Annotated in this window: 52 protein-coding genes, 5 tRNA genes and 3 riboswitches (1 of these 60 only partly in view); of the genes, 8 read left to right on the top strand and 49 right to left on the bottom strand. The window is 31.1% G+C overall.

Annotated features, from left to right (window positions below; translation table 11 throughout):
- From LQK79_RS10300 to LQK79_RS10260, 9 genes are all read right to left on the bottom strand, one after another.
- Nucleotides 1-764 carry the 5' portion of an ABC transporter ATP-binding protein gene (locus LQK79_RS10300; protein WP_231016477.1) on the bottom strand. Its footprint begins 226 nt before the window's first position, so the window shows 764 of its 990 coding nt (coding positions 1-764); its start codon is at nt 762-764; its stop codon lies beyond the left edge, outside the window.
- Between the two features lie 64 nt (nt 765-828).
- Nucleotides 829-1,629: an ABC transporter permease gene (locus LQK79_RS10295; protein ID WP_053242934.1), complete on the bottom strand. Its 801-nt coding sequence runs from the start codon at nt 1,627-1,629 to the stop codon at nt 829-831.
- A gap of 23 nt (nt 1,630-1,652) precedes the next feature.
- Entirely contained in the window at nt 1,653-2,594 is a 942-nt protein-coding gene (locus LQK79_RS10290; protein WP_231016476.1) for an ABC transporter permease, read from the bottom strand.
- 15 nt (nt 2,595-2,609) lie between these two features.
- The gene (locus LQK79_RS10285; RefSeq protein WP_231016475.1) at nt 2,610-4,163 is read right to left on the bottom strand and encodes an ABC transporter substrate-binding protein; all 1,554 of its coding nucleotides are present in this window, start codon (nt 4,161-4,163) and stop codon (nt 2,610-2,612) included.
- Between the two features lie 12 nt (nt 4,164-4,175).
- The gene (locus LQK79_RS10280; protein ID WP_231016474.1) at nt 4,176-4,889 is read right to left on the bottom strand and encodes an HAD family hydrolase; all 714 of its coding nucleotides are present in this window, start codon (nt 4,887-4,889) and stop codon (nt 4,176-4,178) included.
- 111 nt (nt 4,890-5,000) lie between these two features.
- A complete protein-coding gene (locus tag LQK79_RS10275; protein ID WP_231016473.1) occupies nt 5,001-6,179 on the bottom strand; it encodes a trans-sulfuration enzyme family protein in 1,179 nt (392 codons plus the stop codon).
- A 428-nt stretch (nt 6,180-6,607) separates the two neighbouring features.
- Nucleotides 6,608-7,891, bottom strand: coding sequence for an O-acetylhomoserine aminocarboxypropyltransferase/cysteine synthase family protein (locus LQK79_RS10270; RefSeq protein WP_053242941.1), 1,284 nt, complete (start codon nt 7,889-7,891; stop codon nt 6,608-6,610).
- A 205-nt stretch (nt 7,892-8,096) separates the two neighbouring features.
- A riboswitch (SAM riboswitch) is annotated at nt 8,097-8,205 on the bottom strand.
- A 123-nt stretch (nt 8,206-8,328) separates the two neighbouring features.
- Nucleotides 8,329-8,427, bottom strand: coding sequence for a DUF1963 domain-containing protein (locus tag LQK79_RS10265; protein ID WP_231016472.1), 99 nt, complete (start codon nt 8,425-8,427; stop codon nt 8,329-8,331).
- A 4-nt stretch (nt 8,428-8,431) separates the two neighbouring features.
- On the bottom strand, nt 8,432-9,346 hold the full coding sequence (locus LQK79_RS10260) for a D-alanine--D-alanine ligase (protein ID WP_231016471.1): 915 nt from the start codon (nt 9,344-9,346) through the stop codon (nt 8,432-8,434).
- Nucleotides 9,347-9,950: 604 nt separating this feature from the next.
- Between LQK79_RS10260 and LQK79_RS10255 the strand changes: the two genes are divergently transcribed.
- Nucleotides 9,951-10,026: transfer RNA gene (locus tag LQK79_RS10255), tRNA-Trp, on the top strand.
- Between the two features lie 131 nt (nt 10,027-10,157).
- On the opposite strand, the gene LQK79_RS10250 is transcribed toward LQK79_RS10255, so the two are convergent.
- Nucleotides 10,158-10,526 carry a VOC family protein gene (locus LQK79_RS10250; RefSeq protein WP_231016470.1) on the bottom strand — a complete coding sequence of 123 codons (369 nt, stop codon included), beginning with the start codon at nt 10,524-10,526 and terminating at the stop codon, nt 10,158-10,160.
- 98 nt (nt 10,527-10,624) lie between these two features.
- On the opposite strand from LQK79_RS10250, the gene LQK79_RS10245 reads away from it, so the two are divergent.
- Nucleotides 10,625-11,356: an MBL fold metallo-hydrolase gene (locus tag LQK79_RS10245; RefSeq protein ID WP_231016469.1), complete on the top strand. Its 732-nt coding sequence runs from the start codon at nt 10,625-10,627 to the stop codon at nt 11,354-11,356.
- Nucleotides 11,357-11,479: 123 nt separating this feature from the next.
- Here the strand turns inward: LQK79_RS10245 and LQK79_RS10240 are convergent, their stop codons facing one another.
- The 20 genes from LQK79_RS10240 to LQK79_RS10145 all read right to left on the bottom strand — a co-directional run bounded on the left by LQK79_RS10240 (nt 11,480) and on the right by LQK79_RS10145 (nt 31,006).
- Nucleotides 11,480-11,968 carry a DUF6803 family protein gene (locus LQK79_RS10240; RefSeq protein WP_053242073.1) on the bottom strand — a complete coding sequence of 163 codons (489 nt, stop codon included), beginning with the start codon at nt 11,966-11,968 and terminating at the stop codon, nt 11,480-11,482.
- A 102-nt stretch (nt 11,969-12,070) separates the two neighbouring features.
- Entirely contained in the window at nt 12,071-13,807 is a 1,737-nt protein-coding gene (locus LQK79_RS10235) for a GTP-binding protein (RefSeq protein WP_231016468.1), read from the bottom strand.
- 12 nt (nt 13,808-13,819) lie between these two features.
- Nucleotides 13,820-14,620, bottom strand: a complete 801-nt coding sequence (gene cysD / locus LQK79_RS10230; RefSeq protein ID WP_231016467.1) for a sulfate adenylyltransferase subunit CysD — start codon at nt 14,618-14,620, stop codon at nt 13,820-13,822.
- 12 nt (nt 14,621-14,632) lie between these two features.
- On the bottom strand, nt 14,633-15,364 hold the full coding sequence (locus LQK79_RS10225; RefSeq protein ID WP_231016466.1) for an ABC transporter permease: 732 nt from the start codon (nt 15,362-15,364) through the stop codon (nt 14,633-14,635).
- Nucleotides 15,342-16,181 carry an ABC transporter ATP-binding protein gene (locus LQK79_RS10220; RefSeq protein ID WP_053243030.1) on the bottom strand — a complete coding sequence of 280 codons (840 nt, stop codon included), beginning with the start codon at nt 16,179-16,181 and terminating at the stop codon, nt 15,342-15,344. The genes LQK79_RS10225 and LQK79_RS10220 overlap by 23 nt, the downstream gene beginning before the upstream one ends.
- Nucleotides 16,182-16,194: 13 nt before the next feature.
- Entirely contained in the window at nt 16,195-17,226 is a 1,032-nt protein-coding gene (locus LQK79_RS10215) for an aliphatic sulfonate ABC transporter substrate-binding protein (protein ID WP_053243029.1), read from the bottom strand.
- 12 nt (nt 17,227-17,238) lie between these two features.
- On the bottom strand, nt 17,239-17,553 hold the full coding sequence (locus LQK79_RS10210) for a 4Fe-4S dicluster domain-containing protein (protein ID WP_053243028.1): 315 nt from the start codon (nt 17,551-17,553) through the stop codon (nt 17,239-17,241).
- Entirely contained in the window at nt 17,537-19,222 is a 1,686-nt protein-coding gene (locus LQK79_RS10205) for an adenylyl-sulfate reductase subunit alpha (RefSeq protein WP_053243027.1), read from the bottom strand. Before LQK79_RS10205 ends, LQK79_RS10210 begins: the two co-directional genes overlap by 17 nt.
- 10 nt (nt 19,223-19,232) lie before the next feature.
- Nucleotides 19,233-19,835: an adenylyl-sulfate kinase gene (cysC, locus tag LQK79_RS10200; RefSeq protein ID WP_084757184.1), complete on the bottom strand. Its 603-nt coding sequence runs from the start codon at nt 19,833-19,835 to the stop codon at nt 19,233-19,235.
- 1 nt (nt 19,836) lies between these two features.
- Nucleotides 19,837-21,066, bottom strand: a complete 1,230-nt coding sequence (locus LQK79_RS10195) for an O-acetylhomoserine aminocarboxypropyltransferase/cysteine synthase family protein (protein WP_053243026.1) — start codon at nt 21,064-21,066, stop codon at nt 19,837-19,839.
- An 18-nt stretch (nt 21,067-21,084) separates the two neighbouring features.
- Nucleotides 21,085-23,400 (bottom strand): sulfurtransferase TusA family protein, encoded by a 2,316-nt coding sequence (locus LQK79_RS10190; protein ID WP_231016465.1) that lies wholly within the window; start codon nt 23,398-23,400, stop codon nt 21,085-21,087.
- Between the two features lie 14 nt (nt 23,401-23,414).
- A complete protein-coding gene (locus LQK79_RS10185; RefSeq protein WP_053243025.1) occupies nt 23,415-23,825 on the bottom strand; it encodes a M67 family metallopeptidase in 411 nt (136 codons plus the stop codon).
- 4 nt (nt 23,826-23,829) lie between these two features.
- Nucleotides 23,830-24,660 carry a HesA/MoeB/ThiF family protein gene (locus tag LQK79_RS10180; protein WP_053243024.1) on the bottom strand — a complete coding sequence of 277 codons (831 nt, stop codon included), beginning with the start codon at nt 24,658-24,660 and terminating at the stop codon, nt 23,830-23,832.
- Entirely contained in the window at nt 24,650-24,865 is a 216-nt protein-coding gene (thiS, locus tag LQK79_RS10175) for a sulfur carrier protein ThiS (protein ID WP_053243023.1), read from the bottom strand. The genes LQK79_RS10180 and thiS overlap by 11 nt, the downstream gene beginning before the upstream one ends.
- A gap of 3 nt (nt 24,866-24,868) precedes the next feature.
- On the bottom strand, nt 24,869-25,936 hold the full coding sequence (locus LQK79_RS10170; RefSeq protein ID WP_231016464.1) for an ROK family protein: 1,068 nt from the start codon (nt 25,934-25,936) through the stop codon (nt 24,869-24,871).
- A 205-nt stretch (nt 25,937-26,141) separates the two neighbouring features.
- Nucleotides 26,142-26,309: a YezD family protein gene (locus LQK79_RS10165; RefSeq protein WP_231016463.1), complete on the bottom strand. Its 168-nt coding sequence runs from the start codon at nt 26,307-26,309 to the stop codon at nt 26,142-26,144.
- Nucleotides 26,310-26,523: 214 nt separating this feature from the next.
- Nucleotides 26,524-27,489: a porphobilinogen synthase gene (hemB, locus tag LQK79_RS10160; RefSeq protein ID WP_231016462.1), complete on the bottom strand. Its 966-nt coding sequence runs from the start codon at nt 27,487-27,489 to the stop codon at nt 26,524-26,526.
- A gap of 25 nt (nt 27,490-27,514) precedes the next feature.
- Nucleotides 27,515-28,783 carry a glutamate-1-semialdehyde 2,1-aminomutase gene (gene hemL, locus LQK79_RS10155; protein WP_231016461.1) on the bottom strand — a complete coding sequence of 423 codons (1,269 nt, stop codon included), beginning with the start codon at nt 28,781-28,783 and terminating at the stop codon, nt 27,515-27,517.
- 24 nt (nt 28,784-28,807) lie between these two features.
- Complete coding sequence (gene hemA, locus LQK79_RS10150; protein WP_053242292.1) at nt 28,808-30,004, bottom strand: glutamyl-tRNA reductase; 1,197 nt, start codon at nt 30,002-30,004, stop codon at nt 28,808-28,810.
- A gap of 87 nt (nt 30,005-30,091) precedes the next feature.
- Nucleotides 30,092-31,006 (bottom strand): metal ABC transporter substrate-binding protein, encoded by a 915-nt coding sequence (locus LQK79_RS10145; protein WP_231016460.1) that lies wholly within the window; start codon nt 31,004-31,006, stop codon nt 30,092-30,094.
- Between the two features lie 264 nt (nt 31,007-31,270).
- On the opposite strand from LQK79_RS10145, the gene LQK79_RS10140 reads away from it, so the two are divergent.
- From LQK79_RS10140 to rimI, 4 genes are all read left to right on the top strand, one after another.
- On the top strand, nt 31,271-32,506 hold the full coding sequence (locus LQK79_RS10140; RefSeq protein ID WP_053242289.1) for an HD-GYP domain-containing protein: 1,236 nt from the start codon (nt 31,271-31,273) through the stop codon (nt 32,504-32,506).
- Nucleotides 32,507-32,573: 67 nt separating this feature from the next.
- Nucleotides 32,574-33,032: a tRNA (adenosine(37)-N6)-threonylcarbamoyltransferase complex ATPase subunit type 1 TsaE gene (gene tsaE, locus LQK79_RS10135; protein ID WP_053242288.1), complete on the top strand. Its 459-nt coding sequence runs from the start codon at nt 32,574-32,576 to the stop codon at nt 33,030-33,032.
- Nucleotides 33,029-33,742, top strand: coding sequence for a tRNA (adenosine(37)-N6)-threonylcarbamoyltransferase complex dimerization subunit type 1 TsaB (gene tsaB / locus LQK79_RS10130; protein WP_053242287.1), 714 nt, complete (start codon nt 33,029-33,031; stop codon nt 33,740-33,742). The genes tsaE and tsaB overlap by 4 nt, the downstream gene beginning before the upstream one ends.
- Nucleotides 33,735-34,196 carry a ribosomal protein S18-alanine N-acetyltransferase gene (gene rimI / locus LQK79_RS10125; RefSeq protein ID WP_053242286.1) on the top strand — a complete coding sequence of 154 codons (462 nt, stop codon included), beginning with the start codon at nt 33,735-33,737 and terminating at the stop codon, nt 34,194-34,196. Before tsaB ends, rimI begins: the two co-directional genes overlap by 8 nt.
- A 13-nt stretch (nt 34,197-34,209) precedes the next feature.
- On the opposite strand, the gene LQK79_RS10120 is transcribed toward rimI, so the two are convergent.
- Nucleotides 34,210-34,836 carry an ECF transporter S component gene (locus LQK79_RS10120; protein WP_053242285.1) on the bottom strand — a complete coding sequence of 209 codons (627 nt, stop codon included), beginning with the start codon at nt 34,834-34,836 and terminating at the stop codon, nt 34,210-34,212.
- An 89-nt stretch (nt 34,837-34,925) separates the two neighbouring features.
- A riboswitch (FMN riboswitch) is annotated at nt 34,926-35,042 on the bottom strand.
- Nucleotides 35,043-35,089: 47 nt separating this feature from the next.
- Nucleotides 35,090-37,246, bottom strand: coding sequence for a Tex family protein (locus tag LQK79_RS10115; RefSeq protein WP_053242284.1), 2,157 nt, complete (start codon nt 37,244-37,246; stop codon nt 35,090-35,092).
- Between the two features lie 140 nt (nt 37,247-37,386).
- On the opposite strand from LQK79_RS10115, the gene LQK79_RS10110 reads away from it, so the two are divergent.
- Nucleotides 37,387-38,745 (top strand): M28 family metallopeptidase, encoded by a 1,359-nt coding sequence (locus tag LQK79_RS10110; RefSeq protein WP_053242283.1) that lies wholly within the window; start codon nt 37,387-37,389, stop codon nt 38,743-38,745.
- Between the two features lie 68 nt (nt 38,746-38,813).
- Here LQK79_RS10110 and prfB read toward each other — a convergent pair.
- From prfB to LQK79_RS10055, 11 genes are all read right to left on the bottom strand, one after another.
- Nucleotides 38,814-39,924 (bottom strand): peptide chain release factor 2 gene (prfB, locus tag LQK79_RS10105; protein ID WP_198150033.1). Its coding sequence is split into 2 segments (ribosomal slippage): nt 38,814-39,845 and nt 39,847-39,924, totalling 1,110 coding nucleotides; the frame shifts between segments, so codons are not numbered across the junction.
- A 186-nt stretch (nt 39,925-40,110) separates the two neighbouring features.
- Nucleotides 40,111-42,621, bottom strand: a complete 2,511-nt coding sequence (gene secA / locus LQK79_RS10100) for a preprotein translocase subunit SecA (RefSeq protein WP_053242281.1) — start codon at nt 42,619-42,621, stop codon at nt 40,111-40,113.
- Between the two features lie 274 nt (nt 42,622-42,895).
- The gene (gene hpf, locus LQK79_RS10095) at nt 42,896-43,426 is read right to left on the bottom strand and encodes a ribosome hibernation-promoting factor, HPF/YfiA family (protein ID WP_053242280.1); all 531 of its coding nucleotides are present in this window, start codon (nt 43,424-43,426) and stop codon (nt 42,896-42,898) included.
- A 524-nt stretch (nt 43,427-43,950) separates the two neighbouring features.
- On the bottom strand, nt 43,951-44,397 hold the full coding sequence (locus LQK79_RS10090) for a ComF family protein (protein ID WP_231016459.1): 447 nt from the start codon (nt 44,395-44,397) through the stop codon (nt 43,951-43,953).
- A 206-nt stretch (nt 44,398-44,603) separates the two neighbouring features.
- Entirely contained in the window at nt 44,604-45,599 is a 996-nt protein-coding gene (locus LQK79_RS10085; protein WP_231016458.1) for a hypothetical protein, read from the bottom strand.
- A 54-nt stretch (nt 45,600-45,653) separates the two neighbouring features.
- Nucleotides 45,654-47,873, bottom strand: a complete 2,220-nt coding sequence (gene recD2 / locus LQK79_RS10080; RefSeq protein ID WP_053242278.1) for an SF1B family DNA helicase RecD2 — start codon at nt 47,871-47,873, stop codon at nt 45,654-45,656.
- Nucleotides 47,874-48,215: 342 nt separating this feature from the next.
- Nucleotides 48,216-49,391 (bottom strand): methionine adenosyltransferase, encoded by a 1,176-nt coding sequence (gene metK / locus LQK79_RS10075; RefSeq protein WP_231016456.1) that lies wholly within the window; start codon nt 49,389-49,391, stop codon nt 48,216-48,218.
- Between the two features lie 65 nt (nt 49,392-49,456).
- A riboswitch (SAM riboswitch) is annotated at nt 49,457-49,556 on the bottom strand.
- A gap of 68 nt (nt 49,557-49,624) precedes the next feature.
- A tRNA-Tyr gene (locus LQK79_RS10070) sits at nt 49,625-49,709 on the bottom strand.
- Nucleotides 49,710-49,714: 5 nt separating this feature from the next.
- Nucleotides 49,715-49,790 (bottom strand) — tRNA-Thr (locus LQK79_RS10065).
- A gap of 15 nt (nt 49,791-49,805) precedes the next feature.
- A tRNA-Val gene (locus tag LQK79_RS10060) sits at nt 49,806-49,881 on the bottom strand.
- Nucleotides 49,882-49,888: 7 nt separating this feature from the next.
- Nucleotides 49,889-49,973, bottom strand: a tRNA-Tyr gene (locus LQK79_RS10055).
- 323 nt (nt 49,974-50,296) lie between these two features.
- On the opposite strand from LQK79_RS10055, the gene yyaC reads away from it, so the two are divergent.
- A complete protein-coding gene (yyaC, locus tag LQK79_RS10050) occupies nt 50,297-50,854 on the top strand; it encodes a spore protease YyaC (protein WP_053242277.1) in 558 nt (185 codons plus the stop codon).
- A gap of 121 nt (nt 50,855-50,975) precedes the next feature.
- Here the strand turns inward: yyaC and mreB are convergent, their stop codons facing one another.
- From mreB to LQK79_RS10020, 6 genes are all read right to left on the bottom strand, one after another.
- The gene (gene mreB / locus LQK79_RS10045) at nt 50,976-52,001 is read right to left on the bottom strand and encodes a rod shape-determining protein (RefSeq protein ID WP_053243320.1); all 1,026 of its coding nucleotides are present in this window, start codon (nt 51,999-52,001) and stop codon (nt 50,976-50,978) included.
- A 100-nt stretch (nt 52,002-52,101) separates the two neighbouring features.
- Nucleotides 52,102-52,356 (bottom strand): sporulation transcriptional regulator SpoIIID, encoded by a 255-nt coding sequence (gene spoIIID / locus LQK79_RS10040; RefSeq protein ID WP_053242276.1) that lies wholly within the window; start codon nt 52,354-52,356, stop codon nt 52,102-52,104.
- A gap of 99 nt (nt 52,357-52,455) precedes the next feature.
- Nucleotides 52,456-53,226, bottom strand: a complete 771-nt coding sequence (locus tag LQK79_RS10035) for a M23 family metallopeptidase (protein ID WP_053242275.1) — start codon at nt 53,224-53,226, stop codon at nt 52,456-52,458.
- Nucleotides 53,227-53,509: 283 nt separating this feature from the next.
- On the bottom strand, nt 53,510-54,520 hold the full coding sequence (gene spoIID / locus LQK79_RS10030; RefSeq protein ID WP_231016454.1) for a stage II sporulation protein D: 1,011 nt from the start codon (nt 54,518-54,520) through the stop codon (nt 53,510-53,512).
- 774 nt (nt 54,521-55,294) lie between these two features.
- Nucleotides 55,295-56,569 (bottom strand): UDP-N-acetylglucosamine 1-carboxyvinyltransferase, encoded by a 1,275-nt coding sequence (murA, locus tag LQK79_RS10025; RefSeq protein ID WP_231016452.1) that lies wholly within the window; start codon nt 56,567-56,569, stop codon nt 55,295-55,297.
- Between the two features lie 100 nt (nt 56,570-56,669).
- On the bottom strand, nt 56,670-57,350 hold the full coding sequence (locus tag LQK79_RS10020) for a YwmB family TATA-box binding protein (RefSeq protein WP_231016451.1): 681 nt from the start codon (nt 57,348-57,350) through the stop codon (nt 56,670-56,672).
- Between the last annotated feature and the right edge of the window lie 321 nt (nt 57,351-57,671).

The following is a 57,671-nucleotide window of genomic DNA, read 5'->3' as shown; positions in this document are numbered from 1 at the left end:
AGACCTCTTGTATACTGATGTATTGGGTTGTAAAATATACTTTCTGTACTTCCCTCTTCAACAAAACTTCCTGCATACATTACTGCCACTCTATTGCACAGCTTACTGATAACACCTAAATCATGTGATATAAACAAAATAGATGTCTTATATTGCATGTTTATATCTTTTAAAAGCTTCAGTATCTTCGCCTGTGTTGTAACATCAAGTGCTGTAGTTGGCTCATCTGCTATTATCAGTTTAGGTCTACAAATCACAGCCATAGCAATCATTACTCTTTGCCTCATTCCTCCAGATAACTGATGAGGATAACTATTATAAAGTTCCTCCACTCTATCTAAGCCTACTTCATTTAAAACTTTCAAAACCCTTTCCTTAATTTCTCTATCCGTCAGCTTATAATGAATTTTTAATCCCTCTGCCACCTGCTTTCCTACAGTCATGAGTGGATTTAGCGAAGTCATTGGTTCTTGAAATATCATAGTAATATCTTTCCCTTGTATTTTTCTGAATTCATCTTGACTAATATTTTTAAGTTCCCTTCCATCAAAAACTATACTTCCATTGCTAACAGCTGCACCCTTTGGTAAAAGCCCCGCAATTCCTAGAGCTGTAAGGCTTTTTCCGCATCCAGATTCGCCTACAATTCCTAATATTTCTCCGTTTTCTATATCAAAAGAAACTCCACTAACAGCAGTATTTCTTTCATTTCCATTTTTCACATTAATAGAAAGCTCTTTTACACTAAGCAAAGTTTCTGGCATATTAATTCCCCCTCATATAGTGAAATTAGTTCAACTATTAAGTTTCACCTTGATTTCACTTTAATCATCCAAATATTTTTCTCAAGCCTTCTGCAATAAAATTAAATCCAACAACTGTTATTACTATCACTATTCCAGGTGCCACAGCACACCAAGGTGCATTAAACAAATACGTTTGCCCCTCTGAAAGCATTCTGCCTAAACTAGGGTCAGGCGGCTGAACCCCAAACCCTAAAAAGCTAAGTCCTGCCTCAGAAAGTATTGCATTAGAGAGACCTATGGTTACAGCCGACAATAAAGCTGGATATGCATTAGGTAAAATATGCACAAACATTATTCTAAGATGACTGGCACCAAAAACCTTAGCACTTTTTACAAACTCCATTTCCTTGATTTGCAAAAATTCACTTCTAGTAATACGCGAATAACTTGGTACAAAAATTATAGCTAAAGCTAAAATAATTTGATATTTTCCTTGTCCCAAAACTGTAACTAAAACCAAAGCTAGCAATATACCAGGAAATGCAGTTAAGGCATCATTAATTCTCATAATAATTTCATCAATCCAGCCCCCAAAATACCCAGCAACTGTTCCTAAAGTAACTCCAATAAGCACCCCACAAGCAATTGTACTAACAGCTATAAAAAAAGTAATTTTCGTGCCTGCCATAATGCGGCTCAATATATCCCTTCCAAAATTATCTGTTCCAAAAATATGCTTTAAACTTGGATGCTGATATTTGCTTACAATATTCATTTTATTAGGATTATATGGAGTATAAAAAATCCCCAAAACCATCATAAAAATTACAATTCCTATCAAAATTAAACCTACAATTAAATTCCAATTATGATATTTTTTCATTATATCCTCCAAAAACGATGAATTTATCTTACTCTTATCCTAGGATCAATTACTTGATACAAAACATCTACAAGAAAATTAATGACTACAACAATAAAGGCAAGATACAGCACCAACGTCTGAGTTAATGGAAAATCTCTAGTAGAAATAGCTGTAATTAAAAGGTTTCCTATGCCCGGCAAAGAAAATATCTGTTCAACTATTATACTTCCACCTAAAATTCCTGCAATAATCATACCCATTAAGGTTATAACAGTTATCAATGCATTTTTTAGTACATGCACATATAAAACAGTGTTTTCCTTATTCCCCTTGCTATATGCTGTTCTAACATAATCCTTTCTTTTTTCCTTTATTACAGCTGCCCTCAAAAATTTTACTACTACAGCAATATTAGGAAGTGCTATGGTTACAGCTGGTGCAATTAAATACTTCAAAAATCCAATAAAGTCTTTATTATAATCAACATAAGCTCCTGGAGAAAACACTTTAAGAACTATACCAAATATTAAAATTATTATTACCCCTAGAAAAAAAGATGGTATACCTATATTTATTTGGCATATTATATTTATTATTGTATCTATTATAGATCCCTCTTTACTTGCAGCAAAAATACTCAAAGGAATGGCTATTATAAATATTATAAATAAAGATAGAATAGCCAGTGATACTGTCACTGGAATCCTTTTTGAAACCAAATCCTTAACTGGCTCAGAAAATCTTATAGACTTTCCGAAATCACCCCTTATAAAATTTGCCACCCAGGTTACATACCTCTTAGTTAAACTTTCATTTAGTCCAAGTTCTTTTCTTAAGGCTTCAACTCTTTCAGGTGAAGCATTTGTTCCAAGCATTACTAAAGCTGGATCGCCTGGTATCACGTTAAATGCTGCAAAAGTAAATGCTGATACAAATATCAATGTAACAATAAGTGCAATGCCCTTTCTTAAAACGTACTTCATTGACCTCACCTTCTTTTAATTTGTGTAATACATAGAAGCTAAATCCTGAACATAGGTTGGATAAAATTTATATCCAGCTAATCCTTTCTTTAAAACAACTACCTTTTGTTGATCCTGTATATATATTGATGCTGCATCTTGATTAAGAATCTCTTGTAGTTCTTTATAATCTTCTACTTTTTTATTATCATCAATTTCATTAACGGCCTTTCTATACAATTCATCATAGTTATTATTTTTATAATTCAAAAAGTTACTTGCATCAGTAGAAACATATCTTCCTAAAAGTGCTCTTGGAGATAGATAAGCTGCATCCAAACTTACAACTGTTGAATCATATTGTCTTCCCTTATATGTCTTTTCTAACCATTCTCCCCATTCAACCTTCTTTATTGAAGCTTTTACATTAATAGCTTTTAACTGTTCTACAATTATCTGTGCAGTATCAACATGAAATTGATAAACAGATGGTACAGTAATTGTGGTTTCAAATCCATTTGGATATCCGGCTTCTGCCAGTAACTTTTTAGCTTTATTAATATTCTGAGTATATGTTTTTTCTAATCCAGCTTTATAATATTTTTTAAAGCTAGATAAAAAATTTGTTCCAGCTCGCTTTCCAACGCCATCTGCAACTGTGTCTATTATGCTTTTAGTGTCTATGGCATAATACAATGCTTGTCTTACCCTCACATCATTAAATGGTTTTTTTGAATTATTTAAAGCAAGTAATTGCAGCAAGTTGGCACTTCCAATTAAAGTATTATAGCTAGTTTTAAGTTGATCAGCTTGTTCCTTTGTTATGAATCCAGAATCTATGTTCCCAGCTTTAAGTCCCAAAAATAATGCATTTGCATCCTCAATTTTGTAAGTAACCTTATCTAAATGAGGCAAGCCTTTTTGCCAATAATCCTTATTCTTAGCAAGTTCTATTTTTTGCTGTTTATCATATTCTACAAGTTTAAATGGTCCTGTTCCAATAGGCTTTGAGTTTTGATTCTTATAGCCTTTAGGAATAATTGCAACAGTTAAATATGGTAAAAAATCCGTGTCTGGAGCCGTCAAATTAACTTCTATTGTAGAAGAATCCTTAATATCAACAGATTTAATATTTACCAATTCAGTTTTTAAAGGCTTACCTGTATCTTTTCCAGCAGCTCTATCCAATGAATATTTTACATCCTGGACAGTCACAGGCTTATTATTATGAAACCTTATACCTTTTCTTAATTTAAACGTATATTTCAAACCGTCTTTTGATATTTCATGACTACTTGCCACCGCGTCTATTAAATTTCCATTTTCATCTGGCTTTACAAGTCCTTCAAATACATTGAATAAAATTGATCTAGTATCCGCTGCAGTAGCTAAATCAGGATCAAGGAAATCTGGTTCACTTGTTGTTAATACAATTGAACCTCCTTCTTTAATATTTCCATTGGCTTTTCCTTCCTTTGTATTACTAGTTTTACTCGTATTTACTTCTTTACCGCAGCCTACAAGAGTAATTATATTTATCATAACAATTGCGGCAATAATCATTAAAAATAGTTTTCTATTTCTTCTCATTGATATCACTCCCTAAAATAATTTCAAGTTATAATTTCGCTCTATAAATTTGGGCAGTTCAGATATATTAGATATAATATAAGCGTAATTTAATTCCTCAATTCCAACTTTGCCATAAGGATTTATAAGTAACGACTTCATATTTACTTTGCTGCTTCCTACAATATCATCATAATAATTGTCTCCAACAAATAAACATTCATCAGGCTCTACATTTGCCCTTTTAAGTGCAAAATCAAATATCTCTTTTTGCGGCTTTGAATATCCAACTTCACTTGATATTACAATTTCATCAAGTAAATCATCTAAATTATTCTGGCACAATACCTTTCTTGATGTATTATCCCAATTAGAAATAATTCCCGATCTTATTGAATTTTGTTTTAAAGTTGTAAGTATACTGACAGCACTATCATATGTATACCAAATTTTTTGATACTTCTGTTCTCTTTTATTTATTTCAAGTAATAAAACATTCCTATCAACTTTTATATTTAAAACTTCAAGCAGTTTTTTTAAATAATAAGGCATAAACTCTTCTTTACTTTTACATAATAATCCTTTATGCTCTCTCATAAAGAACTTATCTGTTAGATGATAGGCCATTTTTATTTTATTAATATCTATATGCTTATTCATACTTACAAGAATATCTTGAAATATTTTTTCACGTTTTGAATAAACAAGTGTATATCCAAGATCGAACCAAATATACTTTAAAGTCATGCTAAAATTTCTCCTACTGTAAAATTTAATATAAAAAAACTTAGAGGCTGCAAATAAAATCAGTTTATTTGCAGCCTCTAAGTTTTTCTAGTCAGCTCATTTTCTAATATACTATAATCCACATTTCTTAAAAGCTTGTTTTAAATCATTAATTATATCATCTGCATCCTCTAATCCAACACTAAATCTAAGATGGCCATTTTTAAATTCTTCAGGATAAAAATGATTTCTTTCATCATTTGGTCCTGTATAAACAATTAAACTTTCATCATGCCCAAGTGAAACGGCTGATATAACAAGCTTAAGTGAATTTACAAACTTATTATGCGTTTCAACATCCGCTTTAAGCCCAAAAGAAAGTACTCCTGAATACATGCTCATCTGCTTCTTGGCAATTTCATGTTGAGGATGACTTTTAAGCCCAGGATATGCAACAAATTTTACAGCTGGATAGCTTTCAAGAAATTGTGCAATCTTAAGTGCACTTTCACTATGCTGTTTCATACGAAGTGGTAAAGTTACAACTCCCCTCATAATTAGCCATGCATTAAATGGGCTTATTGCTCCCCCTACATTTACCATTGCCTCAGCTTTTATCTTGTCTATAAGTTCCTTTCTCCCAATAACAGCTCCACCCATAGCATCACCATGTCCATTTATATATTTTGTAAGACTGTGTACTACAAGATCCGCCCCAAGTGAAAGTGGATGCTGTAAGAATGGAGATGCGAAAGTACTATCCACAGAAAGAAGTGCACCTATGCTCTTTGATATTTTAGCTATTTCCTCAATATCACTTACTCTAGTTGTTGGATTTCCTGGAGTTTCAATATGAATTAATTTAGTGTTTGGCCTAATTGCCCTTTTTATTTCATTTAAATTAGAAGTATCTACAAGAGTTGCTTCTATGCCATATTTCTTTGGAAAATATTCATTTAATAGTCTATACACTGCAATGTAGGAAACATTTGAGCATATAACATGAGAATCTTTATCTAAAAATGTAAAAAACACTCCAGCTAAAGCTGCAACCCCACTAGCTAATACAACACAATCTTCTGCCCCCTCAAGCGCAGCCAATCTTTCTTGAAGATATAATTGATTTGCCGATGTCGTCCTTGTATAAATCACATTATTTGGATCACTCCAATTAAGAGTTGATGCATCATAAGGAAGCTTATAACTATTCGCCATAGTAATTGGTCTTCTTATAGCTCCTGTTTCTTTATCTATATCATTGCCAACGTGAATACATTTAGTTGAAAACTTTATTTCATTTTTATCTATCACTGAAAAGCCCCACTCTCCATTTAAAATCAGTGCACAGTTCACAATGCACAGTTAAGGATGATTTACCTTTCGTTTCTCTCAGGTAAATTAATTTTATTTTCATTATAATATTCCACCCCTGCATATTATAATAAGAATGAATTTAAGGTTCTAGAAGGATAATGAGCTCCTCCCAAGCCCCTCATATGTTTACCTATTTTTCGTAAGGTACTGGAGAAAAATCTTCCTTGCCTTTCCATTTTAGATGAAGTGACAGTATTGAAGGGACAGTTTAAATAAATTGCTATAAATCTTAGCTGAAGTTTTAAAAAGGCTTAGAACCTTCAATTTATCTGAGCGACAGCGAGTTATTGAAAGTTCTTAACATTTTTTAAACTTCAACTTTAGATTTATCAATTTATTTAATATCACAAAATACTGCTACTTCATCAAGCTTTCTCAAGTGCTTGATTTAAATCCCAAATTAAATCATCAGCATCCTCAACACCTATTGAAAGTCTTATCAAATCTGGAGTAACTCCAGCTGCTTTTTGCTCTTCTGCATTAAGCTCTGCATGTGTTGTACTTGAAGGATGTATTACAAGTGATTTTGCATCTGCGACATTTGCAAGAAGAGAGAATAATTTAACACTATTTATAAATTTCTTTCCTGCTTCAAGTCCACCCTTTATTCCAAATGTAAATATAGAACCTGCTCCCTTAGGCAAATATTTTTTAGCTAATTCTTTATATGGGCTATTGTCAAGTTCAGGATAATTAATCCATGCAACTTTTGGATGCTTGCTTAAAAATTCTACTACCTTTCTTGTATTTGCTACGTGTTTTTCAACTCTAAGTGATAGCGATTCTAATCCTTGAAGAAAATAGAATGCACTTTGAGGACTAAGTGTTGCCCCTGTGTTTCTAAGAAGCTGCACTCTTGCCTTTAATGCAAAAGCAGCTGCTCCTAAATCTGCATACACTAAACCATTATAGCTCTTATCTGGCGTTGTGAAATCAGGGAATTTTCCACTTGCTCTCCAATCAAATTTACCACCATCAACTATAACTCCTCCTATAGTTGTTCCATGTCCTCCAATGAATTTTGTTGCTGAATGAACTACAACATCTGCTCCAAATTCTATTGGTCTTATTAAATATGGTGTTCCAAAAGTATTGTCTATTATAAGCGGTATTTTATTTTCATGTGCTATTTTAGCTACAGCTTCTATATCAAGCACATTTATTCTTGGATTTCCTATTGTTTCTCCATATACTGCTTTTGTCTTATCTGTTATTGCTTTTCTTATATTTTCTGGATCATCTGGATCTACAAAAACAACTTTTATTCCAAGTTTCTTTAGAGTAACACCAAATAGTTCATAAGTTCCACCGTATAATGTACTTGCTGCTACAATCTCGTCTCCTGAACTTGCTACATTTAAAATAGCATATGTTATTGCTGCAAGCCCTGATGCTGTTGCAAGACCAGCTACTCCACCTTCAAGCGCAGCTATTCTTTGCTCAAATACATCTGTTGTTGGATTCATTATTCTTGAGTAAACATTTCCTGGTTCTTTTAACTGAAATAAATTTGCTGCATGATCTGCATTCTTAAATACATATGATGTTGTCTGATAGATTGGGACTGCTCTTGATCCTGTTGTTGGATCTGGCACCTGACCTGCATGTACCTGTAATGTTTCAAAACCAAATTTTCTTTCTTCACTCATCTTTCATTTCTCCTTTTACTATTAATTTTGACATTTTTTAATTTTTCAAAAATTCAAATTAATATTCACGCATCTTTCACTTATTCCTTAAACTTAATCTACTTGTGTTTAAGAAACTCAATCTTAAACTGATTTTAATATAATAAAAAATCCCCTTCTGCTATGAAGAGGATTAATTTACTATATACCATTAGCCTAAATTATCCTCTTATCTCTCAAAATTTAATTTGCAGGAATTAACACCATACATTCAAATGAAAAATGCTGGTTGTTGGGTTTCATAGGGCCAGTCCCTCCACCTCTCTCGATAAGATGCTAAATATTTATTCGATTTTATTTCCTATTATTCAGATAGGAATTATTAACTTGCTTATGTTTAAATTATATCATGTTTTAAAACCATGTCAATATATTTTTATAAAATATATTTATTATTTTTAACCACATTGCAGTATAAGCCACACATTTTCAAAGTTTTTATCTTTGAGATCTGCTTTTCTTATATAAAAATATATTTCTCCACAATCACCAAACATAAGCTCAAAATCTCCCTTTAAAACAGTGCCAAAAGGAATATTCAATTATTTTATCTAACAAAACACTGTATTTCATTCCTGCTAGTGCTGCACTTTTAGGAAACAGCGAATTTGTTGTCATTCCTGGAAGTGTGTTTAGCTCTAATACATACGGTATTCCATTATTTACTATTATATCAACTCTAACATATGCCCTGCAATCAAATATTTCCCAACATTGTTTAGAAACCTCTTTTATTTTACGTTCTAATTCATTTGGAAGCTTAGCTAATGTTTCTTCGGATTTTCCTTCTGTGTACTTGCACTTATAATCAAAGAACTTTCCTTTTGACTTAATTGATAATATAGGTAAAACCTCTCCATTTAGCATACAAACTGTATATTCATCTCCAGCTATATATTTTTCAACTATAACTTCATCATCATATTTAAAAGCTTCCTTTATATTTTGCTCTAGCTCTTGTTTATTTGAAGCCATTGATATACCTATACTTGATCCTCCATTATTAGGCTTTACAAACATAGGATAGTTAAGTGCTTCAAACCTTTCAAAATTTACTTTTTTATTTTTATAAATCACATAAAAAGGCGCCGTATTAATATTTTCCGCCTTCAATATCCTTTTAGTTTGCTTTTTATTCATGCATATAGCACTGGTAAGCATATCGCATCCAGAATATGGCATAGGAATACTATTAAGTATAGCCTGTATAGTCCCATCTTCTCCAAAAACACCGTGAAATGCCAATATCACAAAATCCATGCCTTTTACTTTTTGAATTACCTCATGCTTTGAGTTTATTATAATTGGATAAACTTCATATTTATTTTTATCAAGATTTTTAACAATTTCCTTTCCCGAAAGAATGGATATTTCTCTTTCTGACGATATTCCTCCCATAAGCACCCCTATTTTCATATATCACAACTCCTTAATGCTCTATTATAAATAAACAACTTTAAACTAAAAATTGTAAGTTGCAAGTTTATCCTTACAAATTAGAATTTAGCTCAATGCACAATTCACAGTTCACAATGCACAATGAAGGTAGATTTACCTTTCGTTACTCTCAGGTAAATCTTAGAACTTAATAGTGTCAGCTGCGCTGAACACTATATTTTAAGCGCTTTGCGCACATTAAGTTTCTAGATTTTTCGAAGCATAGCTGAGAAAAATCATCATTCATTGTGAACTGTGCATTGTGAATTGTGAACTGAGTCAACTTCCAGTTTGTCGGGATAAATTTATTATTATCAATTTTAACCTTTCAAGTCTATATGCTTAATTATAGAATTTAAGTGTGCTTAATATAAGCTCCACTAGGTAGGTATTTCTGCCACCAAATGGAACAAATAGAGTATACAAACTATGTGGAACTTAAGCATTTTATTATTACAATCTGCCTCTTACTATAAAATAATTTAATAAATTAACAAATTATGCTTGACTGATTAAGCTTTCTGCCTTATAATAGTTTTTGTCGGTAATTGTTGTGTTAATTTACTAAAATATCGATATACGAAGGGGTATAGCTCAATTGGTAGAGTAGCGGTCTCCAAAACCGTTGGTTGTGGGTTCGATTCCTACTGCCCCTGCCAAATTACAAGCTAATAAGGTCATAGATATTTTTTATAAGTATCTTTGGCTTTTTTATTTTATCATTGACTTTATATTATTTAGCAACAAAAGCCACTACAGCTTAACTCTGCTCCATAGTGGCTTGTATTTCTTACTTAGTTGGTAAAATTTCTGTCCAGTATCCATCTGGGTCGCTAATAAAGTATATACCCATCTTTTTATTTTCATAGCAAATACATCCCATTTTTTTGTGATATTCAAAAGCTCCATCGAAATCATCAGTTTCCACTGCTAGATGTATTTCATTATCTCCTAAGTTATAAGGTTCTTTTCTATCTCTTAACCAGGTTAGTTCTAATTGATGTGAACTCCCCTCATCCTCTAAATAAACCAAAATAAATTCTCCATTTGGTTCGTTATATCTTCTTGCTTCCTTGAAATTTAAAGCCTCCTTATAAAAAGCAAGACTCTTTTCTAAATCAAATACATTTATGTTATTGTGAACAAATTTAAATTTCATTTTTGCATCTCCTTCCAATTTATATGTTTATATTATAAAATAAATTATAATAATTTAAAACTATTTATGTGTAAATTATATTTTAGGAGGTAAATCAAATGTATCTTTCTGATATTAAGATTAATTATTTATATAATAGCGGCTTCGTCGTTGAAACCAAAAATCATCTTTTAGTATTTGATTACTATCTTGATACTAAAAAAGAATGCAAAAGAAACATAGAAAATGGATTTTTAGGATCTAAAGAACTAACTACGGCTAAAACCATACTTGTGTTTTGTTCTCATAGTCATCCAGATCACTTTAATTCCGTTATTTTTAGCTGGGAAGATTTTAATAATAACATCAGCTATATTTTAAGCAGCGATATAAAAGAAAAAAAATCCAACAATATACATTATATGTCACCTTATAACACTCTAAAATTAGGCAACACACATATAGAAACCTTTGGCTCCACGGATTTAGGTGTTTCCTTCCTAGTAAATGTAGACGGAATATCCATTTTTCATGCTGGTGATTTAAATTGGTGGGATTGGTTTGACGAATCTAATGAATACAATTTAAACATGGAAAAAGATTTTAAAAGTGAAATTTCTAAAATCAAGTTAAACAACATAGATGTGGCATTTTTTCCTATAGACCCAAGGCTAAAACAAAGTTATTATCTTGGAGGAGAATATTTTATAAAAGAAACTAAACCTAAAATGTTTATACCTATGCATTTTGGTGACAACTACGAAGTTACAAATAAATTTGCTGATAAATTTAAAACTCTAGACTGCAAAATATCTACCATACATGAAAGAGGAGAACAATTGTATTTTTAACAAACCCACCTTAAATACAAAAATAATCCATTTAACTTCAAGAAATTAAATGGATTATTTTTTATATTATAATCATTGCACTTTTAATAACAAATAAGTTAATGTGTTTATACTCAATTTTATCTACATTTTTGGCATTGATGACATATGATTAACAATCTCCGGATTCACCATACCAAAAATCATAGCAATATGAGCAACAACTAAGAATCCACCTACAAGAATAAAATGAATTTTCATCTTTTCATCAAAGCTCTTATATTTAAATATTATGCCGAGTTCCATTAAGGTAATTGGAAGAAGAAAAACAACACCACTTAAGTAAAATCCTACTGCAGTTGCATCAACCCAAGTATGCCATCCTCCTGTAGTAGTAAGAGGTATAACCGCATTGAATAATAGATAGATAAATATACCAGTAAAATATATTCCATCAAAAATACCAACGCATTTGTTTAAGTTTCTTACACCTCCACTTTTTGTTCTATTAAATATAATAAAGAATTCTGTTATTGTAAGTGTTTCGGCACATATTACTGGAATCGCCATAAATATAATCAAATTCCATGGTTGATTATCTGCTAATAGCGACATATAATGTGTCATGTTCATAATTATTTATCCTCCTCTAAATTTTTATTTTAGCTTTTGTTCAAGACTATCATTTTTATATGAAGATTTTATGAAGAGGATACACTTTATTTAACTTTTTCATTACACTATAAATTTTAAAATATCTTCGCTTTTGTTTTCTAAATCATCTGTTTCTCCATTTACAAAAATAGAAACAACTGCATAGTCTGATTTCTCATAACTTAAGTTCTTCTTGTTGCTATCATCTACAAACACTTCTATATATTTGGACTCCCCAATACTGTTTTTAATGCTTTCTCTATATTGTTTTAATTCACTTGTAGAAGCTGCTACAACTGTTATTCCATTGGCTACAAGCACGCTGAGTATATTTTTAAGCATATCTGCTTTTTGACCGTAATCATTGATACTTACAGTTAAGCTATTTGCATTTAAGTAATAAGCCTTTTCACCTGAATCAAATAGCCGTTTTTCTAACCTGGCTGCAATTTCAGAATTAGCTTTACCATTAAGCCCAGTGATCCAAATCACTTTTCCATTCTTTCCAAATTTATTTTCTCTTTCTTGTAAATCTATAAGACTTTCTGTTTCTGAATTATTGTCTAACACCTCTTCTGCTTTTCCAAGTATGATTCCTCCGCCAGTAGTATTATACTCATCTATAATTACAAATCTACCCATAGCTTCATTTTTGTTAAACTTATCAAAACTTAATGTAGTTTTTGACTTTATTACAACCTCTGCCACATCATTTTTGTTTATATATTCAGCATCAGCTATATGCTCTAAGGTTACTGCATCTATTACATTTTTTATCTTTGCAATTTCTATTTCAGCTTCCTCTGTTGCAATTTTAATTTTATATTTTTTACCCTTTTTCAAAGGCTCCTTGCCAAGCCAAAATACATTTGCATCAAAGGCATTTGAAGTTATAACTCTATCTTCCTTATGGCAAATTATCTCTCCTCTTTTATTATAAAATTCATCTTCTACAGTAATTCCAACAGACATTCCAGCATAAACTTCATCTTTCTTATCTTTGTTCTGCCAAGCCTCAATAGATTTAACTTTGGTATGCTTACCTGATGGATAAAAAACTATTTCATCTCCAACCTTTAAAACTCCGGATTCTATTCTTCCAGCTATAATTCTTCTATCATCAAATTTATATATATCCTGAATTGGAAATCTTAAAGGCTTATTTTCAATTCCTTTTTCCTTTTCAATTTTATCCATACTTTTAAGTATATTATCACCATGATACCACGGCATCTTATCTGATTTTGAGGCTACATTTTCACCTAAAAAAGCAGATATTGGAATGTACTCTATAGGATGTATATTAAGATTTCCTAAAAATTGATTAAATTGATCAACTATTTCTTCATATCTGGCTTCAGAGTAATCTACTAAATCCATTTTATTTACAGCAACATAAACCTTTTTTATTCCTAAAAGAGATAAAATATATCCATGTCTTTTTGACTGCTCTTGTATTCCTTCCTTAGCATCAACAACTAAAATTGCTGCTTCTGCGCTAGCTGCACCTGATATCATATTTTTTAAAAACTCTTTATGCCCAGGAGCATCAATTATCACATAATCTCTTTTTTTAGTAAAAAATTGAATCATGGTTATATCTATTGTTATTCCCTGTCTCTGCTCTTCTTCAAAAGCATCAAGAAGAAATGCGTACTCGAAATTTTTACCCTCTTCTTTAGATATTTTTTTCACTTTTTCAATGGCTCCATCTGAAAGTGCCTTAGTATCATAAAGAAGTCTTCCTATTAAGGTAGATTTACCGTGATCCACATGTCCAACAACTACTATATTTAAATTTTCTCTTCCACTGCTCATTATTTTCCCCTCCTACATATATCCATGTTTTCTAAGCTTTTCGAGCGCATGTGGATCTGCTTTATCCTGTGCTCTACCACTTCTCTCAGTTTCATTAGTATTCTTAAGTTCTTCAATAATTTCATCAAGATTAGAAGCATTGGAAGTTATAGGTGACGTACAAGGCGCACACCCAAGACTTCTGTACCTCTTTCCATCCTTAGCAAAATATAAACTTACTACAGGGATATTTTCTCTCTTAATGTATTCCCATATATCTATTTCATTCCAACCAAGTAATGGATGAATTCTTATATGGTTCCCTTTTTTAAAATCAGTTTTAAACTGGTCCCAAAGCTCAGGCGGCTGATCTGTATAATCCCATTCAGATTCAGCATTTCTTTCACTAAATACCCTTTCTTTTGATCTAGACCCCTCTTCATCTCTTCTTATTCCAACAATAAGACCTTCAAATTTATACTTGTCTATAACTTGCTGAAGTCCTTCACTTTTTAAAGCCTTGCAGCATTCCAATCTTCCTTTTTCTGGCCCCATTCCACTATTGATTGCATCCCAATTTGTATGAACTATGAGATTAAGATTATACTTTTTAGCAACTTCATCTCTAAATTCAATCATTTCTGGTATCTTCCTTTTAGTATCAACATGTATAAGCGGAAAAGGACAGTTACCAAAAAAAGCCTTTTGTGCAAGCCAAAGCATAACGGTTGAGTCCTTTCCTATAGACCACAGCATTCCAAGCTTTCCAAAATGCTTATACGCTTCTCTCAAAATATAAATACTTTCTGCTTCCAATCTATCTAAATGATCCATTTTAAATTCCTCCTAATTCTTATTTTCAAGACCACATTTATATCTAACATTTTGTTCAATTTTCCCAAACAGCAATTTATCAAAAACAAGTCCAAAAGCAACTATTACAATCATAACTGCCATTACTTGACTTATATCTCCTAAATCTCTTCCTGCCATAAGTACTTGGCCTAATCCTTTAGTACCTGACAGCATTTCTCCAGCCATAAGTGCTCTCCAAGCAAAAGACCATCCCTGTTTCATTCCAGATACTATTTGCGGCATAGCTGCAGGAATTATCACATCAAAATAAAGCTTTCTTCCTCCTGCTCCCATGGTTTTTGCCGCTTTAATATAAATTGGATTTACATTCTTTATACCGGACTCTGTTGATATAGCTATTGAAAAGATAGAACCAATTACAGTAACAAATAATATTGTGTTTTCATTAATTCCATACCAAAGAATAGCAAATGGAATCCAGCATACACTTGGTATAGTTTGAAAACCTAATATTAAAGGACTTAAATTTTCATCAATATACTTGTATTTTACGATAATAAGTCCAATTGCAACTCCAATTAAAATTGATATAACATATCCTATAACAAGTCTTTTTAAGCTTGTTATTATGGCTATAAACAAAGTATTATCTTTTATTAATCCTATAAGCGTGTTCAAAACTTCAACTGGTGATGAAAAAGTGTATGGCTTCCATATAGTTAAAACATCAACAAAAATCTTATAAACCAGCTCCCATATCATTATTAGGATTATATAAAACATCACTTTTTTCAATACTCCAATCACTGTCGTACTCAGCTTTTGCAACTTTCTCAACCTCCTCCTTAAGTTCTTTCATAACTTCATTTGAAACATATGCAAGATCTACACTTTGCGCTTTTCTTGGTCTTGCTAATTTTATATCAAATATCTTTTTTATTTTTCCTGGGTTAGCTGACATAACGACAACTCTATCTGCAAGAAGCACTGCTTCTTCTACATTATGGGTTACAAAAACTATGGTTTTTTTAGTTTCCCACCATATATTTTGGAGTTGAAGCTGAAGTATACTTTTAGTTTGGCTATCAAGTGCCGAAAATGGTTCATCCATAAGCAGTACCTTTGAATCGAGGGTTAATGCCCTTGCAAGAGCAACTCTCTGCCTCATTCCACCAGAAAGCTCGTGTATATATGAATTTTGAAACTTCGTAAGGTGAACCATCTTAAGATATTTTAAAGCCTTTTCTCGCCTTTCTTCCTTGGGTACATTTTTTACCTTCATTCCAAATTCCACATTATCTATTACCTTAAGCCATGGAAATAGTGCGGAATCTTGAAACATAAATGCTCTATCAGGTCCTGGTTTTGTTATTTCATCATCATCTAAATAAACTTTTCCACTACTTGGCGCTTCAAGACCTGCTATTACATTTAACAGTGTTGATTTTCCACAGCCCGATGGTCCAAGTATACATACAAATTCTCCATCATTTATAGAAAGATCTATACTTTCAAGAGTATGTGTGGTCTTTTCTTTTGAAATAAAATCTTTACTTATACCCTTTATTTCAATACTCAAGTTTCTACCTCCCTTAATTGATTTCACTTTCCCCTTGACTTTTTAAAATCTTATTTAAAATATTGAAGTCAAACATATCTTTAAGATCTGCTTTCTTTTTTATAAAACCTTCCTTCAAGGACCAATTCGCCATATCACTAATTGCCTCTTTTTCAGGATTATTAGTAACTTTTATTCTCTTAAATGAGGAATCTAAAATATCTTTATCTAAAGTTTTACCAGTTATCTCTTTCAACTCTTTATTTATTGCATCTTCGGTTTTAGCAGTATTCTCATTAATGCTCTTTGTTTTTTGAATATGGATTTTTAAGAACTTTTCTACTATGTCACTATGGTTTTTTATGAAATCTTTTCTCGCCACTACAACGGCCGTTGGATATTTTCCATTTTTCCAAACTTTATCATAATCTAGTACAACCTTTGCTCCTACTTCTTTAACAAGTCTTGAACCCCAAGGTTCTGGAACTAGCGCTGCATCAATTGATCCCTTATCTAAAAGTGTTTTTATGTCTGGATTCTCAGCTTGAACAATTTCTACAGTTCCACCTTTTGTTTTATCTTTTAATCCATTTTGATCTAAGAGTATTCTTAAACTTAAATCTTGAGTATTTCCAAATTGAGGTATAGCCACTTTTTTTCCACTTAAATCTTTTACACTTTTTATGTTTGAATCTTTTCTACTTACAAGTATAGCTGCCGCATCTGCACCTCCCGCAATCACCTGCATTTCACCCTTTGATTTTGTATAACCATTTATTGCTGGTCCAGGTCCTATATATCCGATATCTACTTCTCCTGCTAAAAAAGCCTCCACTTCTGATGAACCTGCATTAAACTTTTGCCAGTTTACCTTGATTTTATTTCCTAAAGCTTTTTGAAGCGAGCCATCTTCCTTTTCAAGCAATGCCTGAGAGTGTGTTATATTGGGGAAGTATGCAATTTTAACTTCTGAAAGTTCTTTATTGCCTTTAACACCACATCCACTTAATGCTCCTAACATTATAAAGCTCAAAATAAAGCTTAAAATGCTTTTATTTCTTTTCATAATAATGCCCCCTTAATATTTATTTGCTTCTTTACTATTTGTTGTTATTACAACTTTCCTGCCATCTTTGCTTTCCAGGCGCCACTCTAAACTTTCACCATTTTGAGTAACATACATAGTAGAACCATTCCCCCCAATATCTGCTCCAAGATAATATTTTATGGCTCCTAACTTACATTCCTTAAGGCAAGCGGTGCATCCCCAACAATTTTTAGGATATCTTATAAAGGCTTTTCCATTTTCGTTTTTAAGGAGTAAACTTCCAGGGCATACTTCTATACATTTTCCACAGGAGACGCACTTATTTACATCAATTTTTATGCTCATAAACTTCCTTCCTTTCAACAAGGTCCCTAAATACTATATTCACTCTTCCATCTTTATAAATAGAATTTACGTACTTACGCCAATTAGTATCATCTTTTTCTGGATAATCTCTATTTTGCTCATAGCATTTCCACCTTGTTTCTTTTCTTGCCTTTAAATGTGCTATGACTATCTTTGCAACATACAGCCTATCAATAAGTTCATATATAAATAAAAGTTCATGTAAATCATCTGCTCTTAAGTCTTTTGAAAGCTGTAAAAGTTCATCAATTCTTTTTTCACCTATAACAAGTTTTTTATATGTATACCCATAGTTTTCTGATATACCACCACAATACTCATCCATAACCTTTTGCATTGCTTCTTCAAGTTCTTCTACTTTAAATTGACTTTCATTAGTAAAAAACTTTTCTAAGTGTTCTATTTTTTTATTTATTTCATTCTGCGACATGATTCTCAATTTTTTATTTTCTATATCCTTAAGTGCACTTAATGCAGCTATTTCTCCCTCTGCAAAACATCCTGTTACATACTTTTTAGGACTTCCTCCAGCAACATCCCCAGCTGCATAAAGACCATTCATACTTGTTTTTCTATTTGTGTCAATCCAATATCCGCTAGCTCCATGTCCACCTACTATATAAGGTTCTGTTCCTTCTACTTCAATATTTTCTTTTGAGGGATCTATTTTTCTATCAAACCAACTTAAAGCTTGAGAAGGTGCCATATTGAGATAAGCTTTAAATAAATCCTGAACTTGGCTTTCTGTGATACCCTGTGTCTTTAAATAGCAAGGACCCTTTCCATTTACATTTTCCATAACTGTGCTGTAAAGTCTGTTAATAGTAGTTGGCTTCCCATACCTTTTTACGTATTCCTCCAAATTTCCATTAATCTGTGGTGTTTTAACACCTTGAGCTATAGTTCCTGTTGGTGCAATTGTATCTTTACATCTAAGTGCAATAAATCTCATTTCAAAAGTGGTCATTTCTGCTCCTGCCCTTATTCCCATTGCATAGCCTGCTCCTGTATTGAAAGGTGAATACCACATTTTGTGTCTTGAAAATCCAGGATTATTGGGCTTATATATGCCTGCAGCACCTCCTGTTGTACATATTGCTGCCTTGGAGTAAATTACATACACTTTTTCTTCACTTATGGAAAATCCAAAAGCTCCTATTACTTCTCCAGCTTTAATGATATAATCAACTATATTTACTTCATTTAAAACTCTTATATTTTCTCTATCATAAACAGCTTTAGCCAAAATAGGTTTTATATTTTCACCATTTATTTTTATGCTTCTCTTTCCTCTTGAAACGTAATTTCCACTCTCATCCTTTAAAATAGTGAGTCCCATTTTTTCTATTTTATTCGTTACCTCATTAAGCCTCTTTGCAATGGTATAAACCAAATCCTCCCTCACCACATCATTAAATTCATTTTTTACATAGTCTACAAAAGAATCTAGCGTTTCATCTTCTGAGATATAAGCATTTAATGCATTTACTCCAGCAGCAAGACATCCGCTTCTTTTTATATTAGTTTTATCTACAATTATTATCTGAATACTAGGTTTTTGAGAAGCACTTAGTGCTGCAAAACATCCTGCCGCTCCACCTCCTATTATGAGAATATCTGTTTTTAAAACTTCACACGATAATTTCATTTTTGATCTCCTATATTATTTTATTTTCCTTCAAATAATCCACTATTTTTTTTACGCATCCTTCTTCTGTGTTCTTATAGGTTTCAATTACTATTTCCGGATTTTCTGGAGCCTCATACTTTGAATCTATCCCTGTAAAATCCTTTATTTTTCCTTCTCTTGCCTTTTTATATATTCCCTTTGGATCTCTTTTTTCACACTCTTCTATTGGACATTTTACATAAATCTCTATAAAATCTTTTCCAAGCAATTCTCTTGCATTTGTTCTATCTTTTTTAAAAGGAGATATAAAAGTTGTTATTGTTATTATTCCGGAGTCTACAAATAACTTTGTAACCTCAGAAACTCTTCTTATATTTTCTGTTCTATCTTCACTTGTAAACCCAAGATCCGAGTTTAAACCATATCTTAAGTTGTCTCCATCTAAAAGGTAAGTAAGATATCCATTTTTGTGAAGTTCGCTCTCAAGCCTAGAGGCTATTGTTGATTTACCGGAACCTGAAAGTCCGGTAAACCATAAAGCTATTCCTTTTTGCTTAAGTAGCTTTTCTCTGTCTTCTCTTTTTATTTTGGTTTGTTGCCAGCGAATATTTGTACTTTTCATATTCTTCACCTCAAATTGCTTTAAGTGCATTTTCTATATCCATCACTATATCTTCTACATCTTCAATGCCTACAGAAAGTCTTAAAAGATCATCGTAAACCGCCATTTCTTCTTTTTCCTTTTCAGTATTATGTGCACAAATAGTGGAGGATGGATGGATTATTATAGTTTTTGCATCTCCTATATTGGTTAAATTTAATATTAGTTTTAAATTTTCAATGAATTTAAATGCCTTTTCCTTACTTCCAAGCCTGAAGGTCAATATACCTGATGCTCCTTCTTTATAATACTTTTGAGCAAGGTCATAATATTTTGAACTCTCAAGATTAGGATAATTTACTGATTTCACCTTTTCATTTTTTTCAAGAAACTTTGCTACTTTAGCTGAATTTTTACAATGCTGCTGCATTCTAAGTGAAAGAGTTTCTATTCCTGTTAAAGTTAAAAATGCATTAAAAGGTGACATTGATGCTCCAATATCTCTGCCTATTGAATTTTTAAGTTTTGAAGTAAAAGCAAAGCTTCCGTACTTATTTACAAATTCGTGAAAATTCTTATATTTTTTATTCCTATACTTTTTGCTGCCTCCATCAACTATAATTCCACCTATTGCATTTGATGTCCCATTAATATATTTTGATGTGGAATGAATTACTATGTCTGCTCCATATTTAATTGGATTTAGAAGATATGGAGTTGAAATTGTAGAATCCACCATAAAAATTATATTATTGTCTTTGCAAACCTCTCCAACCTCCTCAATGTCAAGAACATCAAGTTTTGGATTTCCTATGGATTCTGCATATACAAGCTTTGTCTTATCGGTTATTGCAGTTAAAAGACTTTCTCTATCAAGCGTATCTAAAAATTTAACTTTAACGCCTATATCCTTTAAATCATAAAGTAAAGTATATGTTCCACCATAAAGGCCGGAAGCAGCTATTATTTCATCTCCAGCACAAACAACATTAGTAACTGCCATGTATATGGCGCTCATTCCAGATGCTGCTGCTGTAGCACAAACTCCACCTTCCAAGCTTGCGAGTCTTCTTTCTAAAGTCATTACTGTTGGATTTGATATTCTTGTATAAGCATATCCCATGGCCTTTCCCTGAAATATATTTTCTAATTCATATGGAGATGTATGAGCGTAGGCATTTGACATATATATAGCTGCGTTTGTAGCGCCGCTATTCTCCAAATTATAGTTACCATGAATGAGTTTTGTTGAAAATTTCACAGCTTTTCCTCCTTGTTTTTACTTTTTTTCAATTACAAGAAGGTTGTATCCATCATAATTCGTATCAATAGATATTATTTTATTTCCTTCTTTTTCTACACTTCTAGGAACATTAGTTATAGGATCTCCATCATCTAAATAAACTCCAAGCCTGTTTCCCGATTTGACCTTTGAAAGTTCTATCTTTACCTTAACAAAATTTATAGGACATTTTACTCCTCTGAAATCAACAATTTTATATTCATTTCCTTCATTCTTTTCTAAAGTTTCTTCCTTTACTTGATCTTCATTTTCTTTAGGGAGGGTTATATCAAGTTTTCCATCTAAAGACTCAAACATATCTTTAACCCTTTTAACCACATATCTTACTTCAGAAACCTTGTCACTTAAGTCACCTATATCTCCCATTTTAAAATCTATAAGACTGTCTATTAAACCTTTTGTGTTTTTATTTAAATATCCTTCATTTACAAAGTTATCTATAAACTCACTGAATATTTCTCTTTCCTTTGTTGTATCAATTCCCTTTAATATTAAAAGTGCTCTACAAGCTGAAAGTGCTGCTTCATACAACTTTAAATTTTCCTTTGAACTACCATATTCCGCAATATAAGCTTCCGCATTTGATATATCCATTTTTATTACATCAAGCACACCTGTACTGCATTCACCTTTTCCTCTACCTTCAAGCGAGAATTTTTTGTTTGCTTTAAAGTCATAATACAAGTCTGGATTTTCAGAATAACTTTCTATATTTCCAAACTCTTTTGTAAGACTTTTTATCTCGTCTTTTTTATCATTTAAAAATTCATAAAAATCTTCATACCCAGTTTTAACTTTAAATTCTGCAAGCTTTAAAAGATACTTTGGAATTTTTCTAGCTGGAACGTCACCAAAAGCTTCTGCCAGTTTTGCTCCATTAAAACCTAAATAGCCTCCAAAGGAAACTGTGTACATAGGAACCAAGCCATCATCTGTTCTGCTAGCTCTTCCATTTAAACCTATTGCTCCTTTTTCATGCTGAGCACATGAATTTAAACATCCAGATATATATATTTTAGGAAGTGCCTTTTTAACTTTTGCATCAGCAGTCTTAAAGCTTTCTTTTATTGCTACAAGTAAATTCTGCGACAAGCAAAGTCCAAGCTGACAAGTTGAAGCTCCTGCACAGGTTGAGGAATTAAATAAATTTATATTTGATGAAAAAGCTTCTATTATCCCTGCAAGTTTAACAGCGTCATTTCCCTTTAAATCTCTTATAAAAAATCCTTGAGTATTAGTTAATCTTATAGATGTCCTATAATCAAGTTTACTTATAAAATCTAAAACTTTATTTAAATCATCTGTTTTCAAATTTCCGCATTCGGGGTGAACGTAAGCTGAATAATATCCACTTTGTTTTTGTTTGAACAGCACATTCTCATATTTTTCATCTAAATTTTCTATATATTCGAGTTTTTCATAATTTACTTTTTCTTTTCCGCTCTCATCAATTATTAAATCTAAATTTTCTTCTTTTTTTAATTTAACAACTTCATCATGAAGAAGTTCCTTGAACTTTTCATCTCCAAATCTGTACGAAATAAATCTTATTCTTGCTTTGCTTTTATTTGTTCTGTCTCCTTCTCTTTCGAACAATCTCTTAAGGCCAACTACATAGTATAAAACATCCTTAGCAGCTATAAAATCTTCAATTTTTATAGCTGCCCTTGGTTTTCCTCCAAGTCCTCCTGCTGCAAAAATCTTAAACCCTTTTTTTCCGTCCTTTATTTCAGCTATAAATCCTAAATCCGAAATTGAGGCATTAGCAGTATCCTCTTTGCTATTTGAAAAAGCAATCTTATATTTTCTTGGAAGATTCATAGTGCTTGGATCTTTTATTAGGTAATTTGTAACTTTATTTTTATAAGGTTCAACATCAAAAACATCATCATAGGAAACTCCTGAGAGTGGAGAACATTCAATGTTTCTTACTGTATTTCCACCTGTCCCCTTAGTTAGTATTCCGTTCTCTATAAGTTCTTTCATTATTGTATATACATCTTTAAGTTCAACTTTATGAAACTGCGCATCTTCTCTTGACGTGAGGTGAATTTTACCATGTGAATACTTCTCACCAAGTTTACTTATGATTCTAAATTGATCTAATGTTATAAATCCACCTGGAATCCTAGTCCTTACCATGTAAGTTTCCTTTTCTCTTTGCTCGTACACCCCCATAGAAACTCTAAAAGCCTTGAATCTAAGAGGATCAATTTTGCTATTTAAATACTGCTGCGCTTTTTCCTTAAAGTCCTCTACTTCCTTAAAGTTTTCTTTAGATATATCAATCATACCTTTCACCTCTTTTAAATAATCTCATAATCGAGCTTTTCAACGTCATTCTTATTTATTTTAAACATATTAAAAACTGGCTTTTCAATATCCTGAAGCGACAAAATCGAATAAATTACCCTTGGATCAAAAGCAAGGCGTTTATCCTCCTCCGAAGGTCTTGATGGAGAATGTGGATGCGAATGATAATTTCCTAAAAGCTCCATCTTCTCTTTTCTTATAAGCCTTATCTTTTCAAACTGTTCTTTTGGATCCATTGAAAAATGTTCACTGCTGTTATCAATATTGGTAAGCGAGTACATCTTATTTATGTATATATCCTCACCCTTTTTAACGCCAGCAAGAAAACCACAGCATTCATTATCATATTCTTCTTTTGCCTGCTTCAAAATCAAGTCATATTCTAATCTTTTCAAATAAATCATTTCATCACCCTTTTAATTTTCCTGATTTTAAATCACATGAAGGATTTTCATAATCTATAAGTGTCTTTATAGTCGGCTTTTCTCCACAAACACCACACTTTTTATTTTTTCCTACCTTTATTTTTCTAAATTCCATCTTCTTTGCATCAAAGGTTAAAAGATACCCTGCAAGAGTTTCACCAACTCCAAGTATATATTTTATTGCTTCAAGCGCTTGAAGCGTACCTATTATTCCACCCATAACTCCTATTACACCAGCTTCTCTACAAGTTGGAACCACTCCTGCAGGTGGAGGAGATTGAAATATACATCTATAGCAAGGTGTCCCATTATCAGGTATATATGTGGTGAGCTGTCCTTGAAATCTTATAATTCCAGCATGAGAAAATGGCTTTTTAGCCAAAACACAAGCATCATTAATTAAAAATTTAGCTGCAAAATTATCTGTTCCATCAATTATAAAATCATAATCTTGATCCTCTATAATATCTAATATATTTTCTGAAGTAACCAGTTCATTATAAGTTATTACATTTACATCAGGATTCATTTCGTTAATGGTTTCTTTTCCGGATTGAACCTTTGGCTTTCCTACATCTTTGGTTTGATGTATGATTTGCCTTTGAAGGTTTGAAAGATCTACAACATCACCATCTACAAGCCCGATCGTCCCAATACCTGCTGCAGCAAGATACATAGCTGCTGGGGCTCCAAGTCCTCCTGTTCCTATGACAAGTACTTTAGATTTTAACAATTTTTCTTGTCCTTCTACTCCGACTTCCTCCAGAATAATATGTCTAGAGTATCTTTCTATCTGCTCTTCATTAAAATCCAAAGCTTCCACCTCCCATGAAATATAGAAAATCTACTTGATCATTTTCTTTAAGCGTTGTTTTTGAGAACTCCTCCCTGTCCAAAAATTCTCCATTGAGTTGAACAGTTACCATGTCTGGCATTTCAACATTTTCTTCTACTAAAATTTCACTTACTGTTAAATTGTCTTTTACCTCTTTTTTTGAACCATTAATTTCTAATATCATCTTTTATTTTTCCTCCACATTATAATTTTCAAGATACCTTTCAACCACCATTGCTGCTGCTCCCAAGGCTTTTGCATCCTGTCCAAAGTATCCTCCTCTTTTAAAAATAATTTCCTTATCTAACGAATTTTTCAATACCGTTTCAACACATGTATTATAAAAAAATTCGGAAGCTAACATCTCCTCACCACTTAACACTACAGCTTTTAAATTAAAAATTCTTATGTAATTTAATATTCCAATTGCAATAATAACTGCTGCTTTTTTTATTACCTCTTTTGATAAATCATCGTTATTTTCTATAGCTTCCCCTATACTTGCTTTTGAAACATAGTTTCCAATGTAATCAAAGCTTCCACATGCACATTCTTCTTTACCAATTTTGACAATCATGTGAGCAAATGGATCTTCTTCATCCTCCGCTGTGTTTAAAATTTTGCCATTAAATATTATTGCTGCCTTAATCCTTGAATTCAAATCAAAATATCCAATATTTTTAAGTGAACTTTTGAAACCATAAAAGTATTCTACTTGAGCTGCCGCTTTTACTGCATTTTCAGTAACTACAGGACATCGCAATGTGTTTTCAAGCACATCTTTTATTTCTGCTTTATTGTTTTCAACAGATAATCCAATTCCAAATAACGTTAAAAAATCTAACCTAAGTTCTAAAATTACCTTGTTTATTACCTCTAATATTTTTTTAGAAATTTTATCTAAACTGCAGCTTTTATCAATTTGAAATTTTTCTTTATGTAACAGTTCAACTCTTAAATTTGTAAATGCCACTTCTACATAACTTTCTTGTACATTAATCCCTATAGCATAAAAATTACACAAATTAATGTTATATATTACAGGTTTCCTGCCGCCAGTTGATTCTCCTATGCAGTACTCAACAATTGTTTTATTTTCCTCAAGAGGCTTCATAAATCTGTTTAAAGTTGTTAGCTTCATTTGAGTTTTTTCTAAAATTTCACTTTTAGTCATAGCCCTATTTTTTTGAAGCAAATTAAATATGATCTTACTTCCATCACTTAAATTTTTAAATATATCATAGCTGCACTTCATAATTATCCTTCCACTTCAACTTTTAACCGTCTTAGATAAAAGACTCTAAAAAAATAAAAAAGGTCAAACTATTATATATTTAATTTACAAAATAATAATAACTTTTTAAGAGGACACAATTCCTCTTAAAAAATTGCTCATTTTATAAATCAAGTATAATAAAGTTTGACCTCTAGTCTTTCTAGTCAGTCAATATTACAATATTTTACTTAAGTTTTATTTTTTCGCTTGTCACTATTTCAGTAATAATTCCATCCTGAACAAATAAAGTTATAGAACCGTATTTTATTCGCTTTAAAAGTTTTTGGATTTTTTCTACATAATCTTCATTCTTGTCATGCGGAGATTTATTGGGTTCATTATTATTTTTCATACGTATAACCCTCTCATCCTTTTAATCTTTGCAAAAACTTTTAACTATTATGGTAAAAAGTTTTAAAACGAATTCCTAGTAACTCAATATGAATATTATGTTTTGCTTATATATAATTTATCACTTTATTTTAAAAAAGTCAATAATAAAAATAACCTTGTTTTAAATAAGTGCAAATAAGATCAATTATTTAAAACAAAGTTCCAAAATAAAATTATTCTTTAATCCATTTTGATGCTTCAAGAGCATAATAAGTTATTATAATATCTGCTCCTGCCCTTTTTATAGATAGAAGAGACTCAAGTGCTATTGCCCTTTCATTTATATATCCAAGCTTTGCTCCAGCTTTTATCATAGCATACTCACCGCTTACACTATAAGCAGCAATTGGAACATCATTCTTTTCTCTTGCCATCTTTATAACATCAAGATAAGAAAGTGCAGGCTTAACCATTATTATATCTGCACCTTCATTTATGTCATCCTCAATTTCAAGCATAGCCTCTCTAAAATTTGCTGGATCCATTTGATAACTTTTTCTATCTCCAAACTTAGGTGCTGAATCTGCTGCTTCTCTAAACGGCCCATAAAAGGCAGAACAATATTTTGCACTATATGCCATTATTGAAATATTCTCATATCCATTTTCATCAAGTGTTTTTCTTATTTCATTTATTCTACCATCCATCATATCGGAAGGTGCAACCATATCTGCTCCAGCTTTTGCATGGGAAAGTGCAATTTTAGCAATATATTTTATAGTTTCATCATTATCAACATACTTATCGTGAATTATTCCACAATGTCCATGGCTTGTATATTCACACATGCAAACATCAGTAATTATAAACACATCTTTGTCCAATTCTCTTATTTTTCTTATAGCTCTTTGAATTATTCCATTATCATCAAAAGCAGAAGATCCAATTTCATCCTTCTCATCAGGTATTCCAAATAAAATTACTCCCTTTACGCCTGCTTCTTTTATTTCTCCTATTATCTCTCCTAGTTTGTCCAAAGAATAATGATAATTTCCAGGAAGAGATGATATCTCCTTTTTTACATTTTGTCCTTCTACCACAAAAATTGGATAAATAAAATCATTTGGACTTAAGGTTGTTTCCCTAACTATATCTCTTATATAACTATTTTTTCTAAGTCTTCTATGTCTTCTAAACATTTTTTCCTCCTCTTATTGCGTTTAATTACATTTCTTTCATAACTTCTAAAAACTTCTCTATGTCTTCTTCTGTATGCTTCACACCAATAAACATAGCCTCAAACTGTGATGGAGGCACGTATACTCCGTTCTTTATCATATGCTCTGCAAACCTTGAGAACATTTTTGTATTAGACTTTTTTGCTTCTTCATAGCTAGTGACTTCGCTGCATTCTGTAAAAAACACAGTCATCATATTAACACATCTGTTTACAACTAGAGAAATACCCTTTTGACGTGCAATTTCATATATTCCAGCTTGAAGTTTTTCTCCCATTTTATCCATATAGCTGTAGTAATCTGGATTATTATTAAGCTCCTTTAAAGACGCATATCCAGCCGCCATCACTATTGGATTTCCAGACATAGTTCCTGCCTGATAAACCGGTCCCATAGGAGAAAGCTGTTCCATTATCTCCCTTTTGCCTCCATATGCTCCACATGGAAGTCCTCCTCCCATTATTTTGGCAAAGGTAACAAGATCAGGTTTTATATTATATAAACTTTGTGCTCCTTTATAAGCAACTCTAAAGCCAGACATAACCTCATCAAATATAAGTATCGTTCTATTTTCTGTACATATTTTTCTAATATCTAATAAGAATTCCTTTTTTCCTGGTATAACTCCCATATTTCCTGCAACAGGCTCAATTATAACTGCTGCTATCTCATCTTTATGCTTTTCAAAAAGAGTTTTGACACTTTCTATATTGTTATATTCAGCTATAAGAGTATTTTCTACACTACCCTTTGGAACACCAGGAGAGCCTGGTATATTTTCTGTTAACACTCCAGAGCCTGCTTCCACTAAAAAACCGTCGAAATGACCATGATAACAGCCTGCAAATTTAATTATTTTGTCTCTATGAGTATATCCTCTTGCAAGTTTAACTGCACTCATAGTTGCTTCTGTTCCTGAATTTACCATTCTAAGCATATCAACATTGTCAACTGTAGTGCATATATATTTTGCAAGCTTTAATTCAAGTTCTGTAGGTGCACCAAATCCAACTCCACTTTTAAGAGTTTCTTCTATCTCTTTTAATATCTTTTCATTGGAATGTCCTAAGATCATAGGACCCCATGCTTCAATAAAATCAATATACTCTTTTCCTTCTTCGTCAAATAAGTGTGAGCCATATCCCTTTTTTATTATTGGAGGATCAATGTTTAATGCTGTATATGCTCTTACTGGGCTATTCACTCCACCAGGCATATATTTTTTAGATTCCTCAAATATTTCTTTATTTTTCATCTTTCAAACACTCCTAAATACTTTCTATTGAACCTTATAAAATATCTTTCTTATTATCCTTAAGCACTCAGCTCCATTTCCATTTAGCTGTTCTTCTTTAAGCACTTCTATGGCTTTATTTACATACGCATCAGAGGTACTTTTAAGGAGAGTACATGCTAATTTTTCATTATCCTTAGTTTGCCTTTTATTTTTAAAGGTTTGGTATCTTTTTTTATATACATTTTCCCCTTTTTGCTTTATATTTATTATATCTTCGAGAACCTTCTGTACTTTTTCCCACTCTAAAAATTCTTTAACATACTTACCTATTAATTCTCTATTTTCAAACATAACTTCTTTTCTTTTTTCTTTATTATAGCTATCCATTAAGCTTATTTTATCAATATCAAATATATTGATGTTTACATTATCATAAAGCTTATCTTCTGCATCCCTTGGAACAGCTAAATCAAAAATTATAAATTTTTGGTTAGGAAGTTCTCTTTCCCATATAACTGGATGAGGGGCCGCTGTACATGAAATCATACATTCAACATCTTTATAATATATCTTCCTATTATGAAATGGTATTATCTTTATCCTATCGTCTTTTATATTTATTGCTGAAGTATTTCTTGCAACTACATATAAAACATCAAACTTTCCTGACAAAATATATTTGCATACTAATTGCCCTATATTTCCAAATCCCATTACCATGAACCTTTTGCATTCATTTTTTCTAGCTTCACTTACAGCTATTGATGCAGATGAAACTGGTATCCTGTTTAGCTTAGTTTTATCTCTAAACTCTTTACCTAAAGTAACTGCAAGTTGAAAAAGCTTCTTTAAATTACTTTTAACTGTCTTATTTTTAATTGCTATCTTATAAGCATCTTTAACTTGTCCTAATATTTGATCTTCTCCTAATATTAAGGAATCAAACCCACATATAACATCCATCAAATGCCATATAGCATCATTATCTTTGTAATAAAAAAAGTTATCAATAAAATTTTTGTTCCAATTAAGCTTTTCAAAGATTCTGTCTATTATTTCGTTTTCATTTTTAAGGCTGTTAAAATATATTTCTGTCCTGTTGCATGTACTTATTACAACAACCTCATCACAAACTTCATTTAAAATAATACTTTTTTCTTCTACATGCTTTGGTATTATTGAAAACTTTTCTCTTATTTCAATCTTCAATTCTTTTTTTAACCCTAAAACTTGTATCATAATTATTCACCTTAAATTCAGTTGTGTTTTCCTCTCTATTTATATAATTTATTCATAAAATCGCGTTAAATAGTAAGCTGTTATTCCTTATTTATCAATTATCTTCTTCATAGCAACTTCATTATTTTTCATCATATCTAACAAATTCCCATTTTCATAGTAAATATTAAACTTTAAAGTTTTCATTGAATACTTCTTTATAAGCTCACTATTGTCATTTAAATCTTTATCATCATCATAAATAAAACACATCTTAGTTTCATCGCTTATTTTATCCTTTATATCCTGAACCGGAGCTCCCTTAACTTGTGTTTTAACTTTAACATTTTTCAAGTTATTATAACTGAAAAAATAATCAAATTTGTATTGTGTAGTAACAAAAGTATAATCATCAAGATTTTTGAGTAAAGTTTCAAATTCCTTCTTCATATCCTTTACATCTTTTACACATTCTTTAAAATTTTTTTCATAAAAATCTCTACTTTTTGGGTCCTTCTCCTCAAGTGCATTCTTTACATTTAAAATAATTATATTATAATTATCAAAATTCCCCCAATAATAAGGGTTTTTATTTATGTCTTCACCGCTTTTTTTCTCATCTTTATCAAGTGAGTTTATTTTAGCTCCCCTTGAAACATCTATTGCTCCAACCTTATTTTTATCTAGTTTATTTTGAAAACTTGATACCCACGGTTCAAAATCAGCTGATGTATACATAAATAAATCATATTTGCTTACATTATTCAAACTGTCTTCTGTAAACTTAAATTGTTTTATAGTATTATCATCTTTAAACATAAACTGAACATTATCCTTATCGCCAGTTATACTTTTAACTATGTTATAAAGATATTTGTTTGTAACCATTATATCAAGACTTACACCTTGACTTTTACTATTTTTTTCTTTTGGTACATTCACATTGGTTTTAGAATTATTTTTACAACCAGAAAATGACACTATAATTATAAAAACCATAATATAATATAGAAATTTTTTCATAATATTCACCTCAAATAAAAATCAACAAAAAAGTAAAAAGACTTTACATCCTATTATACTTTAATATTATATCAATAACATTATATTATATATACATATCCAACTCAACATTAAAACATTATCTGTTATCCTATTTTAATATATTAATATAAGATATTTTAGCAAAATTTTAATACTATTTTCTTTTTAAGTATATTTTGTCGTTTTATAATTATTTTAAATATGATAGAATATTATAGTAGAATTACTTTACGGAGGAAAATTATGAGTATATGTTTTGAAAAAATCATAAGAGCAATATCTTTAGCTTTAGATCTTTCTCAAATAAGCTCTATTGAGAATTCAACGGTAATTGAGGAGATTTCAAACATACCTTTAGCTAACCATAAATTTTTGAATCATTCAAAACGTACAACCTACATAGCATTAAAGGTAGGTAAAAGACTTAGTTTACCTGAAGAGTCCATTAAAAATTTATACATAGCTTCTTTACTGCATGATATAGGAGCAGCTAACTCTTTAAACAAAAGTCATACCTCATCTGCTTTTATTAAGGAACATTGTATAATTGGAGAATCCATCATAAAAAATCTTCCTATTTATAGCGATATATCCAAAATAATACTATACCATCACGAAAATTTTAATGGCAGCGGGCCCTTACACCTAAAGGACAAAAGCATTCCAATTGAAAGTAGAATAATACATATGGCTGACTTATTAGAACTGCTTTATAGAGATAATATTCCTGCATATAAGCAGCGTTCTAAAATTATATCCTGGGTTTCAGAAAATACAAATACAATCTTTGACAGTAATGTTGTAAAAGCTTTTTTATCAATAACTCAAAATGATATTTTCTGGTTTGATTTAGAAAATATAGGTTTTATGGACTTTATACTTGATAACATCTCTCCCCAGATTGACACTAATATAGATTTAGATCAATTTGAAAAGATTGCTTACATTCTTTCAAATATAATAGATAATAAAAGTAAATTTACAGCAGAACATTCTAGAGGGATTTCAAAGTTATCTTATACTGTATCAAAATATGTTGGATATCCTGAAGAAAAATGTGTAAAAATGAGAATAGCTGGTCTTCTTCATGATATAGGTAAGCTTGCAATCCCAACCTCAATACTAGACAAAAATGCTTCACTTACAGATGATGAATTTTCTATCATAAAATCTCATGTATATTACACAAAAATCATTCTTGAGAGAATAGATGGAATTGATGATATAATCTACTGGGCATCTTCTCATCATGAAAAACTTAATGGAAAAGGATATCCTATGGGCTTAACTGCAAAAAAAATATCTGAAGAGTGTAGAATTTTAGGAGTATGTGATATATATCAAGCGCTTATCGAAAATAGACCTTATAGAAAAGGCTTATCAGAAACCCAAGCTTTTAAAATACTTAATGAAATGGCAAATGATGGTTTTATATGTCCTATAGCTGTAGAACAATTAAAAAATGCTTTAGATAGTTAAGGTAGTAGTTTATATTACCTTTTCTTTTTTTAAGATTTGATATAAAATACTTTTAAGAGGTGATAACATGACTTTTGTTATTGATAGTGTTGATAAAACTTTACATTTGGGTGAAAAGCTTGGTGAGCTTTTAAATCAAGGTGACATAGTATGCCTGGATGGTGATCTTGGAGCCGGTAAGACTCATTTTACAAAAGGAATTGCCAAAGGACTCAAAATAGATGATTACATAACTAGCCCAACCTTTAACATTGTAAACGAGTATCAAGGAAGACTTAAATTATATCATTTTGATGTTTATAGAGTTAATGATCCAGATGAAATTTATGCTATAGGATTTGATGAATACATATTTAGTGACGCTGTAAGTGTAATTGAATGGTCAAATTATATTGAAGATTTAATTCCAGAGGAACGAATAAATATTACAATAACGAAATTGCCAAATAAAGGTGAAAATTATAGACAAATAGTAATAAATTATATTGGAAATAGATATGATTATGTAAAGGAGATTAAATTATGAAACTACTAGCAATTGACTCAGCTACCGAAGCAGCTTCATGCGCCGTAATGGATGATAATAAGCTTTTAGGTGAAATTACTTTTAATTATAAAAAACAACATTCGGTAATAATTATGAACATTATAGATTATCTTCTGAAAAATTTAAAAATATCCATAGATGATTTAGACGGTTTTGTTGTTTCAAAAGGTCCTGGCTCTTTTACTGGACTTAGAATAGGCATGGCTGTAGTAAAGGGACTTAGTGAAGGTTCTAAAAAACCTTTTGTAAGCATATCTTCTCTTGATACCATGGCCTATAGCCTTGCTTACACTAGCGGCATAATATGTCCTATAATAGATGCTTTAAGAAATAATGTATACACTGCAATATATAAATTTGAAAATACTAATTTTAATAAAATTTCCGATTATATGGCTATTTCAGTAGATGATCTAATTAAAGTCCTAAAGGATTATAATTTACCTGTAACCTTTATAGGTGATGCTGTACCAAAATTCAAAGAAACCTTTGAAGCTGAGCTTAATAAAGTTAACTTTGCCCCTGGTCATTTAAACCTCGTAAAAGCCTCTGGCTTATGTGAACTAGGAATGAATTTAATGCGGGAAGGAAAATTTGATAACCCTCTTTCCTCCGCCCCAATTTACTTAAGAAAATCACAGGCAGAAAGAGAATATGAGAGTAGAACTGGAAGGAGTATAGATGAATAATTTAGTTATTTGTGATTTTGAGAAAAAATATTTAAGAGAAATTCTATCCATTGAAAACTTAAGCTTTTCTGTGCCATGGACTAAAGATTCAATGGAAAAAGAACTTACAAACAAATTTGCACAATATGTTGTTGTCAAACTGGATAACCTAGTGATAGGTTATGGAGGTATGTGGCTTATACTTGATGAAGGTCATATAACTAATATAGCTGTACACCCAGAATTCCGAGGAATAGGAGCTGGCAAAAAAATCATAGAGGGTCTTATTAACATATGTAAAGAAAAAAGCATAAATTCACTAACCCTTGAAGTTAGAGCTTCAAATTATGTAGCTAAAAACTTATATAGAAAGTATGGATTTATAGAAGAAGGAATTCGTAAAAATTACTATAATGACAACAATGAAGATGCGATTATAATGTGGAAGCATAATATACAAAAAAGTTCCCTATGAAGGAACTTTTTTATTACTTTGACGCTCTATTATAAGCCGAAACATTTTCTTCTATCTCTTTGTGAACTACTGGTGAAATCTTCTTATATACAGCCATAGTTACAGCTGAAATAACTGCACCTTTTATCACATTAAATGGAACTATTGCAAATATTATAAAACTTTTAAGATCAGTTACATAAGGATTAACTACATGCGTTGCTGCTACTACTGCCTTTATAGGAAAATGAAGTGCTGTTTCATACATTGGCAAAAGTACAAAATAGTTCAAAAGGCAGCCTGCTATGGACATTGCAACTACACCAATAACCAATCCGATAACAGCATTTATTTTTGTTTTCTTATGCTTATAAATTAAACTTGAAGTTAAAACCATAGAAGATCCTATTAAGAAGTTAGCAATTTCTCCTACCCCTGCTGTCCCTGTTTTGGATAATGCAAGCAAGTTTTTTACAAGTTCTATTGCAATTCCTGCAACTGGCCCCATTGCAAATCCACCTACAACTGCTGTAAGATCACTAAAGTCTATCTTCAAAAAGCTCGGAAAAATTGGTATAGGAAATTCAATAAGCATAATTATAAAGCCAATTACACCTAAAAGTGATATTTTAATAAGTTTACTAAGTTTTGAATTTTTCATTTTATATGCCTCCTATTATTTGTTTGATATCTCCAGAAGTGGCATAATAAAAGCCCCAACTAAAAAGTCAGGGCACATTAAAAACACTATTATTTCTTCTTTTATCCAGACTTTACTGTCGGCCTCGGAGTTTCACCGAATCATGCCATAAAAGGCTCGCGGGCTATACCGCCGGTAGGGAAATTAACCCTGCCCTGAAGAATATCAATATTATATTATCTTTATTATAGTTCATTTTAAAAATTTAATCAAGCTATTTTTTCATGCTTAAGGATATCCTATTTCTCTTTTCATCTACCTCAAGAATTCTAACTTCAACTATGTCTCCAACTTTAACAACATCAAGTGGATGTTTTACAAATCTATCAGAAAGCTGACTTATATGCACAAGCCCATCTTGATGAACACCTATATCAACAAATGCACCAAAATCAGCAACATTTCTTACCGTTCCTGTTAATACCATACCAGGTTTTAATTGCTTTATATCAACAATTCCTGTTTTAAGTATTGGTTTTGGCATTTCTTCTCTTGGGTCTCTTCCTGGCTTTTTTACTTCTTTAATAATATCCGAAAGGGTTGGAACTCCAACTTTAAGTTCTTCAGCCAATTTATCTATTCCAACAAGCTTTATCATAGAATCCATATTAGCTAGATTACCATTTTTTATATCACTTTCTTCATAACCAAGCTTACTTAAAAGACCCTTGGCTGCATCATAAGATTCCGGATGAACTGAAGTATTATCAAGTAACTCTTCACTTTCTGGTACTCTTAAGAATCCTGCACATTGTTCAAAAGCCTTTGGTCCAAGTCGCTTTACCTTTAAAAGTTCTTTTCTATTTTTGAATTTACCATTTTCTTCTCTATATTCAACTATATTTTTTGCTATATTAGCATTTATTCCAGATACATAAGATAAAAGAGAGGGAGTTGCAATATTAAGGTCAACTCCAACATTATTAACACAATCCTCAACCACACCTTTTAATGAATCTTCCAACTTTTTAGGTGCAACATCATGCTGGTATTGACCTACTCCTATAGATTTTGGATCAATTTTAACAAGCTCTGCAAGTGGATCTTGAAGTCTTCTTCCTATGGATATTGCCCCTCTTAAGGATACATTTATATCCGGGTATTCCTTTGTTCCAAGTTCAGAGGCTGAATAAACTGATGCCCCTGCTTCAGATACGATTACATAATAAAGTTCAATTCCCTTTTCCTCTTTTACTTCTCTTATGAGTCTTGCTATAATCTCTTCTGATTCTCTGCTAGCAGTCCCATTTCCAAGTGATACCATTCCAACGTCATACTTATAAACTAATTCCTTTAATGTCTTTATAGAACCTTCTACATCATTTTGAGGTGCAGTAGCATAAACTGTTGCAGTATCCAAAAGCTTGCCTGTTTCATCAAGTACTGCTATCTTACATCCAGTTCTAAATCCAGGGTCATATCCTAAAACTGCTTTTCCTTTAATAGGAGCTTGCATTAGTAGTGCTTTTAAATTAGCTTTAAATATTTCTATAGCTGAATTTTCTCCTTTTTCTGTAAGATCAGCTCTTATTTCTCTTTCTATAGATGGATATATTAATCTCTTTAATGAATCTGCTACGCTTTCTTCTATGTATTTATCTGTAATTTCATTTCCTTTTAGACAGTTTAAATTTAAATATTCAATTATCTTTTCATCCTCACAAGTTATTTTAACTGAAAGTATTTTATCCTTTTCTCCTCTATTTATAGCAAGTATTCTGTGAGGAGGTATTTTACTTACTGCTTCTTTAAAATCATAGTACATTTCATAAGGTGTTGATTCCTCACTGCTTCCCTTGGTTTCAACAATCCCATTTTTGAAAACATACTTTCTAATCCACTTTCTGTATTCAGCTTCATCAGATATACTTTCACTTATTATATCCTGTGCTCCTTTTAAGGCTTCTTCCACAGATTTAACCTGTTTCTCTTCACTTATAAAACCTTTCGCAAATTCTTCAATATCTTCTTTAAATTTTCCACTTAGTATTTCATCTGCAAGAGGCTTTAAGCCCTTTTCAGCTGCTATTGTAGCCCTTGTTCTTTTCTTAGGTTTATATGGCCTATATAAATCTTCAACTTCAGTTATGGTTTCGGCACTAGTTACGCTTTCCTTCAATTCATTGGTAAGTTTGCCCTGCTCATCTATGGATTTTATAACAGCTTCTTTTCTTTCATCAAGATTTCTTAAATATATAAGTCTTTCAGATAAACCTCTTAATACTATATCATCAAGTCCACCTGTTTTTTCTTTTCTATATCTTGCTATAAAAGGAACAGTTGCCCCTTCGTCAAGCATTTCTATAACACTGTTAACTTGCTTCAAACTTATTTTAAATTCCTCTGCCAATCTGCTGCTTATATTTTTCATTAACTACTTTACCTCCAAAAAATTCAAATTGTAGACATGATATTATTATAAATAAAAAACTTCTGTATTTCAACTTACTTGTAATATAAGGCTTTGCAAATTCATAGAAATATATGGAAAATCAATTTAAAGGAGTTATTATGAAAAAAATAATTTTATGCGTCCTTCTTGTAATATCGATAATTCTATTTTCTTTCAGCTTTCAAAAATATTGCTCCATACATAAATTTAATATAGATGCAGTAAAAAAGAATATAACTTTTCTTTCCAGTAACAGCTTTAAAGGTCGTCTAGGTGGAAGTTTTGAAAATGAGGTTGCAGCTAACTATATTAGACAACAATTTAAGGCCTCTAACCTCGCCGCGTACAGTCAAAATTATTACCAAACATTCAACGCATATTACCCAAAAAAAGTTTCTGGAGCTCCCTATCTTAAAGTTGTAGATAGTCATGGCAATACTATAAAAACTTACGTTTATAAAAAAGATTTTAAAGAAGATATGTTAAATTTTAAAAAGGATCATATTGTATTCTATAACGGATCAAATATAAAAGCTAATTCTTCATACATTCAAATAAAAGATAAAAGCGAGAACTTTTTAATTTATTCTCCTAAAGATAACAATTTAAACTTTAGAAGTTCTTTTATAGCAGATAGCGACTATTCTTTATGTATAATGGCAACTAAAAATTGTCTTTCAGAACTTAGGAATTATTTAAACAAGGGCTGCATAATAGATTGTTTTATACCTTACTCTAATGATACAACAACTCTTAAGAATGTTATTGGGTATATAAAAGGCAGTGATTCTTCAAGACCTCCAATTATTATTTCTGCACATTTTGATCATGTTGGCACAGACTTAAGTGGCGAAGTATATAATGGTGCTCTTGACAATGCCTCTGGAACAAGTTTTATACTTGAGATGAGCAAATTTATAAGTTCTCTAGGCACACCTAATAGGGATATAATTTTTATTGCTTTTAACGGAGAAGAATTTGGTCTTAAAGGCTCCGAAGCTTTCGTAAATAAATACTATTCCAAAATAAAAGGCGGGGAAGATTACAATTTTGATATGATAGGAAGTTCTTCCTCCGTTCCATTATCAATTATGGGTGGAAAAAAAGATACTGTAAAATCAAAACCTATTAGCTCTATTTCCGCACTTTGTGCAAAAGAGCATGTTAGTTTCAACTATATATTTGACGATGCTAGCGACCACTCTTCTTTTAGAAACAAAAATATAAATGCGATAACATTTTGCGATGATGATACTTCAAGAATTCACACACCTAGCGATAAATCATCTTATATTAATTCTAGCTCTATAGATAGGTGCTTTAAAATAGTTTCTAAAGACATAATAAATAATTCTTTTAACTTTAGCTTTTTAATCTTATATAATAAACAAGTTTGTATACTATCTCTATTTTCTGTAATTGTATTAACCTTAATCTCACTTCAGTATGCAGTTAGAAATATGAACAGTAAAAATTAGTATATTAACAAAATAGGGTGAGCATATAATTTTACACAAGAACTATATCCCACCCTTATTATATACAATTATAAATTGCTTTCCTGCTTTAAAAATCCTTTAATAAAATCATCTATTTCTCCATCCATAACCGCATTAACATTGCCAGTTTCAACACCTGTTCTATGATCCTTAACCATAGTATATGGTTGAAAAACATATGATCTTATCTGACTTCCCCACCCCATATCCTTTAACTCTCCGGTTAGGTCTTCTATTTTTTCCTTATGAGCTCTTTCTTTTAATTCAACAAGCTTTGATTTAAGCATAGACATTGCAGTTTCTTTGTTTGAATGCTGACTTCTTTCATTTTGGCATTGCACTACTACACCTGTCGGAAGATGTGTTATTCTAATAGCAGAATCAGTCTTATTTATATGCTGACCTCCTGCACCACTAGCCCTATAAGTATCAATCCTTAAATCTTCAGGTCTTATTACAATATCCTGATTTTCTGTAAGTTCTGGTAAAACTTCAACAGAAGCAAAAGATGTTTGTCTTTTTCCATTTGCATTAAAAGGTGATATTCTAACAAGCCTATGTATACCTTTTTCAGCTTTCAAATATCCATAAGCATATTCACCTGTTACCTTTAATGTAACACTTTTAATTCCTGCCTCATCACCTGGAAGCATGTCAATAACTTCAACTTTAAATCCTTTAGCTTCAGCCCATCTTGTATACATTCTCAAAAGAATTTGTGTCCAATCCTGAGCATCATTTCCTCCAACTCCAGTATGAAGATTTAAAATCGCGTTATTTTTATCATACTCACCAGAAAGTAAAATTTCTATTTTAAAATCTTCAATTTCATTTTTTAAATCTTTAACTTCATTTAAAATATATTCTGCTTCTTCTTCATTTTCTTCTTCTCTGCACATATCTATTAGGACATTAACATCATCAATTCTTGTTTTTATTGATCTATATCTTTCTATTCTATCTTTTAAAAATTTAAGTTCCTTGCTAACCTCTTGGGATTTTTTCATATCATCCCAAAATCCGTCTTCCTGCATGTTGTGCTCAAGTTCATCTATTTTCTTTTCAGATTGTTCTATGTCAAAGAGAAGCCCTCATTTCGTTGACGCTGTTTATAAGCTCTTTTACAGATGCAGCTGCCTCTTCAAGCTTTATAATCAATTTAATCACCCTTCCGCTACATATTTTTTATTGTAGATAAACTGTTTCAACTATTAAAATTCATGTGCACCAAAATGCCCAGAAGACGGCATTTTGGTACAAATAAATTTTAAGTTTCAAGGTGGTTTATCTTTAAAAATAGAAAAGACTGCCTCATTTTGAAACAGACCTTTTCTTATACAAATTTTATGCTCTTCTACCGCAGCAATCTTTATATTTTTTACCAGAACCGCAAGGACAAAGATCATTTCTTCCTATTTTCTTCTCTTTTCTTCTAACAGGCTTTTTAACAACATTTTCAGACTCATAATTTGTTGTAACTTCTTGATTTACTCTTTCTCTTTCAGGTCTTCTTTCTATTTCAACATGGAATAAGTATTTTACAGTTTCTACCTGAATATTTGCTATCATCTCATCAAACATATCGCTTCCTTCCATTTGATATGCCTGAACAGGATCCTGCTGTCTATATGCTCTAAGTCCTATTCCTTGTTTTAAATGTTCCATACTATCAATGTGATCCATCCACTTAGTATCAACAATTCTAAGAAGTATTACTCTTTCTATTTCTCTCATTTGTTCACTTGAGAATTCTTCTTCCTTCTTAACATATAAATCCTTTGCTATACCAAGAAGTTTTTCTTTTATTTCGTCATTTGAAAGAACTTTAAGTTCATCCACTGTAACTGCATTCTTAGGGAGATATATATCGTAAAGATAATTTAAGAGATTTTGTATATCTTCTTCCAAATTTTCTTCTAGTCCTGTTATATGAGCATCAACAGAATTAGAAACTATATCTCTTATCATATTCTGTACCTGATCTTTCATGTCCTCTCCCTCGAGGACTTCAGATCTTTGTTTGTATATAATTTCTCTCTGCTGATTCATTACGTCATCATACTGAAGAAGAGTTTTTCTTATATCAAAGTTATTTCCTTCAACTTTCTTTTGAGCATTTTCTATAGCGGAACTTACCATCTTGCTTTCAATGGCTTCATCATCACCAAGACCTAACTTATCAACCATAGACTTAAGTTTATCTGATCCAAAAATTCTCATAAGATCGTCTTCAAGGGATACATAAAATCTTGAAAATCCTGGATCTCCCTGACGACCTGAACGACCTCTAAGTTGGTTATCTATACGTCTTGATTCATGTCTTTCAGTACCTATTATTTTGAGTCCGCCAAGTTCTACAACTCCATCTCCAAGTTTAATATCAGTACCACGTCCTGCCATATTTGTAGCAATGGTAACCATGCCTTTTTCTCCAGCATGAGATATTATTTCAGCTTCTTGTTCATGGTATTTCGCATTTAAAACTTGATGTGGAATTCTCTTTTTCTTAAGCAAATCTGAAAGAAGTTCTGATTTTTCAATACTTACAGTTCCTACAAGAACTGGTTGACCTTTTGTATGCGTTTCGGCTATATCCTCAACTACAGCATCAAATTTTGCCTTTTCAGTCTTATAGATAAGATCAGGCGAATCCTTTCTTTGAACTGGTCTGTGTGTAGGAATTACAACAACATCAAGACCATATATTTCTCTAAATTCATTTTCTTCTGTAAGTGCTGTACCAGTCATTCCTGAAAGCTTATCATATATTCTAAAGTAATTTTGGAAAGTTATTGTTGCAAGCGTTTTTGATTCTTTTTGAACTTTTACTGCTTCTTTAGCCTCAATAGCCTGGTGAAGACCGTCACTGTATCTTCTTCCTTCCATAAGTCTTCCAGTAAATTCATCAACTATAATAACTTCTCCATCTTTAACCATGTAATCTTTATCTTTTTTCATAAGTGCATTGGCTTTTAATGCTTGAGCAACATGATGTTGTATTTCCATATTTGATGGGTCTGCATAGTTATCAAGGTGAAAATATTTTTCAGCTTTTTCAACTCCAACTTCTGTTAATATAGCTGAATTTGTTTTTTCATCTATAGTAAAGTCGTCTTCTTTTTTTAGCATTTTAGCAAAATTGTCTGCAACTCTATAAAATTCAGTTGATTTTTCACCCTCTCCTGAAATTATAAGTGGTGTTCTAGCTTCATCTATAAGTATTGAGTCAACTTCATCAACTATACAATAATTAAGCTTTCTTTGAACTCTTTCTTCCTTATATATAACCATGTTATCTCTTAAATAATCAAAACCAAACTCATTATTTGTACCATATGTTATATCCGCATTATAGGCATCCTGCCTTTGCTGCTGGTTTAAATCATGAACTATTACACCAGTAGTAAGACCTAGAAATCTATATACTCTTCCCATCCACTCCATATCTCTCGTTGCCAAGTAGTCATTTACAGTAACTACATGAACACCTTTTCCTGTTAAAGCATTCAAATATGAAGGAAGTGTAGCAACTAATGTTTTTCCTTCACCAGTTTTCATTTCTGAAATTCTTCCCTGATGAAGAACTACTCCTCCTATAAGCTGTTCTCTAAAGTGTTTAAGTCCTAGAACTCTTGAAGACGCTTCTCTTACTACAGCAAAAGCCTCTACTAATATATCATCAAGAGTTTCTCCATTTTGAAGTCTCTGCTTAAATTCAGCAGTTTTAGCCTTAAGTTCATCCTCACTTAAAGCTTGCATGGTACTATCAAGTTTTTCTATCTGATCAACTATAGGTATAATTCTCTTTACTTCCCTCTCACTATATGTACCAAATATTTTATTAAGCAATCCCATCGCATTCATCCTCACTACAAATATATATTTTATAAAAATATAACACATAAAGCATAGATTAAATACCCTAAAGCTCTTAATGCATTATATAATATACACCAAAGTTATACTATTCATATTATACCCTATAGATTATATCATTTAATCTATAATCATTCAACTTTTAGTATGTAAAATAAAGTATTTTTAACTTAATCTAAATAAAAAGCAAATTTAATTATATTATCATGAAAAAGGAGCAAAATCATCATTTTGCCCCTTTATGTTTTACAATTTAAAATTCTGGTTCAATAAGACCAAAGTTTCCATCTTTTCGTTTATATACTACATTAACTTCGTTAGAATCTGCATTTTGAAATACAAAGAAATTGTGTCCTAGTAACTCCATTTCTAATACTGCTTCTTCCTCAGACATTGGCTTTATTGCAAATCTTTTAGTTTTTACTATTTTAGGTTCTTCTTCTTTTTCTTTAGAGCTTATATCTGGAATATCTTGAAATCTAAGTGAGTCTCCATATTTTCTTCTTTCTAATTTTGTTTTTTGCTTTCTCACTTGTCTTTCAAGTTTATCTGAAACAATATCTATAGAAGCATACATATCATCGTTGGATTCTTCTCCTCTTAATATTACTCCATTGAATGGAATTGTAACTTCAACAATTTGTCTGTTCTTTTGTACACTAAAAGTTACATGAGCTTCAACTTCTGGTTTAAAGTACTTCTCCATTTTAGATAGCTTCTTCTCCACATATTGTCTCAAACCATTTGTCACTTCAACATTTCTGCCACTAACTATTATTTTCATAATTCCAGCCCCTCTCTAACACCAATATAATAATTACTTTGGTTTCTTTATGTAATTATATTTTACTATTTTTAATAAATTAAAACAAGAAAAATATAATAAATTGACTAAATATTATATAAATTTATATTATTCTTACTTAATATTTCATGCGATTTTAAACGTTTACTATATAAATACATATTATTACATATTTAAGATTTATTTAAGTACCTCATATTATCTTCATGGAGTATAAAAAAACATATATAGATTGAATTTACCCCAAACTATATATGTTCATCCGCTTGAAATGCAAAAAAATACATTAAGTTAGTTGACCTGGTCTTTGACCCCACACTCGCCTGCTGGAACTTTCGCTACCCGGTACTATCCTCTCACTACTAATTCTCTCGTACTTAAACGGCAGGACTTACTTCTAAACCGCACCATGCTCATTAAAACTTTGTTTAATTTACGTGGATCGCTTTGCCTGCGACTAGCATCGACTTTCAACCACAAACCTAACTTAATATATACTAATATTATATACTACTTTTTGCCGCAGTCAATACAATAACACATTTTGCTCCACTAAAAATCAAATTTTTTGCACAAAAAAATCCAGTAGCACCTGTAGTAAAAACATCATCAACCAGAATAAGGTTCTTATTTGCTATAGTTTTTGTATTGCATGTTGTAAAGGCCTTAGATAAGTTTTCCCATCTCATTTTTCCGTTAAGTCCAATTTGATCACTTGTTTTTTTGTTCTTTGCTAGATATTCTTTTACGGGCAAATTAGTCCTTTTGGAAATTTCTTTTGCAAGCAGCTTACTTTGATTATATCCTCTTCTTTTCAAATCATTCTTTTCCATAGGAACGAAAGTTATTTCATCGAATTTTATATTATTTTTCATAATGAAATCATACATAAGGCTTCCTAGTGCTTCGCCGCACAGAAAATCTCTCCTATATTTTAGCTTTATAATCATTTCCTTTATACTTTTTGAATAATATGCAACACTATAAAACTTTATACGCAAGTTTTTTTTCTCTATATAAAATTCGTTTTTACACAAACTTATATTTTTAAAACATGAATTACATAAAAGTTTTTCATCAAATATTTTCTCCCCACATAAAACACATTTGTAATCCCTGCTATAGAGCACACTAAAAAAACAATCCAATAAATATTCTATATAAAAAATAATCCTTCTTCCCATGCTGATTTATTGAAATTCCTAGTTATATTTTTAGCCTTTTCTATTTCCTTATTCTCCTTATTGGTTATAAATATAACTTCTCCTTTCTTTTTATATCCTCCCTTTAACCTTCCACAAAAATATACAAGTGATTTATAATCAAATTTATTTTGCTCATAAAAATAAACTGCAATATTTATATTTTGTATATATTCACAAACTTTTTCAAAATCATTAGTTATAATTATAGCCCCATTAACTTTATTTAATACATTTTTAGGACTACTACCTCTCCTATACAATAAAATCCTTTTACCAATTCCTAATTTTAAATATGTCAAATATCCAAATAAATTTATCATCATATTTTCATCTAAAACTGGTATTATCACATTGTTTTTTATATTTATAAACCACTTAAGATATTCAAACACTACAAATGGCATATCTTTATTTATATTTACCCCTGTAGTTATAATTTTAGGCTCAACCATAGGAAGCATATCACTTCTTGCTGATATATATACTGTTCTACAATTATCAAACACACTTTCGATTGAATATACCACAACCTTACAATTATCATCCTTTAAGCTATCTAAAAGTTCTATAATTTCAATTTTACCATATTGCGGCAAACTTCCTATATCATCATAAATAATAATATCAAATTTTAAATCCAAGTAAAACGCATTCTGATAATTACACACAATAATTTTAGAATCTTCATATATCTTTTTACCCCTATAATACGAGTATCCTTTGAGTAGGGTTTTATCTTTTATTAATTTTAAAATTTCTATATTTCCATCATTTTCTTGAGTAATATACAATACTTTTTTACCGTTTTTTACATTTTCAATGATTAGTTCTAAAAAAATTTCACAGGTATTATAAGGCGGAGAAACAACGTTAAGATATTTTTCTTTTCCGAAATTCCAGTTAAGTATATGATTTATTATATTTTCATATTTTTCAACTTTACTCATAAAAACTTTCCTTCCAAATAATAATTAATTTAGGTTTTATTTTAAATCATAGTCTTAATTTTTCTCTTCTCCATTCAACACTTCACTTATTCTCCATTCAAGCCCAGAATACCTTTTAAAACTCCTGTTATTGTTTATCATAAACTGAACAGCTTTCTTCTGTCCAACAATAACAACAAACTGTTTTGCCCTCGTAATTGCTGTGTACAAAAGATTTCTATTCATAAGAAGTGGTGGTCCAACAAATGCTGGCATAATCACAACTGGGAATTCACTTCCTTGGCTTTTATGAATAGTTACAGCATAGGCAAGCGATAATTCATCAAGGTTAAGTTTTTCATATACAACTTCCCTCTCATCATCAAACAATACTATCAAATTGCTGTCTTCATCTATATCATAGACAAAGCCTATATCTCCATTAAATACGCCCTCTCCTTCTTTTTCTCCTTCTCCTTTTATCCTTTTCCATTTAAGCATATAGTTATTTTTATTTTGCATAACCTTGTCACCTACTCTAAAAATAACATCTCTGTATTTAATTTCTTTTTTTAACTTATCTTTGGGATTTAAAACATTTTGAAGATTATTATTCATATTAATGACGCCCAAAGTTCCTTTTTTCATAGGAGTAATTATTTGTATATCTTTTATGCTATCCCAACTTCTATTATACTTAGGAAGCCTCTGACAGGTTAAGCTTAATATAGTATTTAATATTATGTCATGCTTTTCTTCACTTATAAAATAAAAATCATTATCTTTTTTATTTAGTATTGGCATTTCTCCATTATTTATTTTATGAGCATTCACTATAATCATACTTTCTTTAGCCTGCCTAAATATTTCTTTAAGCTTAAATACCTTAACACAATTGCTTTCTATTAAATCCCTCAAAACATTACCAGGACCAACTGATGGAAGTTGATCAACATCGCCTACTATAATAAGCCTGGTACCAAGTCCTATAGCTTTGAGTAAACTATGCATAAGCATTATATCTATCATTGAAGCCTCATCTATTATAATCACATCACATTGTAATATAGACTCATCTGGTTTTTCAAATAATTCTTCATCTTCATACCCAAGCTCTAGCATTCTATGAATAGTCCTCGCTTCACTGCCTGTAGCCTCTGACATTCTTTTTGCAGCTCTCCCAGTTGGTGCTGCCATAAATACCTTCATCGATAATTCTTCAAATATTGATGTTATGCACCTTATTATAGTTGTTTTTCCCGTTCCAGGTCCTCCTGTTATAATTTCAAACCCATTTTTAATTGCTCCTTCTATTGCCTCTTTTTGTGATGCTGCAAATTCTATGTTATTTTCCTTTTGAAACTTTTCTATTTCAGAATTTATATCTACATCAAGTTCTTTGTATTTATCATAAGCAAGAGTTATTATTTTTCTTGTAACTCCAAGTTCACTATAATAATATGGCATTGTATAAACACAATTTTCTTTATTTATAATTTCCACTTTTAACTTTTGAGAAAGAGTACATTCATATATCCCTTTTTCAATTTCATCCTTACGAACTTGAAGTATTTCTATAGACTTTTTTATTAAATCTTCTATTGGCATATATGTATTACCCATTGCACAAAATTCATTAACTACATAAGTTATACCGCTTTGAATTCTAAAAGGAGAGTTTGCTTCTATTCCAAGACTCCTAGCAATTTTATCCGCAGTCTTAAATCCAATCCCTGCTATTGTGTCCGTAAGTATGTATGGATTCTCTTTAACCACTTCTATAGCTTTTGATTTATATTTTTTGTATATTTTTACACACTGATTTGGAGTAACTCCATAGGTTTGAAGAAATATCATTATATTTCTTATTTCTCTTTGTTGAGAATAAGATTCATATATAAGTTCTATTTTTTTGTCTCCTATACCATCAATCTCCCTTAACCTATATACGTCATTGTCAAGTACCTCAAGTGTTTTGTCACCAAACTTATCAACTATTTTTTTTGCTGTTACAGGCCCTATACCTGAAATAACTCCTGATGCTAAATATTTTTCAATTCCAACTAGTGAATTTGGTAAAATTTCATCGCATTTTTCTACCTTAAATTGTTGACCAAATTGTGGATGAACAGTCCATTCTCCTGAAATTTTAAGTGATTGTCCTTCCATTATATATGGTATACATCCAGTTATGGTTATTTTCTTAGAATTTTCATCTTCGGTTATTGCAACCACATAACCATTTTCTTCATTTTTAAATACGATTGACTCAACCACACACTGAAGTTCTTCCATATTAAATCTCCTTACTATTAAAGTACTTTAGTTAAAAAAAGAGATACTCCTATCATATCCCTACTTAGCTATTATAACGTTTTTTCATAATTTTCTCAATTACCATCACTTTTATAATTTCATAAAAAAATATGCCTTTCTTGAAATAAACAGTTTTATTATTTTAACTGTCTACCGCAAGATGGCATATCATAACATTAGTTTTCTTACACTTTTAAATTGTTTTGCTTACAGTGAAACTAGCTCAATTACAAACTATATGTGCACCATAATCCCTTGAAGATTGGTATTTTGGTACATAAATAGCTTAAATTTCACAGTAGTTTCACTATAACACCATATTTAAAATAATTTTTTTATTTCTTCAACCTTATTTAACTTTTCCCAAGGAACATCAATATCAGTTCTTCCAAAATGTCCATAAGCTGCTACTTGCTTATATATAGGTCTTCTAAGATCTAAATCCCTTATTATTGCTCCAGGTCTTAAATCAAAAACCTTTTGAACTATTTCAACTATTTTATCATCTGAAATTTTTCCTGTTCCAAAAGTATCAATTTCTATAGAAACAGGCTTTGCAACACCTATTGCATATGCAAGTTCAATTTCTAGCTTATCTGCAACACCTGCTGCCACAAGATTCTTAGCTACCCATCTTGCAGCATAAGCAGCAGATCTATCAACTTTTGTAGGGTCTTTTCCTGAAAAAGCTCCACCACCATGTCTACCATATCCACCGTAAGTATCAACGATTATCTTTCTTCCAGTAAGTCCTGAATCGCCTTGAGGTCCTCCAATAACAAATCTTCCCGTAGGATTTATATAATATTTAGTATCCTTATCTAGAAGCTCAGCAGGTATCACTGGTTTTATAATTTTCTCAATAACATCTTTTTCAATTTGTTCATGAGTTGCTTTTGGGCTATGCTGCGTCGATACAACTACAGCATCAATTCTTACAGGTTTATTATCATCATATTCAACAGTAACCTGAGTTTTACCATCTGGTCTTAGATAATCTATAGTGTTATCTTTTCTTACATCAGAAAGTCTCTTGGCAAGCTTATGAGCAAGAGCTATTGGCATTGGCATATATTCTGGTGTTTCATTTGTTGCAAAACCAAACATCATACCTTGGTCACCAGCACCTATTGCGTCTATTTTATCCATTTCACCTTTTTTAGCCTCTAATGCTTCATCAACTCCCATTGCAATATCACTTGATTGTTCATCTATAGATGTAACAACAGCACACGTATCACAATCGAATCCATATTTAGCTCTTGTATATCCTATTTCCCTTATAGTCTTTCTCACAACACTTGGAATATCGACATAACAGTTAGTTGATATTTCACCCATTACATTAACAATTCCAGTTGTAACAGTTGTTTCACAAGCAACTCTAGCATTTTTATCTTTTTCAAGTAATGCATCTAATACAGCATCTGAAACTTGATCACATATTTTATCTGGATGACCTTCAGTTACAGACTCAGATGTAAATAATCTCTTCATTTAATATTCCTCCCTATAAAAAATTAAAGTCTCTTCAATAAGAAGAGACTTTTAAATTCAAATCTCTCTTATCTTGCAGGAAACTGCAGGAATTGGCACCTTAATGCACATGCACCGGTTGCCGGGTTTCATTGGGCCATTTCCCTCCACCTCTCTTGATAAGAGTCAAATAAATACTATTTACATTATATCATTTTTCAGTATAAAACAAAAGACACTATTGTGTCAATTAGTGGTGGAGGAAGATGGATTCGAACCATCGAAAGCTGAGCTAACAGATTTACAGTCTGCCCCCTTTGGCCACTCGGGAATTCCTCCACATTTGGTGCTGGCAGTAGGAATTGAACCCACAACCTACTGATTACAAGTCAGTTGCTCTACCAATTGAGCTATGCCAGCTTATTAAGTTTTATATGGTGGGCACTACAGGGCTCGAACCTGTGACCCTCTGCTTGTAAGGCAGATGCTCTCCCAGCTGAGCTAAGCGCCCATATTAATGGTGGAGGAAGATGGATTCGAACCATCGAAAGCTGAGCTAACAGATTTACAGTCTGCCCCCTTTGGCCACTCGGGAATTCCTCCACATTTAAATTAAGTTTTATCATCCGGCTTAAGGCTTCTCTCTCGCACCGACAAATAGTAGTATACCTTGATACTATAAAAAAATCAACGCTAATTATATACCATAATTTATAATTAACTTAAAATAAATACCTTTTTCTCGTTATTTCTCACTTTTATACATATAGTTATAATTCCTTATATGACATAAATTCTTAAGCCTCTAATAGCTTATTTAAAGATAAGTCAATTTAATTTCACTTAACAATATTTTTTCATTTATACTCATAAAAAAATAATATTAATTAAAAAAGCCTCATATAGATTATTAGGAGGTGATTTTATTGAATAAAATAAGAACTTTATACAATGCTCCAATGTCCTATTATAAAATTTCCAATTTTCTACAAAAATATATAAATGATAACACAATAATTGTATGTATTGGAACAGATAGATGTATTGGAGATTGTCTTGGTCCCATGGTAGGCACAATGCTAAAAGAAAAATTCTTTCCTTTAAATGTCTATGGAACAATTTCCGATCCAATACATGCTCTAAATTTAGATAAGAGATTATCAGAAATTAAAAGCAAGCATATTTCATCAACAATCATTGGCATAGATGCTTGCCTAGGAGATGCTGAAAATATAGGTGAAATACAAATACGCGATTATGCAATACATCCAGGAAAAGGCGTTGGAAAATCACTTCCAGATGTAGGTGAAGTATCTATAATAGGAATAGTAGATTCATGCGAGAGTAATGAACTATTTACAAACAGAAATATACGCTTGAATTTAATATTTCAAATGTCAAAAACCATAACCCAAGCAATACTTCATTCCTATTATCTTTATATTAATTTTAACAATATAGCCTCAATTCCAAAGCAAAATTAACCCCTATTAATATGTATGTATTTTTATATAAAATTCTATAAACCAAAATAGAGAGATACATTCTCCCTATTTTGGTTATGCTTACAAAATTGTAAATATAACCAATTTTGCAAATCATCTATTATTCTATTAAAGTTATATCATCTACCGTTAAATCTAATTTATCTACATAGTCAAGAACTTTTCCAGTTCCTAAAGCCACACATGATATAGGATCTTCTGCAACATATACAGGTACTCTTGTAATTTCCTCAATAAGCTTATCTAAGCCATTTAGTAATGCTCCACCACCAGTCATAGTTATTCCTTTATCTGATATATCTGCTGCAAGTTCTGGTGGCGTTTTCTCAAGTACTGAATGGGCGCAATCAGCTATCGAATTTACAGCATCCTTAAGTGCTTCTCTCATCTCTTCTGAAGAAACCTCAACATTTTTAGGAAGACCTGTTATAAGGTCTCTTCCTCTAATTTCCATAGTTTCTTCCATTTCTTTTTTGTAGGCCGATCCAATATTTATTTTTAAGTCCTCCGCTGTTCTTTCACCAATCATTAATTTATGTTTTTTTCTTATGTATTTTATGATAGACTCATCAAACATATCTCCAGCTATCTTTATTGAACTTCTAACTACCATACCACCGAGCGAAATTACAGCTATATCTGTTGTACCACCACCAATGTCTATCACCATATTACCACTTGCTTTAGTAATATCAAGTCCAGCACCTATTGCTGCTGCTAATGGTTCTTCTATCAAGCAAACTTTCTTTGCTCCAGCATTGACAGCAGCATCTTTTACTGCTCTCTTTTCTACACCAGTAGCTTCACATGGAATACATATTACAATCTTAGGTGCAGACATTCTTCTTTTTCCGCAAGCTTTTTGTATAAAATGTTTAAGCATTTTCTCAGTTATATCATAATCAGAAATAACCCCATCTCTTAATGGACGTATTGCAACTATGTTTCCCGGTGTCCTTCCAATCATCTGCCTTGCTTCTTCTCCAACAGCTAAAACTTCATTTGTATTACGATTTATAGCAACAACAGACGGTTCCTTTAAAGTTATTCCTTTTCCTTTTAAGTATACAAGAACGGTAGCTGTACCTAAATCTATACCCATATCATTTCCTATACTAAAAAACATTCCTCTATTCACTCCATCTCCTACGTTTATTTTTTACAATTTAAACTATTTTTAGAAATACATAAAAGTACTTCTTTATATTATTATAGTAGGAATGTTTTTAACCTTCAATAGCTTTGTATTTCATTTTAGTAGCTTTACCACCTCTTATATGTCTTTCTGCTTTATTAAGTTCAAGTACGCCTTTAGCCATTTCGGCTATTTGAGGATTTATTTGAGGTAATCTCTCTGTCATATCCTTGTGTATAGTACTCTTACTTACACCAAATACTTTAGCAGTTTTCCTGATAGTAGCTTTAGATTCGATAATATATTTTGCAACTTCCATAACTCTTTCCTCAATGTAATCTTTCAAAGTTGCTGCCTCCTTAACCCTTCTATTTAATAAATATGCGCTTACAACATCATAAATTACTTTTGTAAATTCATTTATAACCTTTTAAAAATCAATTTTCTATTTTGTATTTAACATTTTTTCCGGATCAACAGCTAAATATGTTCCATCCTTTTGTTTTTGATCAATTTCAAAATAAACACAACTTGTATCTGTAAGTAATTTATTACTATAATTACTGTCACCTATTTTTCCTAAAACTTGACCTTGTTTAACACTGTCGTTTGTTTTTACACCTATGCTTTTTTCATCTAAATTGTCATATATTGTAATATAGCCATTATTCTCATTTAAGACGGTAACCTTACCTCCATCGACAGACTTAACTATTCCGTCCATAGCTGCAGATACATTTATGTCCTTATCAGGTTTAATATATTCACCCTGAACAGTAGTATATTTACCATTTTTTGAATACCATGTATCATATTTCACAGCTACATTTCCATTTTGAACTGGTTTTACGAAAAACTTCTTTACAACATTACTAGTAGATGCTGGCACTGAATTCTGTTCAGTTTTTTTAGTTAAGTTAGTATTTTTATTAACCTGCTCTGCATTTTCTATATTTTTACTTGCTGCATTATTTTTTTCTTTATCTTTTGATAATTTCATGGAAGTTTTTGAACCTTCCTCAGATTTATTTGATTTTTGTTGCGTTTGTTTAACAGATGAAACATTTTTACTTTTAGGTTTTAAATTAACGTATGCTGCTGCCCCTGCAATAATGCATAAGCATACAAATAAAGCTATATAAAACCCATCCTTTTTGAATAAATCACTAAATTTACTTTGACCTTTATTTTGGTTTTTATTCCAATCGTTGTTCATTACTAACACCTCCATTTAGTATTGTGTCCATAACCTAGAAAAAAATACATTTTATATTATTTTTTTTAGAATTTAATGTAAAAAAAAATGCCAAGTAACAATATTTAGGTATATTAAATGAAATTAATAATCTAGATATTGTTACTTCGCTAAAACTTGAAAAGCATAAATTTAAAATCAGTGCATAGTTCTCATTTTACAATGCACAGTTATAGTTGATTTTCCTCCGTTCTGCTTTTGTATAACCTTGGTATTTGTATTTCTTAATTTTACTATATATACATTATTTAAGTGTTTTAATCTCAACTCCTGTATAATAATGCTTAAGTATTTCGTCATACTTTCTTCCATTTTTGGCCATAGCCTCAGCTCCCCATTGGCTCATTCCGAGTCCATGCCCATAACCGGTACAATCAAATTCAAATCCATTAATGTTGTATTTTATTTGAAAATTAGTAGAATTCAGACCTATGATACTTCTAAATTTAGTTCCTGTCATAGTTGTATTTCCAACTTTTATAGTTTTCACACTGCCTGTTTTATTTCTAGATAAAACACTTACACTATTTCTAACATTAAATAAATTAATCTTACTGTTAGAAAATGCATCATTAACTTTATTTATAAAATTTATATAGCTAATATCCACCTTGCTCTTATATTTTCTTACGCTTTCTTCACCAGGACTTGGCACACTTTTTAAATATTTAATATTTTCTCCAAGTACTTCTTTAGCATCTTCAGTTTCACCGCTGCTTACAGCAAAATAATATGGTTCCATTACTAATTTATTATTGTATACAAGTACTTGTCCACTAGTTTCTTTAACTGCTTCACTCACTTTGTTCCAGTACTCCTCTTTAAACTTTTCAGGCCATTTACTAAGCCTTTCTTCTTTGCTCATATAAACTTGACAATCAATTGAATCCGTAACATCAGCGCCATGTGCCCCTTTATATTTTGTTCCACCATAATTCTCCATATGTGCCGCCGCAAAAGTTCTTGCTGCAACAGCCTGTGCCTTAAGGGCTTCTTTATCAAATTCAACTGGCATTTCAGAGCAAACTACTCCAACAATATAATCTTCTAAGTTTATATTGATTATTTTTTTACTGTTAGTAATATATACATTTATATTGCTTTTATTTTCTTTAATTTCATTTTGTTTATTAAAATCATATTTTATTTTAGGCAATATATTTAAAGTATTCTTACCTACTCCAACCAAAAGTATAGATACTGTAAAAATGAATATTAAGCAAAAAGCTAAGACAAGTACAATCTTTTTTATCATTTTTTCATCCCCCAGCTCGCAGAATTTTGTACCGAAAATAAAAAATCAGCTTTCTATTATATTATTTGATATTATAGTTAAATATTACTTCATTTAATTTATATGACCAAAGATATTATAAAAAGCAATGATCATAAATTTTATCAACATTAATTACTTATATAGATAGACAACTTCAAACTTTAAAATTGCAATGTCCAAATTTATCCTGATAACCTGGAAGTTGATTCAGAGCACAGAGTACAAAGTACAGAGTACAGTGAAGGTGGATTTACCTTTTGTTTCTCTCAGGTAAATCTTAGAACTTAATAGTGTCAGCTACGCTGAGCACTATATTTTAAGCGCTTTGCGTGCATTAAGTTGAAGATTTTTTGTAGCGACAGCGGAGAAAAATCATCCTTCACTGTACTCTGTCCTCTGTACTTTGTACTCTGAGTTAAATTCCAGTTTGTAAGGATAAATTTGGTATTGGCAATTTAAATATTTCAGCTTGTTTATCTATAGTAACTTAATATATATTATTGAGAACTAAAAAGAAATCACATAGAAAAAATTACACTTAACGTTTCTTCATATGCTGTACCTTTTATTACTCAATAGGATTTAAAACTTCGAATTGTAAACCAAATTTTCATGGAATTGTATATACACTAATGGAATTGAAGTTATAGAAAATATAATAGAACATTCAAAGATCTATTCACAAAAACCTTTGAATGTTCTATTATATATAGGAACTTATTACTTTTTAAATACTATTTTTGTATTTTAAGTTCATGAATCACATGAACTGCTAGCCACTCTTTTTATATTTGCTCCTAGCTTTTGAAGTTTTTTTTCTATATTTACATAACCTCTATCTACATGGTAAATATCAGCTATCTCAGTTTCTCCTTCTGTAACTAAACCTAATAGAATAAGTGCAGCTCCTGCTCTTAAATCTGTAGCTTTTACACTAGCCCCAGTAAATCCGTTTCCACCATGTATAATTGCACTTCTGCCATCAATCTTGATATTAGCGCCCATTCGTGTCATTTCTGGAACATGCATAAATCTATTTTCAAAAATAGTTTCTGTTACAACACTAGTGCCATCCACAGAGCATAAAAGTGCCATTATTTGTGGCTGCATATCAGTAGGAAATCCAGGATATGGCATTGTTTTTATATCAACAGGTTTTAATCTTCTTCTACCATCAACAATCAAGGTATTATCATCTTTTTCCATGGAAACTCCCATTTCTGCAAGTTTAGCTATTATAGGTTTTATATGTTCTTCATTAATACCATTTATTTTTATTAAACTTTTTGTTATCGCAGCAGCAATCATAAAAGTTCCAATCTCAATTCTATCGTAAATAGGTCTATAGGTAGTACCCTTCAATTTTTTTACGCCTTTAATAGTAATCATGTCTGTACCAATGCCACTTATATTAGCACCCATTTTATTCAAAAAATTTGATAAATCTGCAACCTCTGGTTCTTCTGCTGCATTTTCTATTATGGTTTCACCTTCTGCAAAAATGGAAGCCATTATTATATTTTCTGTAGCACCTACCGACGGAAAATCAAGATAAATTTTATTTCCCAAAAGTTTTCCACTACTAGCCTCAACATATCCATGATCTATATTTATATCCACGCCCAATGCTTTAAAGCCTTTAAGGTGCAAATCTACAGGCCTGGTTCCTATGTTACATCCTCCTGGAAGTGCCATCTTTACTTTACCAAATCTTGAAATCATGGGGCCCATAATAAAAAATGATCCTCTCATTTTTCTAACTAATTCACTATCAATATCTACACATTTTACATCAGAAGTATCTATTTCAAGTCTATTTTTAAGTAAATCTATATTAACTTTTGCTCCAAGTGTTTTTAATAAGTCGATAATTACAAAAACATCCAGTAGCATAGGACAATTTTCTATTACACATTTATCACTGCTCAAAATGGTTGCAGCTATTATAGGTAAAACAGCATTTTTAGCTGAACTTATATTCACTTCACCATTTAGAGTTTCCCCACCCTTTATAATAAATTTACTCATTTTAATCCTCCACTCATAACTTGTTTATAATTTACTATTTGCAATAAATAATTAGATTATAGTCATTTATTTCAGTATGAATTTTATTTTAGCACCATTTTTAATAATTTATGTTTAAAATTGGAGTGCCTATCATAATATAAATTCCATCATTATACTTGCATACAGCATAGTTTAAATCTACCTTTTTATTATTATCAAATATATAATCATACCTTCCAGTATACATAGTTGTACTTAAAATATTGTTCATCCTTGTGGTCTTTAAGTTTTTAACCCCATTCTTATCAAAATAACCCTTAATACTACATGCTACTTTACTAATATTTTTTAGCTTACTTTTAGCTTTTATATACATATAAGGAGTACTTTTGCCTCCAATTGATTTTGTTACTTTTCTTTTTAATTCATCAATGTTATTTTTATTTGTAAGCAATTTTATATATATTGATATATCATAATAATCAGCTTTTTTTACACTTTCGATATATCCGGATACATCCTTATTATCAAAATTGATACAGTAACTTTTACCATTATAAATTGTTACTTTTTTATTATTTAAGTTCATATTTTTAATCCAGTTTTTGCACTCTTTTTCTCCATTATTATTTGTTTTATAATTTGTGGTTAGACCTATTTCTTCTATAGTACTATTAGTTTCCTTTAATGCATTGCTTAAATAATCATCATTAGTTACTGCATTAATTTTTACTACATAAATGTTTATAATTACTGATAGTATTAATAAAATTGCAACAAAAAATTTTTTACTATTCATTTATTTCCCCCTCTTTTCCTTAAGATTATTCACTAAATTTAAAATTTTTATTCTAAAAGAAGGGAGAAAATTAAATTTAATAGTTTCGAATTTGATTTCTCTATATTATCAATATATAAAAATTCCACATGAAATGTGAATAAACATTTACGTGGTTTGGGATGAAGTTCCATTACCTTCTATAACTAGATAAAATACGTTTTAAAGCTTCCACTAAATTCCCGCAATCTCAATTTGTCTTTTTTTTAGTTTATCTTGTTTGCTAAGAAAGTATTTACATTAGGTTCTAGAAGGATAATGGGCTGCCGCCCAAGCCCCGCA

It is taken from the genome of Clostridium guangxiense, from assembly GCF_021043395.1.
Classification (GTDB): Bacteria; Bacillota; Clostridia; order Clostridiales; family Clostridiaceae; genus Clostridium_S; species Clostridium_S guangxiense.
This window is presented reverse-complemented; position numbering and strand designations above follow the sequence as displayed.

Excerpts from the sequence above, each read along its gene's own strand:
- LQK79_RS10295 (WP_053242934.1), bottom strand. The coding sequence starts at position 1,629 with ATGAAAAAATATCATAATTGGAATTTAATTGTAGGTTTAATTTTGATA.
- LQK79_RS10290 (WP_231016476.1), bottom strand. The coding sequence starts at position 2,594 with ATGAAGTACGTTTTAAGAAAGGGCATTGCACTTATTGTTACATTGATA.
- LQK79_RS10285 (WP_231016475.1), bottom strand. The coding sequence starts at position 4,163 with ATGAGAAGAAATAGAAAACTATTTTTAATGATTATTGCCGCAATTGTT.
- LQK79_RS10280 (WP_231016474.1), bottom strand. The coding sequence starts at position 4,889 with ATGACTTTAAAGTATATTTGGTTCGATCTTGGATATACACTTGTTTAT.
- LQK79_RS10270 (WP_053242941.1), bottom strand. The coding sequence starts at position 7,891 with ATGAGTGAAGAAAGAAAATTTGGTTTTGAAACATTACAGGTACATGCA.
- LQK79_RS10265 (WP_231016472.1), bottom strand. The coding sequence starts at position 8,427 with ATGTTTGGTGATTGTGGAGAAATATATTTTTATATAAGAAAAGCAGAT.
- LQK79_RS10260 (WP_231016471.1), bottom strand. The coding sequence starts at position 9,346 with ATGAAAATAGGGGTGCTTATGGGAGGAATATCGTCAGAAAGAGAAATA.
- LQK79_RS10250 (WP_231016470.1), bottom strand. The coding sequence starts at position 10,526 with ATGAAATTTAAATTTGTTCACAATAACATAAATGTATTTGATTTAGAA.
- LQK79_RS10245 (WP_231016469.1), top strand. The coding sequence starts at position 10,625 with ATGTATCTTTCTGATATTAAGATTAATTATTTATATAATAGCGGCTTC.
- LQK79_RS10240 (WP_053242073.1), bottom strand. The coding sequence starts at position 11,968 with ATGAACATGACACATTATATGTCGCTATTAGCAGATAATCAACCATGG.
- LQK79_RS10235 (WP_231016468.1), bottom strand. The coding sequence starts at position 13,807 with ATGAGCAGTGGAAGAGAAAATTTAAATATAGTAGTTGTTGGACATGTG.
- cysD (WP_231016467.1), bottom strand. The coding sequence starts at position 14,620 with ATGGATCATTTAGATAGATTGGAAGCAGAAAGTATTTATATTTTGAGA.
- LQK79_RS10225 (WP_231016466.1), bottom strand. The coding sequence starts at position 15,364 with ATGATATGGGAGCTGGTTTATAAGATTTTTGTTGATGTTTTAACTATA.
- LQK79_RS10215 (WP_053243029.1), bottom strand. The coding sequence starts at position 17,226 with ATGAAAAGAAATAAAAGCATTTTAAGCTTTATTTTGAGCTTTATAATG.
- LQK79_RS10210 (WP_053243028.1), bottom strand. The coding sequence starts at position 17,553 with ATGAGCATAAAAATTGATGTAAATAAGTGCGTCTCCTGTGGAAAATGT.
- LQK79_RS10205 (WP_053243027.1), bottom strand. The coding sequence starts at position 19,222 with ATGAAATTATCGTGTGAAGTTTTAAAAACAGATATTCTCATAATAGGA.
- LQK79_RS10190 (WP_231016465.1), bottom strand. The coding sequence starts at position 23,400 with ATGATTGATATATCTAAAGAAAACTTTAAGGAAGTAGAGGACTTTAAG.
- LQK79_RS10185 (WP_053243025.1), bottom strand. The coding sequence starts at position 23,825 with ATGATTTATTTGAAAAGATTAGAATATGACTTGATTTTGAAGCAGGCA.
- thiS (WP_053243023.1), bottom strand. The coding sequence starts at position 24,865 with ATGATATTAGAAATTAATGGTTCAAAAAAAGAGGTAAAAGACAATTTA.
- LQK79_RS10170 (WP_231016464.1), bottom strand. The coding sequence starts at position 25,936 with ATGAAGTGCAGCTATGATATATTTAAAAATTTAAGTGATGGAAGTAAG.
- LQK79_RS10165 (WP_231016463.1), bottom strand. The coding sequence starts at position 26,309 with ATGAAAAATAATAATGAACCCAATAAATCTCCGCATGACAAGAATGAA.
- hemB (WP_231016462.1), bottom strand. The coding sequence starts at position 27,489 with ATGTTTAGAAGACATAGAAGACTTAGAAAAAATAGTTATATAAGAGAT.
- hemL (WP_231016461.1), bottom strand. The coding sequence starts at position 28,783 with ATGAAAAATAAAGAAATATTTGAGGAATCTAAAAAATATATGCCTGGT.
- hemA (WP_053242292.1), bottom strand. The coding sequence starts at position 30,004 with ATGATACAAGTTTTAGGGTTAAAAAAAGAATTGAAGATTGAAATAAGA.
- LQK79_RS10145 (WP_231016460.1), bottom strand. The coding sequence starts at position 31,006 with ATGAAAAAATTTCTATATTATATTATGGTTTTTATAATTATAGTGTCA.
- LQK79_RS10140 (WP_053242289.1), top strand. The coding sequence starts at position 31,271 with ATGAGTATATGTTTTGAAAAAATCATAAGAGCAATATCTTTAGCTTTA.
- tsaE (WP_053242288.1), top strand. The coding sequence starts at position 32,574 with ATGACTTTTGTTATTGATAGTGTTGATAAAACTTTACATTTGGGTGAA.
- tsaB (WP_053242287.1), top strand. The coding sequence starts at position 33,029 with ATGAAACTACTAGCAATTGACTCAGCTACCGAAGCAGCTTCATGCGCC.
- rimI (WP_053242286.1), top strand. The coding sequence starts at position 33,735 with ATGAATAATTTAGTTATTTGTGATTTTGAGAAAAAATATTTAAGAGAA.
- LQK79_RS10120 (WP_053242285.1), bottom strand. The coding sequence starts at position 34,836 with ATGAAAAATTCAAAACTTAGTAAACTTATTAAAATATCACTTTTAGGT.
- LQK79_RS10115 (WP_053242284.1), bottom strand. The coding sequence starts at position 37,246 with ATGAAAAATATAAGCAGCAGATTGGCAGAGGAATTTAAAATAAGTTTG.
- LQK79_RS10110 (WP_053242283.1), top strand. The coding sequence starts at position 37,387 with ATGAAAAAAATAATTTTATGCGTCCTTCTTGTAATATCGATAATTCTA.
- secA (WP_053242281.1), bottom strand. The coding sequence starts at position 42,621 with ATGGGATTGCTTAATAAAATATTTGGTACATATAGTGAGAGGGAAGTA.
- hpf (WP_053242280.1), bottom strand. The coding sequence starts at position 43,426 with ATGAAAATAATAGTTAGTGGCAGAAATGTTGAAGTGACAAATGGTTTG.
- LQK79_RS10090 (WP_231016459.1), bottom strand. The coding sequence starts at position 44,397 with ATGATTATAAAGCTAAAATATAGGAGAGATTTTCTGTGCGGCGAAGCA.
- LQK79_RS10085 (WP_231016458.1), bottom strand. The coding sequence starts at position 45,599 with ATGAGTAAAGTTGAAAAATATGAAAATATAATAAATCATATACTTAAC.
- recD2 (WP_053242278.1), bottom strand. The coding sequence starts at position 47,873 with ATGGAAGAACTTCAGTGTGTGGTTGAGTCAATCGTATTTAAAAATGAA.
- metK (WP_231016456.1), bottom strand. The coding sequence starts at position 49,391 with ATGAAGAGATTATTTACATCTGAGTCTGTAACTGAAGGTCATCCAGAT.
- mreB (WP_053243320.1), bottom strand. The coding sequence starts at position 52,001 with ATGTTTTTTAGTATAGGAAATGATATGGGTATAGATTTAGGTACAGCT.
- LQK79_RS10035 (WP_053242275.1), bottom strand. The coding sequence starts at position 53,226 with ATGAACAACGATTGGAATAAAAACCAAAATAAAGGTCAAAGTAAATTT.
- spoIID (WP_231016454.1), bottom strand. The coding sequence starts at position 54,520 with ATGATAAAAAAGATTGTACTTGTCTTAGCTTTTTGCTTAATATTCATT.
- murA (WP_231016452.1), bottom strand. The coding sequence starts at position 56,569 with ATGAGTAAATTTATTATAAAGGGTGGGGAAACTCTAAATGGTGAAGTG.
- LQK79_RS10020 (WP_231016451.1), bottom strand. The coding sequence starts at position 57,350 with ATGAATAGTAAAAAATTTTTTGTTGCAATTTTATTAATACTATCAGTA.